The sequence below is a fragment of the Pseudoalteromonas translucida KMM 520 genome (assembly GCF_001465295.1).
Taxonomy (GTDB): Bacteria; Pseudomonadota; Gammaproteobacteria; order Enterobacterales; family Alteromonadaceae; genus Pseudoalteromonas; species Pseudoalteromonas translucida.
The window spans coordinates 634,387-692,057 of the sequence record NZ_CP011035.1 but is presented as its reverse complement, the minus strand read 5'-3'; the positions used below and the strand labels follow the sequence as shown (position 1 = coordinate 692,057).

General features: G+C 38.8%; 49 protein-coding genes (2 of these 49 only partly in view). 32 read left to right on the top strand and 17 right to left on the bottom strand.

Features of this window, described 5'->3' with window-relative positions:
• The 5 genes from PTRA_RS18520 to PTRA_RS18500 all read left to right on the top strand — a co-directional run.
• On the top strand, positions 1–305 hold the 3' end of the coding sequence (locus tag PTRA_RS18520; protein ID WP_058375094.1) for an MFS transporter. Its footprint begins 925 nt before the window's first position; 305 of the gene's 1,230 nt are visible here — the last part of the coding sequence; its start codon lies off the left edge, out of view; its stop codon occupies positions 303–305.
• Positions 306–328: 23 nt separating this feature from the next.
• A complete protein-coding gene (locus PTRA_RS18515; protein ID WP_058375093.1) occupies positions 329–1,021 on the top strand; it encodes a 3-keto-disaccharide hydrolase in 693 nt (230 codons plus the stop codon).
• Between the two features lie 2 nt (positions 1,022–1,023).
• Positions 1,024–2,703 carry a GMC family oxidoreductase gene (locus PTRA_RS18510; protein ID WP_058375092.1) on the top strand — a complete coding sequence of 560 codons (1,680 nt, stop codon included), beginning with the start codon at positions 1,024–1,026 and terminating at the stop codon, positions 2,701–2,703.
• A 1-nt stretch (position 2,704) separates the two neighbouring features.
• Positions 2,705–3,454, top strand: a complete 750-nt coding sequence (locus PTRA_RS18505) for a gluconate 2-dehydrogenase subunit 3 family protein (RefSeq protein ID WP_058375091.1) — start codon at positions 2,705–2,707, stop codon at positions 3,452–3,454.
• Between the two features lie 94 nt (positions 3,455–3,548).
• Positions 3,549–4,424: a sugar phosphate isomerase/epimerase family protein gene (locus PTRA_RS18500; RefSeq protein ID WP_058375090.1), complete on the top strand. Its 876-nt coding sequence runs from the start codon at positions 3,549–3,551 to the stop codon at positions 4,422–4,424.
• A 149-nt stretch (positions 4,425–4,573) separates the two neighbouring features.
• On the opposite strand, the gene kch is transcribed toward PTRA_RS18500, so the two are convergent.
• From kch to PTRA_RS18480, 4 genes are all read right to left on the bottom strand, one after another.
• A complete protein-coding gene (gene kch / locus PTRA_RS18495; RefSeq protein ID WP_058375174.1) occupies positions 4,574–5,749 on the bottom strand; it encodes a voltage-gated potassium channel protein in 1,176 nt (391 codons plus the stop codon).
• 187 nt (positions 5,750–5,936) lie between these two features.
• Entirely contained in the window at positions 5,937–7,067 is a 1,131-nt protein-coding gene (rnd, locus tag PTRA_RS18490) for a ribonuclease D (RefSeq protein WP_058375089.1), read from the bottom strand.
• A 51-nt stretch (positions 7,068–7,118) separates the two neighbouring features.
• Positions 7,119–8,771, bottom strand: a complete 1,653-nt coding sequence (gene fadD, locus PTRA_RS18485; RefSeq protein ID WP_058375088.1) for a long-chain-fatty-acid--CoA ligase FadD — start codon at positions 8,769–8,771, stop codon at positions 7,119–7,121.
• Between the two features lie 114 nt (positions 8,772–8,885).
• A complete protein-coding gene (locus PTRA_RS18480; RefSeq protein ID WP_058375087.1) occupies positions 8,886–9,737 on the bottom strand; it encodes an alpha/beta hydrolase in 852 nt (283 codons plus the stop codon).
• A 311-nt stretch (positions 9,738–10,048) separates the two neighbouring features.
• Here PTRA_RS18480 and PTRA_RS18475 point away from each other — a divergent pair, with 311 nt between their 5' ends.
• From PTRA_RS18475 to PTRA_RS19185, 3 genes are all read left to right on the top strand, one after another.
• Positions 10,049–11,338, top strand: a complete 1,290-nt coding sequence (locus PTRA_RS18475) for an alkaline phosphatase (protein ID WP_058375086.1) — start codon at positions 10,049–10,051, stop codon at positions 11,336–11,338.
• 188 nt (positions 11,339–11,526) lie between these two features.
• Positions 11,527–12,042: a helix-turn-helix domain-containing protein gene (locus PTRA_RS19190; protein WP_208855540.1), complete on the top strand. Its 516-nt coding sequence runs from the start codon at positions 11,527–11,529 to the stop codon at positions 12,040–12,042.
• Entirely contained in the window at positions 12,021–12,752 is a 732-nt protein-coding gene (locus PTRA_RS19185) for an RNA-guided endonuclease InsQ/TnpB family protein (RefSeq protein ID WP_237113519.1), read from the top strand. Before PTRA_RS19190 ends, PTRA_RS19185 begins: the two co-directional genes overlap by 22 nt.
• A gap of 73 nt (positions 12,753–12,825) precedes the next feature.
• On the opposite strand, the gene PTRA_RS18465 is transcribed toward PTRA_RS19185, so the two are convergent.
• The 3 genes from PTRA_RS18465 to PTRA_RS18455 form a co-directional block, all read right to left on the bottom strand.
• Positions 12,826–13,155: a hypothetical protein gene (locus PTRA_RS18465; RefSeq protein WP_058375085.1), complete on the bottom strand. Its 330-nt coding sequence runs from the start codon at positions 13,153–13,155 to the stop codon at positions 12,826–12,828.
• A 76-nt stretch (positions 13,156–13,231) separates the two neighbouring features.
• Positions 13,232–13,936: a tRNA (adenosine(37)-N6)-threonylcarbamoyltransferase complex dimerization subunit type 1 TsaB gene (tsaB, locus tag PTRA_RS18460; protein WP_058375084.1), complete on the bottom strand. Its 705-nt coding sequence runs from the start codon at positions 13,934–13,936 to the stop codon at positions 13,232–13,234.
• 9 nt (positions 13,937–13,945) lie between these two features.
• On the bottom strand, positions 13,946–15,862 hold the full coding sequence (locus PTRA_RS18455; protein WP_058375083.1) for a DNA repair helicase YoaA: 1,917 nt from the start codon (positions 15,860–15,862) through the stop codon (positions 13,946–13,948).
• A 334-nt stretch (positions 15,863–16,196) separates the two neighbouring features.
• Here PTRA_RS18455 and PTRA_RS18450 point away from each other — a divergent pair, with 334 nt between their 5' ends.
• Together PTRA_RS18450 and PTRA_RS18445 are read left to right on the top strand one after the other, a co-directional pair.
• Complete coding sequence (locus PTRA_RS18450; protein WP_058375082.1) at positions 16,197–17,492, top strand: cation:proton antiporter; 1,296 nt, start codon at positions 16,197–16,199, stop codon at positions 17,490–17,492.
• 248 nt (positions 17,493–17,740) lie between these two features.
• Entirely contained in the window at positions 17,741–19,615 is a 1,875-nt protein-coding gene (locus PTRA_RS18445; RefSeq protein WP_058375173.1) for an FTR1 family protein, read from the top strand.
• Positions 19,616–19,690: 75 nt separating this feature from the next.
• Here the strand turns inward: PTRA_RS18445 and PTRA_RS18440 are convergent, their stop codons facing one another.
• Positions 19,691–19,927 carry a hypothetical protein gene (locus PTRA_RS18440; RefSeq protein ID WP_058375081.1) on the bottom strand — a complete coding sequence of 79 codons (237 nt, stop codon included), beginning with the start codon at positions 19,925–19,927 and terminating at the stop codon, positions 19,691–19,693.
• Positions 19,928–20,323: 396 nt separating this feature from the next.
• Here PTRA_RS18440 and hisG point away from each other — a divergent pair, with 396 nt between their 5' ends.
• The 6 genes from hisG to PTRA_RS18410 are packed head-to-tail and all read left to right on the top strand — an operon-like array spanning position 20,324 to position 26,051.
• Complete coding sequence (gene hisG / locus PTRA_RS18435) at positions 20,324–21,223, top strand: ATP phosphoribosyltransferase (protein WP_058375080.1); 900 nt, start codon at positions 20,324–20,326, stop codon at positions 21,221–21,223.
• Between the two features lie 5 nt (positions 21,224–21,228).
• Positions 21,229–22,530, top strand: coding sequence for a histidinol dehydrogenase (gene hisD / locus PTRA_RS18430; RefSeq protein WP_058375079.1), 1,302 nt, complete (start codon positions 21,229–21,231; stop codon positions 22,528–22,530).
• The gene (hisC, locus tag PTRA_RS18425; RefSeq protein ID WP_058375078.1) at positions 22,520–23,629 is read left to right on the top strand and encodes a histidinol-phosphate transaminase; all 1,110 of its coding nucleotides are present in this window, start codon (positions 22,520–22,522) and stop codon (positions 23,627–23,629) included. Before hisD ends, hisC begins: the two co-directional genes overlap by 11 nt.
• Positions 23,626–24,687 carry a bifunctional histidinol-phosphatase/imidazoleglycerol-phosphate dehydratase HisB gene (hisB, locus tag PTRA_RS18420; protein WP_058375077.1) on the top strand — a complete coding sequence of 354 codons (1,062 nt, stop codon included), beginning with the start codon at positions 23,626–23,628 and terminating at the stop codon, positions 24,685–24,687. Before hisC ends, hisB begins: the two co-directional genes overlap by 4 nt.
• Positions 24,684–25,274: an imidazole glycerol phosphate synthase subunit HisH gene (gene hisH / locus PTRA_RS18415; RefSeq protein ID WP_058375076.1), complete on the top strand. Its 591-nt coding sequence runs from the start codon at positions 24,684–24,686 to the stop codon at positions 25,272–25,274. Before hisB ends, hisH begins: the two co-directional genes overlap by 4 nt.
• 33 nt (positions 25,275–25,307) lie before the next feature.
• Positions 25,308–26,051: a 1-(5-phosphoribosyl)-5-[(5-phosphoribosylamino)methylideneamino] imidazole-4-carboxamide isomerase gene (locus PTRA_RS18410; protein WP_058375075.1), complete on the top strand. Its 744-nt coding sequence runs from the start codon at positions 25,308–25,310 to the stop codon at positions 26,049–26,051.
• A 92-nt stretch (positions 26,052–26,143) separates the two neighbouring features.
• On the opposite strand, the gene PTRA_RS18405 is transcribed toward PTRA_RS18410, so the two are convergent.
• Both PTRA_RS18405 and PTRA_RS18400 read right to left on the bottom strand, forming a co-directional pair.
• On the bottom strand, positions 26,144–26,683 hold the full coding sequence (locus PTRA_RS18405; RefSeq protein ID WP_058375074.1) for a cytochrome b: 540 nt from the start codon (positions 26,681–26,683) through the stop codon (positions 26,144–26,146).
• 16 nt (positions 26,684–26,699) lie between these two features.
• On the bottom strand, positions 26,700–27,719 hold the full coding sequence (locus tag PTRA_RS18400) for a catalase family peroxidase (RefSeq protein ID WP_237113503.1): 1,020 nt from the start codon (positions 27,717–27,719) through the stop codon (positions 26,700–26,702).
• Positions 27,720–28,375: 656 nt separating this feature from the next.
• Here PTRA_RS18400 and PTRA_RS18395 point away from each other — a divergent pair.
• The 8 genes from PTRA_RS18395 (at position 28,376) to PTRA_RS18830 (ending at position 38,764) form a co-directional block, all read left to right on the top strand.
• A complete protein-coding gene (locus PTRA_RS18395) occupies positions 28,376–29,443 on the top strand; it encodes an efflux RND transporter periplasmic adaptor subunit (protein ID WP_058375073.1) in 1,068 nt (355 codons plus the stop codon).
• An 11-nt stretch (positions 29,444–29,454) separates the two neighbouring features.
• On the top strand, positions 29,455–32,520 hold the full coding sequence (locus PTRA_RS18390; RefSeq protein WP_058375072.1) for an efflux RND transporter permease subunit: 3,066 nt from the start codon (positions 29,455–29,457) through the stop codon (positions 32,518–32,520).
• Positions 32,521–32,783: 263 nt separating this feature from the next.
• Complete coding sequence (locus PTRA_RS18385; RefSeq protein ID WP_058375071.1) at positions 32,784–33,557, top strand: glucose 1-dehydrogenase; 774 nt, start codon at positions 32,784–32,786, stop codon at positions 33,555–33,557.
• Positions 33,558–33,795: 238 nt separating this feature from the next.
• On the top strand, positions 33,796–36,171 hold the full coding sequence (locus PTRA_RS18380; RefSeq protein ID WP_058375070.1) for a diguanylate cyclase domain-containing protein: 2,376 nt from the start codon (positions 33,796–33,798) through the stop codon (positions 36,169–36,171).
• Between the two features lie 395 nt (positions 36,172–36,566).
• On the top strand, positions 36,567–37,340 hold the full coding sequence (gene hisF / locus PTRA_RS18375) for an imidazole glycerol phosphate synthase subunit HisF (protein WP_011330107.1): 774 nt from the start codon (positions 36,567–36,569) through the stop codon (positions 37,338–37,340).
• Positions 37,337–37,951 carry a bifunctional phosphoribosyl-AMP cyclohydrolase/phosphoribosyl-ATP diphosphatase HisIE gene (gene hisIE, locus PTRA_RS18370; protein ID WP_058375069.1) on the top strand — a complete coding sequence of 205 codons (615 nt, stop codon included), beginning with the start codon at positions 37,337–37,339 and terminating at the stop codon, positions 37,949–37,951. The genes hisF and hisIE overlap by 4 nt, the downstream gene beginning before the upstream one ends.
• Before the next feature lie 103 nt (positions 37,952–38,054).
• Positions 38,055–38,570, top strand: coding sequence for a hypothetical protein (locus PTRA_RS18365; protein WP_058375068.1), 516 nt, complete (start codon positions 38,055–38,057; stop codon positions 38,568–38,570).
• Positions 38,571–38,587: 17 nt separating this feature from the next.
• Positions 38,588–38,764: a DUF1289 domain-containing protein gene (locus PTRA_RS18830; protein ID WP_069188203.1), complete on the top strand. Its 177-nt coding sequence runs from the start codon at positions 38,588–38,590 to the stop codon at positions 38,762–38,764.
• A gap of 176 nt (positions 38,765–38,940) precedes the next feature.
• Here the strand turns inward: PTRA_RS18830 and PTRA_RS18360 are convergent, their stop codons facing one another.
• Positions 38,941–39,474, bottom strand: a complete 534-nt coding sequence (locus tag PTRA_RS18360) for a gluconokinase (protein ID WP_208855538.1) — start codon at positions 39,472–39,474, stop codon at positions 38,941–38,943.
• Positions 39,475–39,628: 154 nt separating this feature from the next.
• On the opposite strand from PTRA_RS18360, the gene gntU reads away from it, so the two are divergent.
• Positions 39,629–40,972 (top strand): gluconate transporter, encoded by a 1,344-nt coding sequence (gene gntU / locus PTRA_RS18355; RefSeq protein ID WP_058375067.1) that lies wholly within the window; start codon positions 39,629–39,631, stop codon positions 40,970–40,972.
• Positions 40,973–41,146: 174 nt separating this feature from the next.
• Here the strand turns inward: gntU and gntR are convergent, their stop codons facing one another.
• From gntR to PTRA_RS18340, 3 genes are all read right to left on the bottom strand, one after another.
• Entirely contained in the window at positions 41,147–42,157 is a 1,011-nt protein-coding gene (gene gntR / locus PTRA_RS18350) for a gluconate operon transcriptional repressor GntR (RefSeq protein WP_058375066.1), read from the bottom strand.
• 240 nt (positions 42,158–42,397) lie between these two features.
• Positions 42,398–43,669: an O-acetylhomoserine aminocarboxypropyltransferase/cysteine synthase family protein gene (locus PTRA_RS18345; protein ID WP_058375065.1), complete on the bottom strand. Its 1,272-nt coding sequence runs from the start codon at positions 43,667–43,669 to the stop codon at positions 42,398–42,400.
• 145 nt (positions 43,670–43,814) lie between these two features.
• Positions 43,815–44,069 carry a hypothetical protein gene (locus PTRA_RS18340; RefSeq protein ID WP_058375064.1) on the bottom strand — a complete coding sequence of 85 codons (255 nt, stop codon included), beginning with the start codon at positions 44,067–44,069 and terminating at the stop codon, positions 43,815–43,817.
• A 187-nt stretch (positions 44,070–44,256) separates the two neighbouring features.
• Between PTRA_RS18340 and PTRA_RS18335 the strand changes: the two genes are divergently transcribed.
• Positions 44,257–44,589 (top strand): PBPRA1643 family SWIM/SEC-C metal-binding motif protein, encoded by a 333-nt coding sequence (locus PTRA_RS18335; protein WP_058375063.1) that lies wholly within the window; start codon positions 44,257–44,259, stop codon positions 44,587–44,589.
• Between the two features lie 133 nt (positions 44,590–44,722).
• Here PTRA_RS18335 and PTRA_RS18330 read toward each other — a convergent pair whose 3' ends face one another.
• The 3 genes from PTRA_RS18330 to PTRA_RS18320 form a co-directional block, all read right to left on the bottom strand.
• Positions 44,723–46,894, bottom strand: coding sequence for a S46 family peptidase (locus PTRA_RS18330; RefSeq protein WP_058375062.1), 2,172 nt, complete (start codon positions 46,892–46,894; stop codon positions 44,723–44,725).
• Positions 46,895–47,072: 178 nt separating this feature from the next.
• Complete coding sequence (locus tag PTRA_RS18325; RefSeq protein ID WP_058375061.1) at positions 47,073–49,175, bottom strand: sensor domain-containing protein; 2,103 nt, start codon at positions 49,173–49,175, stop codon at positions 47,073–47,075.
• A 225-nt stretch (positions 49,176–49,400) separates the two neighbouring features.
• Entirely contained in the window at positions 49,401–51,188 is a 1,788-nt protein-coding gene (locus PTRA_RS18320; RefSeq protein ID WP_058375060.1) for a M61 family metallopeptidase, read from the bottom strand.
• A gap of 225 nt (positions 51,189–51,413) precedes the next feature.
• Here PTRA_RS18320 and PTRA_RS18315 point away from each other — a divergent pair, with 225 nt between their 5' ends.
• From PTRA_RS18315 to PTRA_RS18290, 6 genes are all read left to right on the top strand, one after another.
• The gene (locus PTRA_RS18315) at positions 51,414–52,928 is read left to right on the top strand and encodes a GGDEF domain-containing protein (protein ID WP_083497566.1); all 1,515 of its coding nucleotides are present in this window, start codon (positions 51,414–51,416) and stop codon (positions 52,926–52,928) included.
• A 216-nt stretch (positions 52,929–53,144) separates the two neighbouring features.
• On the top strand, positions 53,145–54,488 hold the full coding sequence (ppnN, locus tag PTRA_RS18310; protein WP_058375058.1) for a nucleotide 5'-monophosphate nucleosidase PpnN: 1,344 nt from the start codon (positions 53,145–53,147) through the stop codon (positions 54,486–54,488).
• An 8-nt stretch (positions 54,489–54,496) separates the two neighbouring features.
• Positions 54,497–55,270, top strand: a complete 774-nt coding sequence (gene xni / locus PTRA_RS18305) for a flap endonuclease Xni (RefSeq protein ID WP_058375057.1) — start codon at positions 54,497–54,499, stop codon at positions 55,268–55,270.
• A 69-nt stretch (positions 55,271–55,339) separates the two neighbouring features.
• Positions 55,340–55,723 (top strand): DUF3192 domain-containing protein, encoded by a 384-nt coding sequence (locus PTRA_RS18300; RefSeq protein WP_011330091.1) that lies wholly within the window; start codon positions 55,340–55,342, stop codon positions 55,721–55,723.
• Between the two features lie 12 nt (positions 55,724–55,735).
• Positions 55,736–57,418 carry a hypothetical protein gene (locus tag PTRA_RS18295; RefSeq protein ID WP_058375056.1) on the top strand — a complete coding sequence of 561 codons (1,683 nt, stop codon included), beginning with the start codon at positions 55,736–55,738 and terminating at the stop codon, positions 57,416–57,418.
• A 187-nt stretch (positions 57,419–57,605) separates the two neighbouring features.
• On the top strand, positions 57,606–57,671 hold the beginning of the coding sequence (locus tag PTRA_RS18290) for an isocitrate dehydrogenase (protein WP_011330089.1). It continues 942 nt past the right edge of the window; the window shows 66 of its 1,008 coding nt (coding positions 1–66); it begins with the start codon at positions 57,606–57,608; the stop codon falls past the right edge of the window.

Genomic DNA, 57,671 nt, shown 5'->3' with positions numbered 1-57,671 from the left:
CCACCATGCTTGGCTGCGTTGCAGAATTCGCCCCTAAAACAGGCGCTTTGGGTATGTCATTAATGGGCGGTGCCGGCATGTTTGCAGTTAGCATGTGGAACCCGGTAATCGGTCATTGGATTGATGCCGCAAGTAAAGAAGCCGAAGCGGCAAACTTAACGGTGCAGCAAACTCAAGTATTAGCAGGGCAAACAGTGTTAGGAAACCTGCTTATTTTCCCTATTATATTAATTGTGGTTTTTGCTGGGTTTCATCTGGTTATGAATAAAAATAAAACGCTAAAAAACGCGTCTAGCAACCATTAAAAATAAATAAACGAGGTTACATTATGCTTAAATCATTCAAAATGTTGTCACTTGCACTGGCTTTTAGTAGCTGTGCTTATGCCCATACACCAGATAACCAACTAACCATAGAAGAGCAAAAAGCCGGCTGGCAATCACTTTTTAATGGTAAAGATATGTCTATGTGGCGTAACTTTAAAAGTGACACGGTTAACTCAGCATGGAAAATTGAAGATAACGCCATGACCCTAACGCAAGGTGGCGGCGATATTCTCACTAAAAAAATGTACCGCGACTACGAATTACAAATGGATTGGAAGATCTCTACAAAAGGCAACAGCGGTATTTTTGTATTAGCCGACGAAACTGGCAGTATGATCTATTCCCATGCGCCAGAAATTCAAATTTTAGATAATGTAGAACACTCAGATAATAAAATAGATTCTCATTTATCTGGCTCTATTTACGATCTTTTTGCAGCACCAAAAGCAGCTCATAAACTTGCAAATAACTGGAACCATGTACGTATTCGCATGCAGGATATGCACTTACAGGTCTGGCAAAACGGTATCAGCACTACCAGTATTGTAATTGGCAGTACTACCTGGAACACCTTAGTGGCCAATAGTAAATTTGCTACGTGGGAAAACTTTGCAACGGCTGAGCAAGGGCATATTGGTCTGCAAGATCATGGTGACAAAGTTTGGTTTAAAAATATAAAAATTAAGGAGCTATAACTATGTCTAAATTCGATCATAAAGTACTGGTTGTTGGTTCGGGTGCTGGCGGTGCAATGGCCGCTTATACATTAACTAAACTGGGCCATAAAGTTTTATTATTAGAAGCTGGTAGAGACTACGATCCGAAAACGGAAAGCCCAATGTTTCGCCGCAATAGCGAAGCCCCTCTAATGGGAGCAGGCACTAAAGATAAAAGCTTTGGTTTTTACGATGCTACCGTAGATGGTGGTTGGCAAGTACCAGACGAGCCCTACACAAATGCCAAAGGTACCGATTTTTATTGGTGGCGAGCACGTATGCTCGGTGGGCGAACCAATCACTGGGGACGCTATTCGTTGCGCTTTAGTGAACACGACTTTAAAGGTAAGAGTCAAGACGGCCAAGGCGCCGATTGGCCGTTTGTGTATGAAGATATTGCACCTTGGTATGACAAAACTGAAGAACTCGTTGGTATTTGTGGAACTAATACAGGTTTAGACGATATGCCTCCTTCTGCACCCGGTGTTTTACAGCCGCCACCAACACCCAGAGTGCCGGAGTTACTAATTGCAGCCAGTGCTAAAAAATTAGGTATTGCTGCAGTCCCTATGCACAGAGCCGTACTTACACGTAATAAAGATGATCGCATGGCGTGTTTTTATGCGACACCTTGTGGTAGCGGCTGCTCTATTGGTGCTGCTTTTCAAACCACAACTTCCCTACTACCTATGGCAATGGCGACCGGTAATTTAAAAATTGTTACCGACGCTATGGTTAAATCTGTCGCGGTAAATGACGCTGGTAAAGTAACGGGTGTGACCTATGTTGAGAAAAAATCTGTAACTGAGCATACTCTCTCAGCTGATGTGGTAATTCTTGCTGCCAGTGCATGTGAATCAGCGCGTATTTTGCTGAACTCTAAAACAGCCAAACACCCTAAAGGTTTAGCTAACTCGAGCGATCAGGTAGGCCGTAACTTGATGGACTCTACTGGTGCTTGGTTAGGCGCGCAAATTCCGGCTTTAAAAGGACGCCCGCGTTATAACGAAGATGGCCATACTGGCAACCACTTGTTTATTCCTTGGTGGGGACACAAAGCACATGCCAAAGGTGAGCTTGACTTTCCACGTGGCTACCACTTTGAAATAAGTAGCGGCTTTAATCAGCCAGGTTCAGGTGTGTCGGGTGATAAACAAGGATATGGGCCTGCCCTTAAGCAACAAGTTCGTGATGCATATGGCTCTTATGTTGGCTTTGCGCTGCGTGGCGAGATGCTCCCAAACAAAGACACTTACATGGAAATTGACGAAACCGTTAAAGATAAATGGGGGATCCCCGTTTCTAAATTCCATTTTAGATGGTCAGACCGAGAGCTTAAGCAAATTGAACACGGCTTAAAAACAGCAAAACAAATTTTAGAAAATATGGGTGCTAAGGTCGGTAAATTACCGTCTGCAGAAAAAGCGATTTCTAAAGGTGGTGAAATTATTCATGAAGTAGGTACTACCAGAATGGGTAGCTCGCCAAAAGAGTCTGTTACTAATCAATGGGGTCAGACCTGGGAATGCGAAAACCTATTTATTATGGATGCCGGTGTATTTGCATCAAATCCACATAAAAATTGTACTTTAACAATAATGACACTCGCAATGCGTAACTCAACGTGGCTTGCAAAACAAATTGAAAAAGGGGTGCTATAACATGGATACACAAGATCGCATCAACTCTAACAAATACGCTTCTGGAATGTCACGTCGTGAATCATTAAAATGGCTTGGGCTACTCGCCGCAGGATCGGCCGTGTCACTAAGTGCTGGTTGCACTAAAGCACTCGATGGTTCTATGAGCAAAGCTGGCCATTGGCCTGATATAGACATAGCCCCAGTAACAGGTAAAGGTTATGGTACAGATCCAAATATGGTGCTCCCACCAGAATCGCCTTGGCCGCTCACCTTAACTAATGCCCAGCTGACACTCGTCGCTGTACTTGCAGATTACATAGTACCGCAAGAGGGTAATAATCCAAGTGCTTCACAAGTGCAGGTACCAAGTGTAATTAATGAATGGGTAAGCGCGCCTTATAACGGCCAGCAAAAAGATAGAGTCGCTATCCTGCATGGATTAGCGTGGATTGACGATGAGGCAGCACTTCGTTTTAAAACTAATTTTGTGCAATTAAATAGTGAGCAACAAACCGCTATATTAAATGATATTGCCTATGTTAGTGAAGATATACCCGCTCAGTTTCAACGTATAAGTGATGCTTTTTTACGCTTTAAAAACTTGGTGTTAGGTGCTTACTTTTGCACGCCACAAGGCTGTAAAGATATCGGTTACTTAGGTAATGTACCTATTGCTGGTGATTACCCTGGCCCTAGCGATGAAGCCAAAGCACATTTAGAACATGTGTTAGCAGAACTAGGCTTAAGCGAATACGCTTATAAAGACTGATTTAAATTAATGCTATTAATCTAACGATGGCTACATAAAAGAAACGAAAGCAAAGAGCGAACAACCTCTTTGCTTATTTAATAGGTATTTTGTGATGTTTAATACAAAATTTTGGCAACTAAAAACGTTGCTATTTATTGGTGTTGTAACGCTAAGCTGCAGTGCGTTGCAAGTGAGTGCTAAAACAGCAAAAGCACTCCCGCCTGTAAGTGTACAGCTTTGGTCGGTTAAAGATGCATTAAAGGCAGACTTTGAAGGTACACTACAGTCGCTCTCTGCTATGGGTTTTCAAGGTGTAGAGTTTGCCGGTGATTTTGGTAGTTACCGCGATGATCCGAGCAAGCTAAAACGCAAACTCAGTGATTTAAATTTAGTTGCTAGCAGTGCGCATATTGGCTTTGAAGTACTAACGAATGAGAGCATTTCAGACACCCTTCTATTTTATAAAACCTTAGGCGTATCGTTATTATTTGTACCATGGGATGAACGCGCATGGCACCCAACTGGTGTAATTGCTTTAACCAAGCAACTAATTGCAGTAAATAATATAGCCCAACGTTACGATATGCAGATTGGCTTTCATAATCATGATCAAGAGTTTAACCATTATAAAGGCGCTACTTATTGGGATTACATTGCGACCCAAACACCGGCTAATATGCCACTGCAACTCGATATTGGTTGGGTTAATTATGCAGGGAAGAACCCTCTCACTTACGTGAAAAATTATCCGCAACGTACAATATCAACCCATTTAAAAATTCGCACCCATAAAAATGATGGTCTAAGTCCTATTATTGGTGAAAATAGTTATTCTTGGCAGTCACTGATAAAGTCATTAATTCAGCACGGCGGTACTCAATGGCTGGTATTAGAGCAAGAAGAATACCCGCATGGTTTAACGCCAATGCAAAGTGTTGCTAAATCTAAAGCTAATCTTGATGTGATTTTACAGGAAATGGCACAATAACTACGGTAGGAAAGTAATTTTGTGACCCAGGAGCCAATGCAAAATAGCACTTTATTGGGTCACAATACTTTTTAGTTACTCTATTTAAGCGTTTTATAACTCAGTAATTACGAGCGCTTATTCTTAATAAAATAGCGCTTTAGCCAGGCTTATTCTTCATCACCAAAGAACAATTTAGTGATCAGTTTATTATCAATAGTCTCACCCTTTAGGGTTCTCACTAACAACTCACTGCCGAGTAATTGCAATGAAAATACTACGTCAGGTTTTACGCGCTTAATTTGCGGAATATGTTTACTTGAATTAACCAAAGCAATTGTTTTGGTGTCCTCGCCAGCAACTTCTTTAGCCGCTAAAATACTAAACGCATTTTCAGCATCATCATTACGTAACGCTAAAATATAATTTGCCTTTTTAGCGCCCGCTTCTATTAAGATATCTGCCGAGCTTGAGTCGCCATAAACAATGTCTGCATCTACCGGGTATTCGTGTTCAGACCCTGTTGGGCACACTAAAGTAACTGCATCGCCACGCTCTACCAAACCGGCATAAACACTGTGTGCGGTGGGTGAAATACCTAAAATAATAAAATGATTTTTTCTCATTACGTTCGAAATCCTACCTTTAACAATTTTTTTAAGATTACCACCAATCACAGGGCCAATAATAGCACTGATAGAAGTAGCAAAAACGGTAATACCCATAACAATAATTGATGCTGTAAATAGTCGCGCCGTAGACGTTACAGGGTAAAGATCGCCATAGCCTACCGTCGACATACTCACAATAGAAAAATAAAATGCAGTGGGTAAATCGGTAATAGGGGTACTAAACTCGCTGCCTAAATACAAAGTGCCAAACACAGCATAAAGCATTAATGCACCTGTGCTGGTTAGAGCAAACAAACTACCTGCGGTAATACTAGAGCCATCAAAGCTTTTCCAATATACGAGTAATAGCATGCTCACAACCATAGTGTAAGACAATAATATTAGCCCAGAGCTTGACGATGAAATACTAATAACCGCAACCACTATTAATAATATCAGTGAAAAAGCCCACGCTAAACGTGCTTTTAAAGCTAAGCCAACCGACATTATTATTAAGCCTGCACCTAAAATAAAGCGCGGTAGTTCTGTTATTCCTATTTTATCAATTAAATTTAACCAATCGAGCGACCAGTTTAATACACCTGGTAGCATTTCGAGCATACGTGCAACAACCGGTTTAATTAACCAGTAACCATTAAAAGCAACCAAAATGGCTAATATCCAAGCTGGTTTACACAGTTCTAGTAGTTTACGTTTTATTGTTTCAACTTTCATAAAAAGCACTTTAATAACAGTGGCATATACACAATACCACTCGATGAATAGCAAATAAATTAATAAAGTTATTATAACTGCCACCCAATATTAGGTGTACTTATAACAGCTTAGTATTTATACCTGTTAGCTCACTACACTATTAAGTAAGTTACCTATGTAAGCTAACCAAGAGACTTAAATACGATCAAACATCCCATTCTTTTAGTGTATCTTTTACAAAAGAATAGCGCCAAGAACTAAGCAAATCTGGTTTAATATGCTGCTCTTTTTGTGTTGCAGATAACTTCCAATTCCAACTAATCAGTTGATTAACCTGCTTTTTAGAAGCCATTACATCCTCTGGAATATTATGTTCTTTGGCAACTTTATTAATTTTTTGTTTTATTTCTTTCGCTACTTTTTTATAACTAGGAAAGTCTATTAAACGCTTTAAAATTGCCGGGTGTTGCTCCTCAGGCAATACTTTTGCTTGTTCAATACACTTTAGTATTTCGACTCCCGAGCGGTTCACTTCTATCGCCTCAACGCCCGGAATTTGCCTTAATGCATTTAAACTGGCAGGGCCTCGTTTAGCAATTTCTGTCATATTATGTTCTTTTAATACAAAGTTAAGTGCTAAATTTTTACGAATTGCTTTATTTCGACGCCATACTGCCAGCTCTCTTAATATTGCAAGTTCATGTGGTCTGAGTTGCCACGCATTTTTAATGTCTTTATAGAGCAGCTCATCTGGGGTTTGAAATTCACGCTTATTAGCTACTAACTCACTTTCGCTAATAACAATATTAAATAAATCGGCGGCTTTTACACTGTCAATAATAAGATTAAAACAGGGTAATAAATGATAGGCATCGGCAGCAGCGTACTCTAATTGTTTAGTTGTTAATGGGCGTTGCAACCAATTTGTGCGTGATTCACTTTTATCTATTTCAATATCCAGTAAGGTTTTTACCATTAGGGCAAAGCCCATGCAGTTTCCTTCGCCTAAAATTTGCAGTGCAAATTGAGTATCGAATAACGGGGAAGGAACAAACCCTGCGTACTTTTGAAAAACTTCTATGTCTTCTGAAGGAGAATGAAATACTTTTAAAACAACAGGATCTTTTAAAATTTGCCAAAAATCGAATAATGACAGTTCTGCCAGTGGGTCTATAAGTGCTAAATGCTCGCCATCATAAACTTGAATAAGTGCAACTTCTGGGTACAAAGTACGACGACGCATAAACTCTGTATCTATGGCTAAAACGGGTTTGTTTTTAATTTGCTCAACAAATGTATTAAGTTGATTTTGGGTTTCAATTAATTGGTATTGCACTTAGTCTCCTACAATAAAAAAGCCGACATATGTCGGCTTTTTTAATGGTTGCTAATCTTTCAAGGCTCTTCTGAGAATCTTACCTACGTTAGTTTTAGGTAACTCATCCCTAAACTCAACAAGCTTAGGCACCTTATAATTAGTTAAATTATCACGACAGTGTTTTATTATATCTTTTTCAGTTAAAGAAGGGTCTTTTTTTACAACAAAAACTTTAACTTGTTCACCACTCGTATCGTGAGGGATGCCAATAGCTGCTACTTCAAGCACTCCGTCGTGCATAGCAACAACTTCTTCAATTTCGTTAGGGAATACATTAAAGCCCGAGACAATAATCATATCTTTTTTACGATCGACAATATAAAAGAAACCTTCGTCGTCATACGTTGCTATGTCACCGGTAGCAAACCAGCCATCTTGTAAACTCTCAGCGGTTGCATCTGGGCGTTTATAGTAACCAAGCATAACTTGCGGGCCTTTAACCCAAAGTTCACCTGGTTCACCCTTTGCCGCTTCTTGCCCATTATCAAGAATTAATTTAATTTCGGTACTAGGAGCCGGTAAACCAATTGAGCCATTATATGCAGTTAAGTCATAAGGACTTACAGTAACTAAAGGAGAACACTCGGTTAAACCATACCCTTCCATTAATTTAGATTTTGTAACTGTTTGCCATTTTTCAGCGACTGGGCGTTGTACAGCCATACCGCCGCCTAATGACATTTTTAAGTGACTAAAATCAAGTTCCGAAAATCCTGGCGTGTTTAACAAACCATTAAATAAAGTATTTACACCTGTAATAGCAGTAAATTTAGTTTTACTTAATTCTTTAATAAAACCAGGCATATCGCGTGGGTTAGTTATAAGTACATTTAATCCGCCGTACTTCATAAATGTTAAGCAGTTAGCCGTTAATGCAAAAATATGATAAAGCGGCAACGCAGTTATTACCACTTCTTTACCACGCTCAAGCACTGGGTCTAAACATCCCGATACCTGCTCAAGATTACCTACCATATTACCGTGACTTAACATTGCGCCTTTAGATACACCCGTTGTTCCGCCGGTATATTGTAAAAAAGCTAAATCACTTAAGTTAACCTCTGGTCGTACATAGGCATTTTCGTCGGCTTTAAGTAAATCGCAAAAATTAATGGTATTTGGCAAAGTGTAGCTTGGCACCATCTTTTTAATGTACTTAACAACAAAGTTTACAACATGCTTTTTAATGCCACCCATCATGTCGCCTACTTGGGTAACAACAATATGTTTAACATCGGTATGCGGTAGTGCTTTTTCCAGTGTATCGGCAAAGTTAGCCAATATAAAAATTGCTGAAGTATCAGAATCTTTTAGTTGGTGCTCAAGTTCACGCACTGTGTAGAGTGGATTTATATTAACAACAACACAGCCTGCACGTAAAATACCTAAAATAGCAATGGGCGTTTGTAACAAGTTAGGCATCATAACTGCCACTTTGTCACATTTTTTAAGGCCTAAATCATTTTGAATATAAGACGCAACTTTTTTAGTTGCTATATCAATTTCATCATAAGACAAGGTTTTACCCATATTTGTAAATGCGGGTAAATCTTTGTAATCGGTAAAACTTTTTTCAAACACTTCGAGTAATGAGGCATAGTGCTCAGGATCGATAGTTTCAGGCATACCTTCTGGGTAGCGCTTAAGCCAAATTTTTTCCACTCTTAGCCCCTGTTTATAGTTATATTTTTATTAACCTTAATCTAAGTAAGGCACTTTGACAATTGAGCAAATACTCTAATGAAGAATAATCCCACATTTAACGCTAATATACAATTAACACACGCTACTTTGCACCATAAATGCTTGAATCTGTTCAAAACAGTGCGCACTACTTTGCATATGACAGTGATGTCCGCCCTCTACAGTTATTACATTTAAGCTATTGTAATATTTAGTATAGTTTTCTAAATTTTGTTTTACAAAAGTGTAGCCTGTATCTCCTAATATTAACTGACATGGCGCAATTATATTTTTTATTGCACCAATACATTGCGCCTCATCAAACCTAAAACCTGAATGATTTTTAAGTTTTGGGTCGGTTGTTAATGCAAATCCATTTTTAATTGTTTTAATATTGCGCTCCATTAACACCTCAACAAGCTGGCTATTTAAATCTGTTGTTTGCGCACGTGCTTGGTGTATTTGCTCTTTCGATTGATACACTCTTGGCTTTTTATTTTTTAGCCTGTCTCGGTTTAAAATAGCACTTTTAAGTTGTTGAGTTACTTCTTCACTTGGGGTTGTTACGCACCCAATCCCTTCTATAAATGTTACAGACGTTACATAGTCACTAAAACAGCTTGCAAACAACCCCGCCACCATAGCTCCCATAGAGTGCCCTACTAGGTGTACTTTTTTTACCCCTAAAGCATTTATAAACTGATATATATCATCTATATAGTCTACAAAATAATAGTGTGCGTCGTCGCTACGCCACGACGACAAACCGTGTCCAGCAAAATCAAGGCAATACCACGTTTGCTGCACTTTGGCATTTGCTAACATAGGGATATAACTTGCACTATTATCAAGCCAGCCATGCAGCGCAATTACTACTTCATCTCCACTTCCCATTTTTAAACCATGAATATTTAAATTATTGATTTGAATATTAAATGGTTGCACAGCACACCCCTATTAATTTATATAATATTACTCATAACATTTGAAATAACTACCTTTAAAACGTTACTTAAAGCTTATATATACAATGTAACCTTTAATGATAGGTATTTGCTACCAGCTAATTTAAAACAAAGAAGTAATTATAACTAAGCAAGTAAATTAGTTTATGTGATCCTGATTTTATAAAGCTTAAGCACAATATAACTTTAACACCTTGCTTTAGTCGTTCATCGATATTAATTTATTTATCATATTAACTGTATACAATAACTCCAAGCTAATTAAATTAAGTACATTTAAAAGGTACAAACATGAAAAAACAGCTCAGTTTATTGGCGCTTTTATGCAGCGCAACAGGTGCTTATGCAGATTCGGCACCAAAAAATATTATTTATATGATTGGCGATGGCATGGGCCCAGCTTATACAACTGCTTATCGCTACTTTAAAGACGATCCAAACACAAAAGCAATTGAAAGCACCGTATTCGATACTATGTTAACCGGCATGGCACACACCTACCCAGACGATCATACTTATGTTACCGACAGCGCAGCAAGTGCTACAGCATTAAGTAGTGGTCATAAAAGCTATAACGGTGCTATTGGCGTAGATACCAATAAAAAGCCCGTTAAAACGATGTTAGAAATTGCAAAAGAGCGCGGTATGACCACTGCACTTGTCGCTACTTTGCAAATTAACCACGCCACACCGGCAAGCTTTGCGTCTCATAATGAATCTCGCGGTAACTACGATGAAATTGCCAACGATTACATAGATAATAAAATTGCTGGCAAGCTACCCGTTGATTTAATGCTAGGTGGAGGGACTAAATATTTTATTCGTGAAGACCGTAACTTAGTTGAAGAATTTAAAGCCGCTGGTTATCAATACTCCGACGACATTAATAACCTAGGCCAAATTACGCAACTCCCTGCCATTGGTTTATACGCCGAAAAAGGCCTTCCATACGCAATTGATGAGCACCCTACTCGCCTTGCAAGATTAACCACTAAAACACTTGATTTGTTAGATGGCCAAAACAAAGAAGGCTTTTTTGTGATGATTGAAGGCAGCCAAATTGATTGGTGTGGCCATGCTAACGATATAGCCTGTGCTATGGCAGAAATGGACGACTTTGCTAAATCGGTCGAAAAAGCAAAAGCATACGTTGATAAAAACCAAGACACGATTTTAATTGTTACCGCAGATCACTCAACAGGTGGTTTAACACTTGGTGCCCACGGACAATACAAGTGGGATACCGAAATAGTTAAAGGCGTTAAAGCCTCGGCTGGTAAATTAACCTCGCTATTAATGGATGCCAGTAATTTAAAAACAGTTTGGTCTGCTAATACTAATATTGAGTTTAGTGCTGAGCACCAAATTAAACTTGAGCAAGCTAAAAAAATGGGTAAAAAGCCTTTAAATTTAGCCATTAAAAGTATTATTAACGATGCCAGCTTTACTGGCTGGACAACCGGTGGCCATACAGCAGTTGATGTACAAGTATTTGCCTATGGTAAAGGTAGCGAGCAATTTACGGGCTCACAAAACAATACTGACATTGCCGATAAGCTAATCGCATTTATAGAAAAATAACGTTATTAAATACAATAAATATGTAACAAACAAAAAGCCCGAGCATCTAATATGTTCGGGCTTTTTATTTTTAAATTTTATCAACTTTTGCCGTAAAACACCGTTCCTTTAGGTCGGTGATATAAGGCAATAGTCGCGAAGCGACTAAGTGGGTTGTTCCTTTTTGATTGACTGTATATAATAACAGTATGATTATTCGCAAAGCTTATAAATTTCTTTTAAAAACAACACCCGATATTAACGCTAAAATGGCGCAATATGCGGGAAATTGTCGATTCTTGTGGAATAAAGCCTTAGCGATTAACTTATTTAAGTTACAGAATAAACAAAAAATTTGCTACTACCAAGAGTTGGATTTCTTTTCCAAACTTTGGAAAAAAAGCGAGGAGTATGGCTTTTTAACACTATCGCCAGCACAAACTATCCAACAAACATTAAAACAGCTTGAACGCGCCTTTAAAGACGCATTCGATAAAAACCAACCACTCAAACGGATGCCTACTTTTAAGAAAAAAGGAGAGGTGAATAGCTTTAGTTTTCCTCAAGGCTTTAAAATCGACAAGAATGGGAAACGTATTTTTTTACCTAAAATCGGTTGGGTTAATGTTAGAAAAAGCCAAGCTATTTTAGGAAAAGCTAAAAAGTCACTGTTTCACAAAAAGGAAAGCACTGGTTTGTTTCAATCCAAGTTGAACAAGAAGTAGCACCACCTAAGCACCCATCAAACGCCATGATTGGGGGAGATTTAGGCGTGAAACGCCTAATTATCCTTTCTGATGGCAGTTTTGTGGAGCCGATAGATACCAGTAAACAGACAATCAGGATCAAACGATTACAGAAGCAACTTGCTAGAAAAGTGAAATTTTCAAGTAACTGGAAAAAATTAAAAGCAAAGATCACAACATTTCATACGAAAGTTGCCAATATTCGTCATGACAAATTACATAAGATCTCAACACAGTTGAGCAAAAGCCACGCAATCATCGTGCTAGAAGATCTTAAAATTAGAAATATGACGAAAAACAGCAAAGGCAACAGTGAGCAGCATGGAAAAATGGTGAAACAAAAATCTGGCTTAAACCGCGTCATTCTCAATCAAGGATGGGGAATGTTTAAAGAGATGCTGAAATATAAGCAGGATTGCCTCGGCGGTCAGGTTATTTTTGTTGATCCGAAACATACCAGTCAAACGTGTCCGGCGTGTGGTCATCAATCAAAAGATAACCGATTAACGCAGTCTAAGTTTGAATGTGCGAAGTGCGGTTATCAAGATAATGCGGATCATGTTGGCGCATTAAATATTTTAGCGCGAGGTCATCGCGTTCTAGCCTGTGGAGAGATTGACATTAGTCAGCTTGTTGAAGCAGGAACTTGCCTTATGAGTGATCACAAGGCCCCGATGGTTTTAAACTAATCGGAATCCCCCTCCTTTCCTGAACTTGTTCAGGCGCTTGGCGAGGTGGTGGAGGATGTCAAGCTTGAGTAATTTAAGCGTAAATGTCTACACCAATTAAATCTTGCACTTCAGCACGTCGTTCTAAATTTGCAAATTCGGTATAAGTAGAAATAGCCTTGCTTACTTGTGCTGACGGTTGGTCGTAAATAGTTTGATTATATTGTGTATTTGCTGCGTTAGCTTTAAAAAACTGATTCGCTAACTCTACGCCCTCACGACTGTTTTTAACATAATCGGTATTCGTTTTTGGCGCAGCAGTATGCTCTAACAAACCTTGTGATTTATTAGTAACTACTTTAGCAGAGCTAACTCTACCCGGAATATCTCCGGTAAAAAAACCTGAACCAATAGGCAGCGTCATTACGCGTCTCCAATCTTAATCTATTTAAAATTATGATTTAAAAACAACCAATTTGCAAATACTCGTTATTTAATTTTTATTCTCGACCAGGAAGCTTTTTCCAAGTAACAGTATCGCGTACATATTTAGGCTGTGCATCGCTTGCTTTTACAACGTTACCCGCTAAAAAACCTGCTTCTACAAACGCTAGCATGTAGCGTGCATCGGGCAGTGTGATCTCGCTATTTATAGCTACATTATCAAAATCATTCAGCGCATCTGGGTATGTTTTAAACCCTGTACCTACAGCAACCGATTGTGGCGCGCTATTGGCTATATAATCTTGATTTAACAACGCAGGTTTAATTACGCACTCTTGATTAACTAATTGCATTAAGCCATTTTGTGCTTGGTAATGCGCAAAGTAAATCTCTCCCATGCGGGCGTCAATACTTGGATAAACACTTTCGTGGCCGTGCTGCTCAAACGCTTGTTGCGCCATAATAGCTAACGTAGATACCCCTACAAGTGGTAATTTAGTTGAATATGCTAGGCCTTGTGCAATAGCTACACTAATACGTACTCCCGTAAAACTACCTGGGCCTTGACCAAAGCCAATTACGTCTAAGTCTTTTAATTTACAGTTTGCGCTGGCTAATAGCTGATCAATTAATGGCAGTATTTTTTGACTATGCTGCTGTGGGCATTCTTCAAAATGATGAAATGTTTGCCCCTTAAAATGTAAAACAATTGATAGCGCTTCGGTAGACGCATCAAGGGCAAGAATATTACTTTTGATCATTTTATTACTCTAATTAATTTGTTGTAAAAATTTATTGGCATCTTCTAAGCTTCGCGTGCGGCGCATTGGCGGTAAGCTCTTTAAAAATACTTGCCCATATTGGCGTGTAACTAGGCGGTTATCGCATATTACAAGTACGCCTTTGTCTTTACTGTCGCGTATTAACCGCCCTACTCCTTGCTTAAGCGCAATAACTGCTTGCGGCAATTGTATATGTGCAAAGGGGTCTTTTCCTTGCATTTGGCAGTCTTGCATTTTAGCTTGTAGCAAAGGGTCATCTGGCGCAGCAAAAGGAAGCTTATCAATAATAACACAGCTTAGCGTACTGCCGCGTACATCAACCCCTTCCCAAAATGAGGCCGTCCCTAATAGCACTGCGTTACCATGGCGGGTAAACTTTTCTAAAATAATACGTTTCGACATTTGTCCTTGCATATAAACTGGGTAGTCTATTTGCGTAGTAAGTCCTTCGGCTACTAAATGCATCATACGGTAACTTGTAAAAAGCACAAAACAGCGCCCTTTAGCCGACTTAATCAGTTCTAGGGTTAATTTTACAATTGCGTGGGGCATATTGTCTGCGTGCGACTCAGGTAAGTAACGCGGCAAACACAGCAGTGCTTGGTTTGGATAATCAAACGGGCTATCTACCATCATGCTTTGTTTGGGTGTTAGTCCAAGGCTGGCGTTAAAGTGGCTAAGCTGATTGTCGACCGACAATGTCGCTGAGGTAAATACAAACCCTGCGCCTGTATCGGCCATCATTTTAGCAAATTTAACTGATACATTTAATGGCGTTATATTAATAGTTAAATAACGGCGAGTGGTTTCGTACCAATAACTAAAACCGGTTTGCGTGGTATCGAATACCCGCTCCAACTGGCCTTTAAATGCAAGTGCACGTTCAAACGGGTGCTCTATTTTATCGCTTCTGTCTAAGCAAAGTTTTAATACCTGATAAACAAAGTCTAGGTCGCTAATAACCCGATGCAATGCGGCGCAAATTTGCTTATCGCTGAGCTTGGCGCGCCAATCACCACGGCTGCCATCAACGCCAAACTGCAGGCGTAAATCGGCAACACTGGTTTCGAGTTTATTTAAGCTTTTACCTAGCTGCAGCATGTCAGGGATTTCGGCACGATAAATGGCACGTAAATCGTTAATTAAATCCACTAGCTTTTTAGTGCTAACGCTTTCGCCAAAGTAATCACTAGCAATTTCGCTTAATTGGTGTGCTTCGTCAAATATATAAGCATCTGCTGTGGGCATTAGCTCCGCAAAGCCACTGTCTTTTACTGCCATATCAGCAAAAAATAAATGATGGTTAATTACCACTATATCGGCATCAGCAGCATTTAAGCGTGCTTTTCTTATATAACAAGCTTGAAAGTCGGGGCATTCTTTGCCTAAACAGTTGTCGGCGGTGGAGTTTACATAAGGCAATACTTTTGCATCATCTTCTATACCAATACAGTCGGCTAAGTCGCCTGACTGTGTTTCGCTGGCAAACTTAGCCACCATAGCTAATTGGTGCATTACATCAGAATCGTCGGTAGGTACATGCGCCACATGCTGATTAAGCCGATAGGTACATAAGTAGTTTGCTCGGCCTTTTAATAATGCCGTTTTTTTAGAAGCACTTAACGCTTTTACGAGTTGCGGTAAGTCGCGATGATATAGCTGCTCTTGCAGGGCTTTAGAGCCCGTAGATATGATGGTTTTACCTTTTGATTTAAGCGCAGGGGCTAAATAGGCAAACGTTTTTCCTGTGCCCGTTCCGGCTTCAACTACTAGTTGTGAGCTGTTTTTTAACGCATCGGCAACGGCAACCGCCATATCAATTTGTGGCTGTCGTGGTGTATACCCATCTAAAGATAACGCCAAAGGCCCGGTTGCACTAAACAGCTGTTTGATAATACCAATCACTTTACAATAAATAATAGCGCGATTTTACGTAAGCTAATCACCAAGGGCAAGTAATTACAAAGTAGTTTTACTTTAATGGTGCTATTTATAAAATAAAATCTTCATTTTAATTATTTACCCTAAATTACCATGACACGTTATTGCTAACTTAGCTTTAAAGTTATGACAACACTATTAACAATTGCTCATTTACTATTAACCAATTGCGCTACTAAGGTTAAATTAAACACCGAATTAGCCTATAAATATTGTGACACTCTAATATGACAGGAGTACCATAGCAGCCTTGAAACTCGCTTTTTGTGTGTCGCTTATAATTAATTAAGGTTAATCTATGAATGCTTGGTACCTCATTTGCTTTCTTTCTGCACTTGCTATTTTTATTGCATTTGCAAATCAATATATTCTTAAAATGCAAACCACTATTGCCATTACCACCGGCTCGGTTGTCATTTCATTATTGTTGATCATTGCCGTTAAGCTTTTGGGCGATCAAAACGCGTTAGCTATGACCCAAATTGTCTCAAGTATTAACTTTAATGAGTTACTTCTTAAAGGCATGCTAGGCTTTTTATTATTTGCCGGCGCACTAGAAATCAACCTGCAAGCACTTAAAAAACAACGCTGGGAAATAACCGTTTTAGTCTTGTTTTCTACCTTGGTTTCTACTTTTATAGTTGGCTATTTAAGTTTTTACTTATTTGCTGCCTTTGGTTGGCCAGTCCCTTTTATCTACTGTTTATTATTTGGTGCATTAATTAGCCCCACCGACCCAATTGCAGTACTGGCTATCATTAAGCAAATGCGGGCACCTGAGGGTATTTCGGTACAAGTTGAGGGCGAATCACTTTTTAACGATGGTATTGGCTTAGTTATATTTACGACTATTTTTTCAGTCGCTTTTTATGGTACAGAAGCAAATTTTAAAGACGTAGCAGAGCTGTTTTTTGTTGATGCCCTTGGTGGTATAGCGTTTGGCTTGGCTATTGCACTGGTTGGTCACTTTTTAATTATTAATAGTCGCGACGTAAATATTCGCTTACTTATTACCCTCACTATCCCAAGCGCAGGATTTGCAGCGGCCAATTTATGGGAAATATCGGGCGCGCTTGCTATGGTAACCAGCGGTATTTTATTAGGCAATATTACTCGCTCTAAAGCCACTGAACGCACAGGACCGGAAGATACCCGTTATGTAAAAGACTTTTGGCATGCCACTGACAGCTTTTTAAATGCGCTACTGTTTTTAATTATTGGCATGCTCATAGTTACCATGCCTATTACACTAAGTGAAATTGGCGTAGGCTTACTCATGGTACCTGCTGTGCTTATAGCCCGTTTTATTAGTGTAGGTGCCCCCTTTGTATTATTTAAACAGTTTAGAAGTTACGACAAGCACAGCGTTAAAATATTAACCTGGGGCGGATTAAGAGGTGGCTTAGCATTAGCCATGGCAGCGGCTATACCCCGTGAAGAAGTTTTTATTGGCGGCTCTGATTTACATAACCTAATTGTTATTGTGACCTATGTAGTGGTGATTTTTTCAATTATTATTCAAGGTTTAACTATTTCACCACTTATTCACAGCAGTATTGCATCTGCAGAACAAAGCAAAAAAACGGCTAATTAACCAATTATTTCACTGTAATTAACTGGTAATATACATGATCAAATAGCGCCTACTCTGGGGCGTATTTGATCTGTTTTATATTATATAATTAATGCTGTTATTTTTTGTTTATCTAGCACAAAACCCTTGAAACGCAAATGAAAACGATTATACTTTTGTTTTTTCATCCGTAGGACTTATCGATGTCCAAAAAGCATCCCTTTTCATTACTTAATGCCCTTTATATAACTCAGCAAAAAATTAATACAATGTTCGTGTTGCTCGTTATAGTCTTTGCGAGCTTTGCTGTTTCTGCATCTCCTAACCAACAAACAAAATTTAAGCAAATAGTACAACTTGCTGAATATATAGGTGTTGATTATGTCGCAGCCGTTGGTGAAGGTGAAGTGCTTGATGCCGATGAATATCAAGAAATGCTTGAATTTTCCAATGTAATAGTTGATCAAGCCAATTTATTATCCAGTCAAGGTAGTGAATTTAATAACATAAAAACGCTTGCTGGTAATTTAAAAGTAACCGTTTACAACAAAGGTAGTGTGGTTGATGTGCGCGCGGTAAGCTCAGATCTTCGTGCCGCGCTGCTTAAATTTATGCCGCAGCTATCCCTACCGGGCTCGCTATTGCCTATTACACAAACTCAAGCTCTGTATCAACAAAATTGCGCTGCTTGTCATGGTATTAGTGGTCAAGGTAATGGCCCGCTTGCTAAAAATTTAACACCAGAGCCAACTAATTTCACCGATGCAGAGCGTGCGCATAATCGCTCTTTAATGGGATTATTTGATGCTGTAACTAATGGCTTAGATAACACCCCTATGGTTGCCTTTACACAGTTTAATGAACAACAACGTTGGTCGTTAGCGTTTTATGTGGGTAGCTTAGCGTTTAAAAATGTAAAGCAGCCAACCAATGTAGAGCAAAATATTAGCGCTGCACAAATAGTTAATCTTAATCCTGCCCAGCTAACGGCAAACTCAAGCGAGGCACAAACACAATACGTGCACTGGCTACGTGGTAATCCTGAGCATTTATTTACTACTAAAAAAGATCCACTTGCTGTTGCCCGCTCGCAACTTATTGCAGCCCAACAAGCGCACGCTCTAGGTAACTATTCTCAAGCCAGTGATTTGGCCATAAGTGCGTACTTAGATGGTTTTGAATTAGTCGAAAACAACTTAAATGCTTACGATGAAACCTTGCGTAAAAATATTGAAGTGCAATTAATGGCGTTGCGTAAAACACTTAAACAAGAAAAAGATACCGCAATAGTAGCCAAGCAAATTACAGCGGCGCTTACTCAGCTTGAACAAGCAGGTAAGCTGCTCAGTAATACTAAATTAACCAACAGCGCTTTGCTCTGGGCTAGTTTGGTTATATTACTACGCGAAGGCCTAGAAGCTTTGTTAGTGGTATTGGCATTAATGACGGTACTTATTAAAACTCAGCGTCAAGACGCGCTTAAATACGTGCATATAGGCTGGATAACGGCACTTATTGCCGGAGGTTTAACGTGGGCCGCAGCACAGTCTTTAATTGAAATTAGTGGGGCCAGTCGTGAAGTAATGGAAGGCGTAGGCGCTATGTTTGCCGCTGTTATTTTGCTTTATGTTGGCGTGTGGATGCACAGCAAAACCAGTGCACAACAATGGCAGGCTTATATTCAAGATAATATTAATAAACGTTTAGAATCGGGAACACTGTGGGGGTTAGCTGGTCTGTCGTTTATTGCTGTGTATCGTGAAGTTTTTGAAACTGTTTTATTTTATCAATCGCTTTTAACTCAAAGCACCCCAGAGCAATATTCATCAATAGCTATGGGCTTTGTTATAGCGCTGGCAATACTTGGGCTGATCACTTGGGTACTGATCAAATATTCAATTAAACTACCAATTGCTAAGTTTTTTGCAATTACCACATATTTACTCTTTGCACTGTCGTTTGTGCTTATGGGTAAAGCAATTACTGCACTACAAGAAGCAGATATTATATCTATTTCAGGCTTGGCAGTTAATATTGATATTGTGTGGCTAGGGGTAAAATCTACATGGGAGGGGGTTATTGCCCAGCTCATTGTAGTTGCTATATTCGCTTTTTACATTTTAAAAGGCAGTAGTAAAAAGTAGTTTTAGGTGTACAGCAAAGGCCTAATTTTAGGCCTTTGCTGTTTTATAGCTGCGCTTAATAACCAGCTTAACAACTTACGCCCACGTATCTAAGTGCGGCGTACCGTCTTCATCTTTTTTAATACCCGAGTTATCAGTATTTTCGCTGATCAGTGAAAGCTTTTGTTTTTTTTCTAACTCACGTTTTTTACGCTCTTCTAACGCAACTTTGTTAGTACTCGGTCCTTGTTTTACGCCCGCAATATAAAAAGCCCCTTTAGGCTCTAGCGCTAAACGCGTAATTGGCCCTAAGTAGGGGATCATAATATCCATACATCCTCCTTCAATACCAAAACCTATTTATGGTATGCGCTTTTAAAGCTTAAGTTAATATACATTAATCCTAGTTTATATCGGCGGTTATAACATATTCTTTAATTATACAAAAAAAGGCTTGCCATATTATGCTGCTTTATGTTTTTATAATACGCACAAATCGAGATACATAACAACACACGTTAACTATACAAACGTTTGTTAAATAGGACAAAAAATGCGCTTAAACCTGACATCAGTACATCACCACCATTCATCGGAATAACCTGTCAGGTCTTTCGCTGAGAGGTTATTCCTAAAAGGAACCTCTGGCGAGTCATAAAAAATTGATTCATTTTCGCCCTGAGGTTCCGCCTCGGGGTTTTTAGTTTTTAAATTAAAGGAAAATGAATAATGAACAACAGTAATCGTCTACGTATCGCCATCCAAAAGGGCGGCCGCCTTTCTAAAGATTGCCAAGAGCTACTTAAACAGCTAGGTATCAAACTTAATCTTCGTGAACAACGCTTAATTGCACATTCAACTAATATGCCAATTGATGTATTGCGTGTGCGCGATGACGATATTCCAGGCTTAGTAATGGAAGGCGTATGTGATTTAGGCATAGTGGGTGAAAACGTACTAGTAGAAGTGCAAGCAGAGCGTTTACGCCAAGGTATCCCAAGCGAAGTAACTAAACTGTCTAAACTAGACTTTGGCTACTGCCGCCTAGCACTAGCGTGGCCACAAGAGCTTGGTAAGCAAGACAAAAGCTGGTTTGAAGGCAAACGCATTGCTACCACCTACCCTGAAATTTTAAAACAGTACTTAAAACGCGAAGGCATTAACGCCAGCACGGTTATGCTTACCGGCTCGGTTGAAGTAGCACCACGTGCAGGCCTTGCTGATGCAATTTGTGATTTGGTTTCTACTGGCGCAACGCTTGAAGCGAATGGTTTAATGCAAGGCGATACTATTTTAGAATCAAACGCTTGTTTAATTCAAAATAAAGACCTTCAAGATGCCGACAAATTAGCACTTATTAATAAGCTTATGCCGCGCCTACGTGGTGTTAGACAAGCTAAAGAAAGCAAATACATTATGCTACACGCGCCAAAAAATAAGCTTGAAGAAATTTGCGAAATTTTGCCTGGCTCTGGTCAGCCTACCCTACTTGCGCTTGCCGGTAGTGATGATTACGTAGCACTGCACATGGTAAGCAGCGAAACTTTATTTTGGGAAACCATGGAGCAGTTAAAAGCCCTAGGTGCTAACTCAATTTTAGTTATGCCTATTGAAAAAATGATGGAGTAAGTAACATGCTTCGTTGGAATGAGGAATCTTCACAAGCACAAGCAGCGGCGCTAACACGCCCTGCAGTTTCGGCCAGCACTAAGGTTGAAGCTATATGTAAAACTATTTTAGCTAAGGTAAAAGAGCAAGGCGACGAGGCTTTACTAAGCATGGCTAAAGAGTTTGATAATAGAGCCAACCCACGTTTACGTGTGCCGCTTGATGAAATAAATGCATCTGAACAGGCGCTCAGTGCAGATCTTAAGTATGCCATTGATACCGCTTATGCAAATGTAAAATGTTTTCATGAAGCGCAATTACCTAAAGATATCAAATTATCGACCCAACCGGGCGTTGTGTGTGAACTGAAATATCAAGCCATCGAAGCTGTTGGTATATATGTACCCGGTGGCAGTGCTCCGCTGCCATCGTCGGTTATTATGCAAGGTGTATTAGCCCAATTAAGCGGTGCAAAAACCGTTGTGCTTGCTACACCTGTACAAGGTGATAAAGCCATTAACCCCGCTATTTTATATGCAGCTAAGTTATGCGGCATTACTACTTTGATAGAAAGTGGTGGTGCAGGTGCAATTGCAGCAATGGCTTATGGTACAGAGTCGGTGCCTAAAGTGAATAAAATATTTGGCCCGGGTAATAGCTTTGTCACTATGGCTAAGCAACTGGTGGCGCAAACTGTACCAGGCATGGCCATTGATATGCCTGCAGGCCCCTCAGAAGTACTGGTTATTGCTGATGAGCGTGCAAATCCAGAATTTATTGCTGCCGATTTACTCTCTCAAGCAGAGCACGGTGCTGACTCGCAAGTTATTTTATTATGTAACTGCGAACGCATTATTGCACAAACTCGGCAAGCGCTTACTCGTCAACTGGCTAACTTAAGCCGCAAAGAAACCGCCGAGCAAGCCTTAGCTAACTCGTCACTTATTTTAGTTGATTCAGTTGCACAAGCGTTTGATGTATCGGCGCAATATGGCCCAGAGCACTTAATTTTACAACTAGCTGACTCAACCCCATACCTAGATAAAGTTAAAAACGCGGGATCAGTATTTGTGGGCGATTATACGCCTGAGTCGGCGGGCGATTACGCTTCAGGAACTAATCACGTATTACCAACCTATGGTTACAGCGCAAGCTATTCTAGCTTGAACTTACTTGATTTTTTTCGCACCTATACAGTGCAAACAATTAGTAAAAGTGGTTTAACCCAGCTTGCAAAAGCTATTTTACCCCTTGCAAATGCCGAGGGCCTTGATGCTCACGCAAATGCGGTTTCAATTCGCTTAGAGGCAATTAAAAATGAGCAATGAGAGCACGCAAGCTAATAGCTTATTACCAGCAAATATTGCAGCGCTTGCTGCCTACAGCTCAGCTAAAAGTGAAAAGTTAAGCGGCACAACTTGGTTAAATGCCAACGAAAGTCCGTATGCTAAAACCATCCAGATGAGTATTGAAGATTTAAATCGCTATCCAGATCCACAACCACAACTGGTTATTGATCGCTACGCTGCGTATGCAGAGCTTGAAAGCGAAAACGTGCTAATGACCCGTGGTGCCGACGAAGGCATAGAGCTTTTAGTACGAACATACTGCGAAAGCGCAAAAGACAGCATTGCACTATTTTTGCCAACTTACGGTATGTATAAAGTTACTGCCGATACCCACAATGTCGCCATTAACGCACTAACACAAGCGCTATTATTAAATGGCAGTGTTGATGAAATAGTAGATGCGGTTGGTAGTTCAAAACTGGTATTTATTTGTAACCCAAATAACCCCACTGGCAGCTTAACCCCACTTGATAAAGTGACAGCAATTGCCACAGCACTTGCAGATAAAGCATTGGTTATTGTTGATGAGGCCTATATAGAATTTTGCCCAGAGCAAAGTGCTACAAAATTAATAAACCAGTTTAGTAATGTAGTGGTGCTACGTACCCTTTCAAAAGCTTTTGCACTGGCAGGCCTTAGAACCGGTTTTACGCTTGCACAAGCAGCAACTCTTGCACCAATTCGTAAAGTAATAGCGCCGTATCCGGTATCTGGTGTAGTAGCGAGTATTGCAGCGCAAGCAATTGCCCCTGACGCAATTACCTCAATGCGTCGCCAAGTGATTATTTTAAACACTTTAAAAGCTAAACTTGTACAGTGGCTAAGTGAATCGCCAGCTGTATTAAAAATTCTAACTGGTGAAGGTAACTTTGTTACTTTAAAGTTAGCCGATAAAAACTATTTTAAAATCGCACTTGAGCAAGGTTTGGTTATGCGCGCTTTTACCTTATATGGTGAAAACGACTGGCTACGCATTTCAATTGGTAGCGAACAAGAACTTAAACAAGTAAAAATTTGGCTCGATGGCCTAGCAGTGCCAACAGCCTCAGCAATTTCAGCACAACAGGAAGTATCATGAGTAACCCCTATTTATTTATTGACCGCGACGGCACCATAATAGAAGAGCCAATTACCGATAAACAGGTAGATAGCCTTGAAAAGCTGGCGTTTTTACCCGGTGTAATGCCCGCATTATTACAATTACAAGCAGCAGGCTATCGCTTAGTTATGGTATCTAACCAAGATGGTTTAGGCACCGATAGCTTCCCCACACAAGATTTTGACCTAGCTCAAGACAAAATGATGGACATACTACAAAGCCAAGGCATTAGCTTTGACGATGTATTAATTTGTCCACACTTTAACGAGCAAAACTGCGATTGCCGTAAACCTAAAACAGGTTTACTTACCGAGTTAATGCGCTCTGGCAAAGTAGATTTAGCGCGCTCTTTTGTAATTGGCGATCGTGAAACTGATATAGGCCTGGCGCAAAACTTATGTTGCGAAGGTATTTTATACGATGGTGATTGGAGTGCAATAGTTACTAAACTAACTACCGCGAACCGCGAGGGCCGCGTTACACGTAATACCAAAGAAACCCAAATAGATGTAGCAATAAACTTAGATCAAACTAAAAACGGCAGTATAGACACCGGCCTTGGCTTTTTTGATCATATGCTTGATCAAATTCGCACCCACGCCAACATTGGTTTAAACATTAAAGCCAAAGGCGATCTACACATAGACGAGCACCACCTTGTTGAAGACATAGGTATTGCTTTAGGTGTTGCACTTAAACAAGCCTTAGGCACTAAATCGCAAATTGCTCGCTATGGGTTTGCCCTGCCAATGGATGAATGTAAAGCCGAAGCTCAAATTGATTTATCGGGTCGTGCTTCGTTTGTACTTAACGCTAACTTTAGCCGCGAAAAAGCAGGCGATTTAGATGTTCAAATGGTTGAGCACTTTTTCAAAAGTTTAAGCGATAACGCCGCAATTAGCCTAATTTTGTCGGTAAGCGACGGTAACTGCCATCATCAAGTAGAGGGCTTATTTAAAGCTTTTTCTCGCGCACTGCGCATGGCAATAGCGCAAGATATTAGCCAGCAAACTGCTAGCTCTAAAGGGTGTTTATGATTGCGATAATAAATACCGGATGCGCTAATATAAACTCAGTGCGTTTTGCCTTTGAACGTTTAGGGCAAACGCCAACTGTAATTACCTCTCCAGAGCAATTAGCGGGTTTTGAGCGCGCTATATTACCCGGTGTTGGTCATGCTTCGGTTGCCATGAAACGCTTAGTAGATAACGGTTGGCAACACGCTATAAACGAATACCAGCGCCCGCTTATGGGCATTTGTTTAGGTATGCAATTACTGTGCGAAAGTACCGAAGAAGGTAACGTGCAGTGCTTAGGTAAAATACCTGGGCATGTAACAGCACTTGATGTAGGCCAACTTACATCACCGCATATGGGCTGGAACAATTTAACCATTAATAAAGAACATGCCTTAACAAAAGGACTAACACCCGACGAGCAAGTGTACTTTGTACACAGCTTTGCGCACACGGTAAACAACGCCACATTAGTAAGTGGCGAGTACGGACAACGTTTTTCGGCCATAGTGGCTAAAGATAACTATGCCGGCATGCAGTTTCACCCAGAGCGCAGCGCTAAAATAGGCGCGCGTTTATTACAAAACTTTATTGATTGGCAGCTATAGGCTGCCCATCATCTATTAATAAAGAGACACACTGTGATTATTCCAGCATTAGACGTATTACAAAATCAAATTGTGCGCTTATACCAAGGCAAATACGAAACTGTACAGTTTTACCCATTCGAGTTAGGCGCGCGTTTAAAAGAATACGCCGACAGCGGCGCAGGTAAACTTCACTTAGTTGATTTAGAAGGTGCCCGCGATCCAAGTAAAAAACAGTGGCAACACATTCAAGCGGCTACAAAAGCACTTAATGTGCCGTATCAAGTTGGCGGTGGCATTCGCTGTGAGCAAGATGTAAGTGATTGGCTAAAAGCCGGCGCAAGCCAAGTGGTTATTGGCTCAATGGCGGTTGAAAAACGCGAACAAGTTAAAGCCTGGATTGAGCAGTTTGGCGCAGAGCACTTTGTTATTGCCCTTGATGTAAATAAAACAGCCTATGGCTGGGCACCGGCAACCCATGGTTGGCTAACTGAATCTGAGTTTGGTTTACTTGAGCTAGTAGATTTTTATGCTAACTTAGGTGTTATTGATTTTTTATGTACGGACATCAGTAAGGATGGCACCATGACCGGCCCATCGTTCGCGCTGTACGAGGATTTAATTAAGCATAACCCAACTATTAAAGTACAAGCATCTGGTGGCGTAAGTTCTCTTGATGACATTAAAAAGCTCAAAGAGCTGGGGATTGGCGGTATTATTTTAGGTAAATCACTGCTCGATGGCGCATTTAGTGTCGAGCAAGCGTTAGCATCTTATACCAACTCTGATAATGATTAAATAAGTATAGCGAGACGAAAAAAGCACATAAACGTTATTTTATGTGCTTTTTACAATTGTATTTAATACTGCAGTGCTAAGTTAATAATAAGTTATTTATTTTTACCCGGTAGCATAGATGATAAAACCCCATCCTGCTTAAGCAAACCATGGTATAGCGCTGCGCTCACATGCATAAAAATCAATAGCAGGAATAAAACCGCTATAATTGCATGCGATTCACGCAAAAAGCCATAATAACTTATATTCTTCTCAAGTAAGTTTGGCAGGCTGAACAAGCCAAAAAAACTGATATTTCTGCCATCTGCATTTTGCATTAACCAGCCCGATATTGGCATTAGAATCATCGTTGTGTATAACCCTAATTGCGTGAGGTGCGCCGCAAGTGCTTGTGGTTTTGCAACGCTACTGGGGAGTTTAGGGCTAGTAGTAAGCGCTTTGTTTATTAATCGAATACATACTAAAAACAATGCTAAAACCCCAAACGACTTATGTAATAACACTGCCTCTATTTGCCAAACAGCTAAACTTTGCACCATAGATAAACCTAAAAACAACATCGAAATAATTAATACTGCCATTGTCCAATGAATAAGCATACTGGCTGGTGAGTACTTAGTTACTGTTTTCATACTACATTCCCTATTATTAATTATTTAAAAGTACTTCTTTAGCACGACGACGAAATGACTCAGCGTAACTAGATGCTCTGGCACGTAAAATAGGATCTGCAGTTGGCTCAATGCCTATAGGTAAAACAAGTGGATCAAAGTTCATATTCGCACATTGGCCACCCTCTTGTGCTTGAAAACGTGTAATAGCAACTGTACCTGCGTTAATTGATTTACGTGACTCTGGCCACAAAATAGTAGGATTATTTTCATCATCACTAGCATCTGCAAAGGTAAAAATAAGATCAAACTTAATCGGTCCAATTGCTAATTCATCACTTAATTGCTGCTGTAGTGCATCATTAGAATCTAAATCAATTTGTGCACTGCTTTTAGCAGTACTTTGCGGCTTAGCAATCCAACGTACTGCCCGTTTTTTACCTTGCTCATCTACAAGGTAAAAAGCATTGATACTGTTGTAGGTTTCAGTAGCAAAACTATGGGTTGGCACATAACTGGCTTTCCATTTATTAAACGCTGCGCTTTCTGGGTGAGCGTCAAAGAATGCTTTTATTTTTTCGGGGCTACGTTTTTTTGTTACTGGGTCGGGTGATAGCGCTTGTAATTGCTCAAAAAAAGCAGTTGGTGTAGCCACTGCCATTACTGGTGGTGTGTTCATTGCCACACGCCATTCTTGATTAGCATTTGCAGTTAATGTAAATGCTAAACTACGCACGGGTGCTTTTAAGTCAGGCGCGGTAGGGTTGTTTCCTGCAACTGAAAAACGCCCTAAAAGTGGTGTGGAACCCAAGTTAAAAATTTGTGCTTGTGAATAACTAGCTAAAGCGCCGTTTGATTCAAATGACCCCGCTATACAAATGCCCTTGGCATGGGCGCGACGAAAAGTAGGGTGAGGATTTCCCCCTTGCTGTAAGTTTACAAAGCGTTGGGCTGTAACCCCACTACTAAATACGCCGCCAAAATACAGTATAGTAGTAGCAAATAGTGAAATAATGATAAGCAGAGCAAGCTTACGAAATATATTGGGTTTTTTCATATTTTTAATAACATCTTTATATTGAAGGATAATTACATTTATCTGTAATTTTAAAAACGGATTACTAGCACTTAACAGACCTGACTAAGGCAAATTTAATTTCGTGAACATCACTAATTATTTTTATACTCATATAGTTAAATTTACGATCACAGACTTGCGAGTCTTGACCAAACTTTTTAATCTTTGCCTGCTAATCCGTTAAAGTAACAACATCATAAAAATTGGTTTTATCTCGCTTGCAATATTAACGCTGTATCTTATTGATATTGTTTTATCAACTGAGTGTACGTTTGAATTACATAATCATACAAAATAAAACACTAACATACAGATATATTAACGTATTGAATTTACAATGTTATTCTTAAAATATGCGCTAAAGTACACTCCTTATAAAGCAAATATTAATTTAACATTGTAATAACAATTATAATTGCAGTATTAGGCTTTATAGCGTTTACTTCTAATAACAGCATAACTACACTCAATCGATTTGGTACAATTATTCAAACTCGTTGGGAAGGTAATAAAAGTAATGGTGATACCCTTATAAACAATAAGGTTAGCAAGCTCGCCAATAGTTACACAATTTGTTGTAAGTTTACCGATTTATATAATTTAAGCGTACCTGATTTTTATAAAAGGCATAAAATATGAATATGAAACACGTAGTAAAAAATCGATATACGCTAAGCATTGCATTAGCAGTACTACTGTCGGGCTGCTCTGAGCCTGAAGTAGATACAAAAATTGAAAAGGCTCCAAAGCCAGTTAAATTAATTACCATTAAAGATACTGCGCAATCAAACATTCTCACTTACCCTGCCACTGTCGATGCGATAAAAAGCTCAAAGCTGGCGTTTCAGGTTGGCGGTAAAATAGAAAAACTCAATGTCATTGCAGCGCAATCCGTATTAAAAGGTGACGAACTGGCATCGTTAGAAAAACGTAACTTTGTTAACGAAGTAAACTCTACAAAAATACAGTATGAAACAGCTAATAATGACTTTAATCGCGGAATTAAACTCTCTAAAGATGGCGTAATTTCGGCTAGAGATATAGAGCAGCTAAAATCGAAAAAAGAGGTGGCTCAATCTCGCTATGACTCAGCAAAAAAAGCACTAACAGACAGCACTTTAGTTGCCCCTTATGATGCAATTGTAGCCGCTGTACCCGTAGAAGCGCTGGAGAATGTAAATGCGGGCCAACATATAGTTACTTTATTTGGTAAAGGCGAAATGGAAGTGGTTGTTAATATTCCATCTTCTATTGTTGCCACCGTTGACTCGCGCACGGGCAGCCGTGCCTTTGTACTTTTAGAATCAGCTGCTAATACTCCTATTCCTGCTACATTTCGTCGCGCTAATTTAGAAGCTGATACGTCTAGCCAAACTTATGAGGTTAGGTTTTCATTTGCTGTACCGCAAAATCTAAATATTTTACCAGGCATGAATGCCAGTTTACGTATCGAGTTTGATAATAAATCGACTAAAAATGAAATTACTCTGCCTACATTTGCTATTTTTGAAGAAAATGGCCAGCACTATGTATGGACAGTAAGTGAATCTATGATCGTGAGTAAAACGGTTGTCACCTTAGTAAACGGTATTGGTGAAGAACTTGTTGTTACCAGTGGTATAAAAGCCGGCGATGTAATTGTTGGTGCTGGTGCAAATTATGTAACCGATGGTATGAAAGTACGCGCTTGGACTAAGTCATAGGAGCTTGAGTAATGGATTTAGCAAAGTGGACTATTAATAACAAACTAATTAGTACCATAATTATAATACTGACGTTAGGCTTTGGCTTTTCTTCATATAAAAACATGGCACGATTTGAAGACCCTGAATTTATAATTCGTACCGCACAAGTATTTGTTCCTTATTCTGGTGCAAGCCCTTTAGAGGTAGCTCGAGAAGTAACCGAGCCTTTAGAGCGTGCAATTCAAGAGCTGCAGGAAATTGATACCATATCGTCTACCTCTTCATCGGGTATGTCTGAGATCAAAGTTGAGATTAAATCGGAGTTTTCGCCGACAAAGTCTGAGCTACAGATTATATGGACCAAACTAAGAAATAAAATTAATGATGCTCGCCCTTCCCTCCCACCTGGTACAGGTACACCGCAAATCTATGATGATTTTGGCGATGTATATGGTTTAAGCTATTTAATTACAGCCGAGGGTTACTCCCCTGATGAGCTGCATGCTTACGCTAAAAACCTGCAAAGTGATATTTTACAAGTTAAAGGCGTTGCTAAAGTAGCCATGACCGGTGTTCAACAAGAAGGTATTTTTGTTGAAATAGCCCGTGAAGATTTGGCCACTTTAGGTAGCTCAATCAGTAATATTTATTCAATTTTAGATAAGCAAAATACAGTAATAAGTGCCGGTAATACGCAAATTGGTGATCAACGTATTTTTATAGATCCAACCGGCTCTATTAATTCTATTGAAACAATACAAAATCTATTAGTGAGCGCCACCAATGACGGTAAAGCTATATATTTAAAAGATATTGCTAATGTATATCGTGGTTTTCAAAGCCCAGCAACTAAACTTGTACGTTACAACGGGCAACCGGCAATTTCTTTAGGCGTTGCCAGTGTGCTTGGTACTAACGTTGTTAAAGTGTTTGAGCGCGTAGATGAGCGCGTTAAACAAGCAGAAAACGTGAGACCTATTGGTATTACAGTGCATGAATATTATCATCAAGGTAAAGTTGTTCAGGCATCAGTAGATAATTTTGTAGTAAATGTAATTGTGGCACTAATTATTGTTGTTGTTACTTTACTTGTGTTTATGGGGCTGCGCTCTGGGCTTGTTATAGGTGCAGTATTACTACTGACTATTTTTGCCACCCTAGCAACCATGGACTTTAGCGGCATACCCATGCACCGAATTTCACTTGGGGCGTTAATTATTGCTTTAGGGATGATGGTTGATAATGCCATTGTTGTCACCGAAGGAATACTGGTTGGTACCAAACAAGGACGCAAAAAGCTAGAAATTGCATCTGAAGTTGTAAAGCAAACAAAGTGGCCCTTATTAGGCGGCACTTTGGTAGGTATTGTGGCCTTTGCACCTATAGGTTTAGCGCCGGGTGATACTGCCGAATTTACTGGGCATTTATTTTGGGTTATTTTAATTTCTTTACTTTATAGTTGGTTATTTGCAATCACCCTTACGCCACTATTTTGTTTTTGCTTGTTTAAAGAACAAGATAAAGACACATCTACAACGGCTAAGCCTAATATGATTATGGCGGCATACCAATCAATTGTTGTTAGCTCGCTTAATCATCGCTGGCTAACCGTTGCTGTAGTGATATTTACTTTTAGTGCATCAATGTGGGGATTTCAGTTTGTAAAGTCTGGTTTTTTCCCAGCCTCTACAACACCACAAATGGTAGTAGATTTTTGGTTACCGCAAGGAACCGATATCGAAAAAACCAAAAAAGATATGATCAAGCTTGAATCCTTTATTCAACAACAAGAGAGTATTGAGGGCGTACAAACTTTAATTGGTGGTGGCGGTTTACGATTTATGCTTATTTATGGGGCAGAATCGCCAAACAGTTCTTACGGCCAAATATTAGCTAAAGTAGATGATTATAGAGTGCTTGATACTATGATCCCTAAAGTACAAGCGTATATAGATGACACCTTCCCAGAAGCGCAAGGCAAAGTATGGCGTTTTGTAATGGGACCCGGAGGTGGTTCTAAAATTGAGGCTACATTTAAAGGGCCAGAACCCGCCGTTATTCGTGAGTTATCCGATAAAGCGAAAGCAATCATGATTGAGGACGGCGGTGCCCTCTCAATTAAAGATACTTGGCGCCAACAAGTAAGGGTTATTGAACCGCAATACTCGCCAATTAATGCCCAGCGTGCAGGTGTAACACGCAAAGCAATTGCTGAAGCGTTACAACAAAACTTTTCTGGTAAAATGGTTGGTCAATATAGAGAAGGCGAAGAATTAATTCCTATTATTGTTAGAGCTCCCCTTAAAGAGCGCTCAAATGTTAATGATATAGGCAACATTCAAATTCCTAGCCAAATTACAGGCAAAACAATCCCATTAGAGCAAGTTACTAATGGATTTAAAACCGTATGGCGTGATGGTATTTTAAAGCGCGAAGATAGAATGTGGACAATTAAGGCACAAGCCGACCCACTTCCTGGGCAGCTTGCATCTGAATTATTTAATCGAGTAAGGCCACAAATAGAAGCGATTGATTTACCTGCCGGTTATACACTGGAGTGGGATGGTGAGTATGGGCAATCAAAAGAGTCAAATGAAATGCTTGCATCAACACTACCACTTGGTCTTTTAGCCATGGTGCTAATTGTAGTGGTGTTATTTAATGCTTTAAAACAACCTATTATTATTTGGCTTGTGGTACCGCTGGCCCTTATAGGCGTGGTATTTGGCTTGGTAACAACTCAAACTCCACTTGAGTTTATGGGGATACTAGGATTGCTCTCTTTATCTGGCCTACTCATTAAAAACGCTATTGTATTGGTTGATCAAATGGATAAGGAAATTAAGCAAGGTAAACCACGTTATGATGCCATTGTAGATTCGGCTAATAGCCGAGTAAGGCCGGTAATGATGGGAACACTCACAACAGTACTTGGGGTAATACCGCTTTATTTTGATGCGTTTTTCCAATCAATGGCGGTTGTATTAGTATTTGGCCTACTCTTTGCCACATTACTAACCTTAATTGTTATACCTGTGCTTTACGCTATTTTTATGGGCGTTAAAAAAGATGAACGCACGCCAGTTAATGCCTAAGGGAATTAACTAAATATTGCAAAGTAAATAAAATATACGGCCAGCTAATGTAAAATATTATCTGGCCGTATACTTTTATCATACCCAATCTACTGCATAAGACGTGCGCTCTATAACTGATGATATGTAAATAGATTCATAATTTGCATAAAGTGAGTATCAGCTCACATACATCTGCAGTAATGTATTTTAATATTCAACCTGAGCTCAGATTATTTAAACTCATGTTTTAAACAATTACTGTTAATTAAAAGAGGTAAAATATGAAAAACTCACTTTTATTAGATTTGACAGATAAAACAGCCATTGTTACTGGTGGCGCACATGGTATTGGCCAAGCAAGCTGTAAAATGTTAGCCGAAAATGGCGCTAATGTGGTTGTTTCTGATTACGACTTTGAAGGCGCACAAGCAACAGCGGATGCCATTAATGCTGAGGGTTATAAAGCCATCGCTTTAAAATGCGATGTGACCAAAGATGAAGATCTCGTAGCCTTAGTTGAAAACACCATAAATGCATTTGGCAGCATCAGCGTACTAGTTAACAATGTTGGCGGTGGTGGTGCAGGCAAAGAAAGTCCTTACGATATTGAAGTAGCACAGTTTAAACACGTATTTGATATGAATGTATTTAGCATGTGGCGACTTTGCCAGTTAGTGGCCCCCCACATGAAAGATAGCGGTTATGGCAGTATAATTAATATGTCTTCTATGGCGAGCGTTAACAACAGCCCAGCTATTAGTGCCTATGCTTCATCAAAAGCGGCTGTTAACCATATGACTAAAAACCTTGCTTTTGACTATGGCCCTGAAATACGCATTAATGCTATTGGCCCGGGTGCTGTACGTACTGATGCACTTAAAAAAGTACTTACCCCTGAAATAGAAAAAAGAATGTTAGCTCATACTCCTTTAGAGCGCTTAGGTGAAGCTGAAGATATTGCCGGTGCAGTACTTTATTTTGCAGCGCCTATTTCAAAATGGGTAAGTGGACAAATACTCTTTGTAAATGGTGGTGGTGTACAAACACTTGATTAAAAGCTGATTTAGCTAAGCTATTTAAACTCTAGTTATAGGTAAGTGCAGCAATGGCACTTACCTAACCCACCATTTTAATACTATTCAAGTTAAAAGAAATCTCCAATTAATAGCACTAAAATAACCTAAATCGATATTTTTCAGTTAAGCATTTAATGGTCAACACTATATTTGTATACTATACTTAAGTTATTCATAAATAGGCCCTTAGAGCTTATAATCAAGGTGAGGGAGCACATTGACTAATCATTTAACGCTACATTTTGTAACGCCAGAAATGCTCAAAGCAGCGGTGATCACAGCCAAATATGACCCCATACTTGTTTTAGCATCTGTATTTACAGCGGTATTTTCATCTTATATTTCATTTTTGCTTTCTGCTCGTATCAAAGGCGCGCAACTTAAAAATGAAAAGCTTTTTTGGATCTTACTGTCATCTTGCTTTTTAGGTGCTGGTATTTGGGCAATGCATTTTGTTGGCATGTTAGCCTATCAACTCCCTATTCCTGTCAGTTACGATATACCTATAACACTCCTTTCAATTTTACCCAGTATATTTGCTAGTTATTTTGTTATATCCCCTAATTTACAACGTTTTAAACACTTATGGTTTAGAAGTGTACTTATGGGCTTAGGTATTGGCAGTATGCATTACGTAGGTATGATAGCCATGATAATGCCAGCGCATATGGCTTATGAACCCACCCTATTTACGCTCTCTGTATTTATTGCCGTAGTACTTTCGGGCTTAGCTTTAAAAATAAATGAATTACGCCAAACAACGCAAAATAAACAAAAACGAGTTAACTTCTTAGCAGCGCTGGTAATGGGCAGTGCTATTTCGGGTATGCATTATATTGGTATGCTCTCTATGAATGTATTTGAATCGAGCCATACAACCTACCTTGCAAATGATAACAGTGCAGAGCTTGCACAAGTGATTATACTTGTAGTGCTAGTATTGAGCTTATTCTTAGTAGGCAGTATGGAATTACGTGCCCGAAGCTTGTTATCGGCAAAATTAAAAGCAGTACTAAATACAGTGCAAGACGTAGTGATTTGCTTTGATCGCCAAGGCATTATCGAATTTGCTAACCCTGCAACCGCTAAAGTATTTGGTTTTGAACAACAGGCATTAATTGGCAAAAATATTGCTATATTGCTGCCAAAAAAGCATGCAAAATTTTATCATTCATTTAATGAAGAGCAATCCAGTTTTGGAAAAAGCCAATTATTACAAGGTTGCAATAAATGTGGGCAAGTATTTCCCATAACAATCGCAATCAACCCCATAAGCGAGTTATCTAACGCCCCTTTGGTAGCTACAATTAAAGATTTAACCGATATTCAAAATCAAGAAGCCTTTACACAAACTATATTTGATACCCTACCTAACATTTTGTTTATTAAACAAGCGAAGAACCTAAATTATAGCCATGTAAATAAAGCCGCTGAAAAGTTACTTGGTAAATCACAAGAACAGCTTATTGGACTAAATGACTTTGATATATTTCCAGCAGAGCAAGCAAAGTTTTTTGTAAAAGCAGATCGCAAAGTATTGAACTCCAACAATTCGATAACAATTAACGAAGAGCCCGTAACCATAAATGGAACAACTCGCTATTTACGTACTCATAAAGTGATTATAAAAGATAGTATGGGTAAGGCTAAATTTTTGCTTGGTATTGCTGAAGATATTACTGAGCTCAGAGAAGCTAGAGTTGAGCTAGATAGCTTGCATCATCGAATAGCATTAGCAGCAGATGCGGCTAATGCGGGCATATGGGAATGGAACTTTAAAACCAATGTGCTTATTTGGGATGACTGGATGTACACTCTTTATGGCATTAAAAAGAGTACTTTTTCTGGTAATTATACTGCATGGTCTAAAACAATTCATCCAGATGATTATGATGATGTTACGAATAGGCTGACCAAGGCAATAGCAGCCAATGAAAAGTTTCATGCCGAATTTAAAATTATACTGCCCTGTGGAGCAATACGTTATATAAACGCTGATGGTCGAGTATATGGTGATAGTATAGTCGGTATTAATTTTGATATTTCAAAGCGTATTATCGCTGAAAAAGAAGTACTGAAACTAGCTCAAACCGATTATTTAACAGGGCTTGCAAACCGTAACACCCTGATAAATTTTGCTGAGTGTGAGTTTAGCAAAGCTAAACAAGAGAACACTAAAGTGGCATGTTTATATTTTGACTTAGATAAACTTAAGCCAATAAACGATACTCACGGCCATATAGTAGGCGACTTTGTATTAACCGTAATAGCCGACCGCTTAAAGGATATTACCCGTAAAACTGACTGTATCGCGCGTATTGGCGGGGATGAATTCGTTGTTATAAGCACCAATATTGAAAGCCTCAACCAAATAGAAAAACAAATAACCAGATACTTAAATGCTATTGAGTTACCTATTGTGTTGCAACATAACGAACTCTTAATTACAGTGAGTATTGGCTATGCGCTATATCCCGACGAAGCAGCAAACTTAGATGAGTTGCTTAACAAAGCGGATAAAAGAATGTATGAACATAAAAGTAAAAAGCGTGCGCATGCCAATAATAGCCAACCACAAGTCAATTTAAGCTGAACATTTAATTATAACAATACATAATCTAAATGAGCTGAACTGAAAATTTAAAATATTCCTACATCTTCACTATGTATATTCTAAAAAGCGTAACGTTAGCGGCTGCTTATAACCCGTTTATTATAATTTAACACATTAATACAGCATGTAATTAGCATCCGTAAACTCTCATTTTTTATTATTTATACAAGCCTCTAAATAGCTTTAAAAGTAATTAACTATAATATATTTCGCCTATAAAAAACGCTTAGATATATATATACTGTAGGTAATTATTAATATCACTTTTGCCGACAATAATGTTTTTGATGTTATTGTTATTCATGCAAAATATTAACGAAAAGAATAGTAGCTATGATTTTTAAAAATAAACACACTACCTGCGAGACCTTCCCATGTTATCAAAACGTATAATTCCATGTCTCGACGTTAAAGACGGCCAAGTAGTCAAAGGCGTAAAGTTTAAAGGCCATGAAGTAGTTGGTGATATTTTAACTATGGCAAAAGCTTACAGCGAGGCCGGTGCAGACGAACTTGTTTTTTACGAAATTAGTGCCAGCGTTGAAAAACGCTTACTCGATGTAAATTGGGTAGAGAGTATTGCCCGCCATATTGATATTCCTTTTTGCGTGGCAGGCGGTATTAAGTCGGTTGCCGATGCAGCTCGCGTACTTGAACGCGGCGCAGACAAAATCAGCATTAACAGCCCTGCTATTGCCCGCCCTGAGCTAATAAAAGAGCTGCACGATGAGTTTGGTAAGCAATGCGTTGTGGTCGGTATAGATAGCTTTTACGATGAAGTGACCGGTGAATACTTAGTATACCAACTTACTGGCGATCCTAATGCGTCAAGCCGTACCCGCTATAAAACGCAAGAATGGGTTAAACGTGTACAAGATCTTGGTGCTGGCGAAATAGTATTAAACTGTATGAACCAAGACGGCGTACGTAACGGTTATGATATTGAGCAATTAAGTAAAATACGCGAACTGTGTAATATTCCTCTTATCGCCTCAGGCGGTGCTGGATCTATGCAAGATTTTGTAGATGTGTTTAAACAAAGTGAAGTTGATGGCGCACTTGCAGCCAGTGTTTTTCATAAAAATGTGATTAACATTGGTGAACTAAAGCAATTTTTAACTAATAACCAAGTGGCAGCAAGATTATGATATTAACACTCGACACCCAAACTCAAGTTGATTTCACTAAAAGTGAAATGATCCCTGCTATTATTCAAGATGCACGCTCTGGTGTTATTTTAATGCAAGGCTTCATGAACAGCGAAGCACTTAACGTGACATTAAAAACTGAAAAAGTAACCTTTTACTCGCGCTCTAAAGAGCGTTTATGGACCAAAGGCGAGTCATCGCAAAACTATTTAAATGTCGTGTCAGTGCATACCGATTGTGATAACGATTCTATTTTGGTACTAGCAAACCCACAAGGCCCAACGTGTCATTTAGGTACGCAAAGCTGTTTTGGCGATGATGCAAAACCAAGCCTAAGCTTTTTAGCGCAACTTGAAGATGTTATTGTAGCGCGTAAAAACGACGACCCAGCTAAAAGCTATACAGCGTCTTTGTTTGCAGAGGATTTAAGCCGAAGTTGTCAAAAAGTAGGCGAAGAAGGCGTAGAAGTTGCCCTTGCAGCAATGAAACACGATAACGATGAGCTAACAAACGAGTCGGCTGATTTAATTTATCACCTTACAGTGTTATTACAACGCCAAGGCTTAGCCCTTGAAGACGTAGTTAAATGCTTAATAGGTCGCCATAAGTAAGTTGTAGCTTTACTACCAACAACTTTAGAAAAGCACACTTAAATTATTTAGTGTGCTTTAACACATAGCGCACTAAATTCATTAATTAAGAGGATAATATTGAATGAAGAAGTTAGCCTCTGTCGTATTTACTGGCTTAGTAATTTCAGGTTGTTCTAGCGTTGTTACTGAGCAAACAGCCGCCATAGATAAACTTACACCATGCAATAAAATTCAAACCTTACTGGGTGCATACGATACCCGTTTTGAATCGCTAAAAACAACCAAAGTAACCACAAAATTTATGGATAGCTGGAGTACTAACTATCATTTAGTGGGTCAACAGTGCCAAATTACTGCATTTGATCATGATAATGTTATTTACCGCTGTCAAAATAGTTACAAAGAGCAAGTAGCTGCTGTAACAGATCATCAAAAAGCAGTGGCTTTTACTCGCCAATGTTTGCTTGAAAATAATTGGCATGAAAGCCAAAAAGAGTCAAAAAACTCGATTCGTACTACTTTCGTGCTTGATGAAAATACCCCTGTTATTTCAATCTACACCGGTAAAACGTTATCTAGTTTAAAATCGTGGTCTACCTCATTAGAAATTGGCAAGTCAGTGTCTACTAAACAATAATTTTTTTATAGGATTTTATGGGGTTTCAAACAAGAACGAGCAAGTCTAAATTTAAAACCGATTGTATTGGAGTTTGCCAACGACGCAGTGGGCTATGTACTGGCTGCGGACGTACCAACGATGAAATTTTTGAGTGGATTATTTTATCTGAGGATGAAAAAAAGGTGATTTTAGCAACCCCACGAGCCGATTAAGCAATGAATAGCTGGGGTTTTAATAGGCAAGCTAAACATCTGAATTATATCAATTTAACTTCAATAATAGACTAAAACTAACTGTTGTTAAATTTAGCCTGTTATTGAACGTTTGAAATAAATAGCATCTACTTTATTACTCATTATTTTTGTATTTATACCTTATGGGTTACCCGCTAGCTAATATTTATATCGGTTTGCGTAGCTTGCAAACAAGCGCTTACAACCTGCTCAAATGACTTATTAATGTCGATACTAATTACATTTAGCTCATCTGCTTGGGGGATTTCCAATGTTTCGAATTGACTTTTTAATAGCTCAGTAGGCATAAAGTGTCCTCTTCTATCTTGCATTCGCTGCTTAACTAATTCAAAGCTTCCCTGTAAATGTAAAAAAACAATATTCACATTTCCTTCGCATATTTGCTCTCGGTATTTTTTCTTTAGAGCTGAACAAACAATAACCCCTACTTCATTTTTTTGCTCAATACTAAACGCAGCATCACGAATTCTTTCTAACCACGGCACCCTATCATCATCATTAAGCGGCTGTCCTGATGACATTTTTAAAATATTTGCTTTGGGATGTAAATCATCGCCATCAATAAATTTAGCGTCCATTTTTTTCGCAAGCGCATAACCAATACTCGACTTTCCGGTGCTTGATACACCCATAATAATAAATATTCGACCCGTCTTTATGTGGCTCATTTAGCTAATCTCACTCTACTTTTTTAAAAATTCATTAGCTTTGAATGAATTTTTATATTAAGTTACTGGTAACATGTTACGCGTAACTTAATATAATATGAAATTAAACACAAGTTAACCGTCATAATTTGAGTTGGATTTAAGTAGGGAACATATGTCAGATTTATCTTTAATACTAACCGCGGTAGGCTCTATTCTACTGCTACTTTTTTTAGTCATGAAAGTAAGGCTACACGCGGTTGTCGCTTTAATTTTAGTTTCGATGATAGCCGGGCTATTCTCTGGAATGAGCCCACAAATGATCGCAGAAACTATCCAAAAAGGAATGGGCGGCACTTTAGGCTTTGTTGCTGTAGTGGTTGCATTAGGTGCTATGTTTGGCAAAGTAATGGAAGAGACTGGAGCGCTTGACCGTATTGCTCACACCTTATTACATCGTTTTGGCGAGAAAAACGCTAACTGGGCGCTCACTTTTACTGGTTTTATATGTGCTTTACCACTATTTTTTGATGTTGCTGTGGTACTTTTAATCGGTATTGCATTTGCTGTGGTACGTAAAGGCGGTGGTAGTGTGGTTAAAATAGGGATTGCACTGCTTGCTGGTATCGCTGCTTGTCAGGCATTTCTTATCCCTGCGCCAGGCCCTATTTTAGTGGCATCTCAACTTGGTGCCGATTATGGTTATATGATTTTATTTGGTTTACTTGCTGCTATTCCAGCTATGATCATTGGCGGTCCTCTTTGGGGATCGCTAATTGCTAAGTCAATTCATGTTGAACTACCTGAACACGCCCAAAACAATGATAATGCTAGAGACGGTGAGGGCGAGCCTAGTTTTGGCTTAGCTCTAGGTTTAATTGCACTGCCATTATTAATGATTGCTTTAAATACGATTGGCTCTCGTTTTGTTGAACAACAATCTAACTTACATCATTGGCTGGAGTTTATCGGTCACCCATTTACTGCAATTCTTGCAGCTTGCTTAATGGCATTTTATTTACTGGGTGTAAAACGTGGTGTGCCTCAAGACCGTATTATGGAAATTTGCAGTAGTGCCTTACAACCTGCTGGCGTTATCATTTTGGTAACAGGCGCTGGGGGAGTATTTAAACAAGTATTGGTTGATTCGGGTGTAGGTGCAGCGCTTGGTAATATGCTTGCGGGATCTGGCTTACCGATTGTTATGTTAGCTTTTATACTAGCAGCCGCAGTACGCGTAATTCAAGGCTCAGCAACTGTTGCTATGCTTACAGCATGCGGTTTAATTATACCTATGTTAGAGCCGCTTGGACTAGATGGCGCTCAGCTTGCAGCAGTTACTATCGCCATTGGTGGAGGCTCAATCGTTTTATCGCATGTAAATGACTCTGGCTTTTGGTTAGCTAATCGCTACCTTGGCCTTACTGAAATGCAAACGCTGAAAACATGGACGGTGATGGAGACCATTATTGGTACAACGGGTGCTATTGTAGCTATGATTATTTCCCTCTTTTTATAAATTATTTTTATTCATAAAACCCTGAATATGTCCGATGCTGTGCTTAAATAGCAGCATCGGTGTTTACTTCGAGTGTTATAGCTTTTACTGTTTGATGGAGGCAAGCACCATATTTCACTTACAACACAATACTCTAGGTTTAATATTTGGTTACTTTATGAGTGACATAGTTAATCAAACACTTTCGCCTAAATGAATCACATAACCGGTATCACATATTTTCTCATCGGGTGTTTCAAGATCTGCTGTTAAACTAATACGACTGAGTAATTTAGCCCCCGCAAGGTTACCAATCTGATAACGCGGCGTGATCACACTGGCTAGCTGAGGCACCATAGATTGACCAATATCATGGCCATGAAAGCCTGCAACCCCCATATGCTGAGGAACAGAAATATTATTTCTTTGACACTCAAAAATAGCACCAATAGCCAAATCATCATTAGTACAAAATATACAGTCAGTATCTGGGTATTCAGTCCGTGTTTTTTGCAATAATTTAGCGCCCAAACTAAACGACGAAGCTTCATTTGTCATCACACTTTTAGGAGTAAAACCCCTTAATAACATTGCATCACTATAGCCTTGAAACTTCAATTGTGTGCGCATATCTAACCTTGCACCAAGGTAAACAATATTCCGGTAGCCTTTATCTAAAAGCGCATTGGTCATCTCAAAAGCAGCTTTAGCATTATCAAAGCCAACCGCTTGGTGTATTGGAGTGTGATGAATATCCATTATTTCAACCACAGGAATACCCGCCATAGCAATCATTTTTCGGGTTCTGTCGGTATGCGTTGTTTCCGATAAAATTAGCCCATCAACATGATATGATAATAAATATTCAACTCTCTTTTCTTCAATTTCGGGGCTATAGCCATAATGCGCGAGCATTGTTTGATACCCTGCAGGCTCAGTAATATCTTCAATTCCGCGAATAACTTGCGAAAACACTTGATTAGTTAGCGATGGGACAAGCACACCAATAGAGTAACTTTTGGCATTAGATAATAAATCTGGGGCTTTATTAGCAATATAGCCAAGTGAATCTATAGCTGCTTTAATTTTGATTTGAGTTGTTGCTGATACTTTCTCTGGGTTACGTAAATAACGACTTACCGTCATTTTAGTGACCCCAACTGCATCTGCTATATTTTGAAGTGAAGAGCGTTTATTTTTTTTCATCGCAGGTAATTAATTTATTATGTTACACGTAACATAACAATTATAATTGCGGTTAGCCACTTTTAAGCTCTTTTGCTAGATAAATTTAACCTTATTGATAATTATTTATACTGCTCTGGCTTGCTTAGACCGTTTACTTATCAAGTTAGATACTTAATTATATGCTCTTCATTGAGTCAATAAATACAAATGCCTCAGTATATAGAGGCATTTTAAACGATGTTATTACTTATAAATAGCTTACGCTTTATCGAGCGCTTGACTTACATCTGCAATAATATCGTCGATATTTTCAATACCAATCGATAAACGCACTAAATCACGGCTCACACCTGCATTAGCGAGTTCTTCATCATTAAGCTGACGATGCGTGGTTGATGCAGGATGACACGCTAGCGACTTAGCATCACCGATGTTTACCAAACGCAGTATCATATTGAGTGCGTCGATAAAACGAGTCCCTGCTTCCAAGCCACCTACAATACCAAAACTTAATATACCCGATGCTTTACCATTAGTTGTTTTTTTACACATTGCGTTGTATGGACTTGACGCTAAGCCTGCATAGTTAACCCATGAAACTTTAGGATGCTTTTGTAAATACTCAGCCACCTTTTGTGCATTTTCGCAGTGACGTTCCATTCGCAAGCCTAAGGTTTCAAGGCCAATTAGAATGTCTGATGCATTTTTTGGTGCAAGTGCCGCACCGGTATTTCTAAGCGGAACCACTCTACAGCGACCAATAAACGCGGCTTCTGCAAAGGCTTCGGTATAAACAACATCATGATAAGACGGATCTGGCTCGTTCATCATGGCAAAGCGCGTTGCATTAGCTTTCCAATCAAACTTACCTGAGTCAACAATCATTCCGCCGATGGCTGTGCCGTGCCCGTTTATGTATTTAGTTAAAGAATGCACCACTATATCTGCCCCCAACTCGAATGGGCGGCATAAGTACGGCGTGGCTACTGTGTTATCAACAATAAGGGGCACACCTTTACTGTGTGCTATTTTGGCTAATCGGGCAATATCAACAATGTTACCTGCAGGGTTACCAATTGATTCACAAAATACTGCTCGAGTATTATCATCTATTGCGTTTTCAAAGGCCTCAAAGTCATCTGCTTTTATCATGCGTGCTTCAATACCTTGGCGTGGTAATGAATGTGCAAATAAATTGTAGGTGCCGCCATATACTTGGCTAGTACTGACAATATTGGTGCCAACTTCACATAAACATTGAATTGCGTAAGTAATTGCTGCCATGCCAGAGGCTACAGCCAGTGCGCCTATGCCCCCTTCCATAGCCGCTATACGCTGCTCTAATACTGCGTTAGTCGGGTTCATAATACGGGTGTAAATATTACCAGGTACTTTTAAATCAAATAAATCAGCGCCATGCTGGGTGTTATCAAACGTATAAGATGAAGTATTATAAATTGGCACTGCTGCAGACTTTGTAGTTGATTCTGATTCGTAACCATGATGCAGCGCTAAAGATTCTAGTTTCATTAGTATATTCCCTGTTATTAATTTACTTAGTGTTAAATTAGCACTTATATGCTACTAAGTGCACTTGAAATATACTAATGGCGATTGAAATTTTTAACCTTTAAAAAACAACCACTGTTAACTTTTAAAGCAATAACCAGTTTTGCTATAAACTAAAACCAATAATAAAGAGTATTACGCCTAAATAAATAATACATGCAGATTGCGTATTTTTTGATATCTCACCTGCAATCAGGTCGCACGTGCCTTTATATATCCCTTTGCACACCAATAATACTCCCCCCGTTAGCCTATAATTATTTAAATTTATTCTACCTTTTTCATCTGTAATAATGCGGAAATAACCAATAAGTATAATAATACTTGCCGATATTAATAATCCAATTTTTAAACTTCCCATGGGTATGCTCACTTTTAATTTAAGTGCTTTGCTTAATATTGATTGCTTGATAGGTCGTTATGCTTATTGACGCAACTTTGTTAGCTAGACTATTTAAATTGGCTAATAGTGCGTACATCTTAGTTATATTATGCCTAAGCTGTTAGGATACGCCGTCTAAATAATGTAGAACGGTTATATAAGTATAATGTCTAAATTTTTCTTTATGGGTAAGCCCGATATAATGGGTAAAAATAACAGTAACGGTTTTAGTCCTAAGCGCAATGAAAAAGTGGGCAGCGAGCTTCATCCATTATCGTTAGTGGTTAACTCACCACAGCGCAAGTTAGAAGTAGAAGCAATAGTAAAAGAACATAAGTTATTTGCTGCAGTAGAGCTTAATACTCAAAGTGATGAAGATATAAGAGAGCTTGAATTTGCGCTGGTTAAGTCTACACCGCAAGTATTCGATAAAGTCCCTGAGCGTAACTCTCCTTGTTTATGCGGTAGTGGTAAAAAGTATAAAAAGTGTTGTGCTTAAATTAGAGCTCACAATTTAATACCCTTTCTCATTCTTTAATATAAAAATGCCACCTGTTAATAACAAGTGGCATTTTATTATTTGTTATAAAGTTCAGCTAAAATAAAGGCTCGCCTTTATTTTTAAGCTTAACTTATTTTACTATTTTCATTTCATCTAATAAATTTTGGGCATTATCTACCTTGTCCATTACCCATAACATGTAACGAGAATCTACGTGAATTGAGCGGTTTAGCTCTGGGTTATAATCCCAATCGCCAATAATGCTTTCATATACGCCATCAAACAATAAACCCACCAGCTCAGCTTTACCATTGAGTGTTGGCGAGCCTGAGTTACCGCCGGTTGTATCTACATTTGATAAAAAGTTAACCGGTACTGTGTTCATGCCGCCGGTGTAATCACCGTAAAGTTTCGCTTTAATTTGCTGTTGTAGCTTTTTAGGTGCATTAAATGGCTCTACATTGGTATTTTTAGCCAGTAAACCTTCTAATGACGTAAACGGTGTTGCCACTAAACCATCTTGTGGTGAGTAGCCTCCTACCGTGCCGTAAGTTACTCGTAATGTGCTGTTTGCATCTGCATATACGGCCTTATTTTGTGCTTTATTAAAGGCAATAATAGCGCTCATTAATTGTGGGCGAGCAGCTTGTAACTTGCCTGCAAGTGCTTTTGATTTATCTTCTTCAGTTTTCATTACTGCAAATATCGCTTTAGCGTATTGCATAAATGGGTCTTGGCTTTGGTTTAACTGGCTAAACGATTGCTCAAACAATGAATTGCGCACCACTTCGTTATCAAGTGTTGATTTCGTATACATTTGCTCAAGCAGTGCACTTTGTTTGGCTTTATCAAAGCCATTTTGTAGTTTAAATACCTTATCAACCTCGCTAAAGCGCTCTTCTTTAGGAAGTGCAGCATAAAGCTCTAAAAAGTGCAGTAATATAGCTTTATCTACATTGGTATCAAAGCGACGCGTCATACGCTCAAGCCCTGCTTTAATACGCGGTAAGTCACGTTCTTGATATCCAGACTCTCGCTCTGCATTTGGCTTTTGTTGCTCATACGCTAAACGGTATAAGCTGCGAGCGGTGCTGATCATTTGTGATCTATGCACATAACCTAACATACGATCGCGCTCGCTATGCAGTTGCGATTGCGCTACTAATGCCGATAGCTCATTTAAAACATCGCCATATTGCTGCTTGCGTGTTTTATCACTATTTATCCATTGAGTTAGCTCTTGCTCAAACTGTTTTTTGCGCTCAAACATGGTGCCTTTTTTAAAGCTTTCTATCATTGAGCCATAGTTTTTAATGTAATTGTTGTAACCTGCAATGGTGCTTTCGTATGCTATACGGGCTTTACTACCGTCCTCTGAGTTTTCTTCAATAAGTGCTACGTATTTTGAATTATGTTCACGCGCTTTAGGATAGCTGTCGTTAAATACGTTATCTACTTCTGCAGCAATACGGTAACGGTTAGTACGTCCCGGATAGCCGGTTACCATTACAAAGTCGCCCTCTTGCACACCTTTAGCACTTACACTTAAGTAAGAATCGGGTTCATAAGGTACGTTATCTTCGCTGTACTGTGCTGGCTTACCATCTTTTCCTACATAAGCACGGTAAAAACCAAAGTCGCCGGTATGGCGCGGCCACATCCAGTTGTCTATATCGCCACCATATTTACCTACGCCCATCGCAGGCGCGTATGCTAAGCGGACATCTTTTATTTCTAGCGATTTAATGAGGTAATACTCTAAGCCACCATGAAACGAATACACATTACAACGATAGCTCTCATCGGCTTCACACTGAGCTACTAATGCTTTTTCGTTTTTTTCAAGGGCATCGTAGCGTGCTTTAGCACTTAACTTTTGAGTACCTTTAATTACTTTGTCGGTAACGTTAGTTACGGTTTTGGTAACATAAACACGAGAGCCAGGAGCTGCGGGTAAATCTTGCGCTGGAGTTTTAGCTAAAAAGCCATTTTCTAAAATATTATTATCGGTTGTTGAGTTGTATTGAATAGAGCCATAAGCACAGTGATGGTTTGTTACCACTAAACCTTTTGGCGATACAAATGATGCCGTACAACCACCTAGGCTAATTACCGCATTCATCGGGAATTCGGTTAATTTTGAAATAGATTTAGCATCTATTTCAAGCCCTTTGGCTTTTAATATTGATTCTAATTCTGGAAGCTGATGTGGTTGCCACATGCCTTCATCTGCAATTACAGTGCTTGAGAGTGTAATTGCTAAAGTTGATGCTATTGTAGCGACAAGAGGTGTTAAACGCATTATAGAGTCCTTTTTATTGTTTCTATAACAGGTTACTCGTGAAGTATTATGCAGGTCAATACCGTGGTAATAAATTGTTACAATGCAGCCTTTAAACCTCCATTTATAGCGTTAATAGCAAACTGAGGCAGCTATATTTTGTATTTACTTATAACTACTTTATATAATATGTGGGTATTTATAAAAACGTTGGTGGAAAATCCAATAACAACTCCTCTGGTAATGGCTTACTAAAATAGTAACCTTGTACAAAGTCGCAATTTAACTCACCAAGTAAAACAAGCTGCTCTTTCGTTTCCACTCCTTCAGCAACTACGGTTAACCCTAAGCTATGCGACATGGCTATAGTTGCTTTGACTAAATTACAGTCTTCTTTTTTGGATGTAATGCCATTAATAAATATGCGATCAATTTTTAAAACATTAAAAGGATACTGCCTTAAATAGCTTAATGATGAATACCCTGTACCAAAGTCATCCATTGATAACTTTATGCCTAATTTAGTTATTTCTTGCAAGGTGTCGTTTATATTCAATTTAGCATTCATTAACACCCCCTCGGTAATTTCTAACTCTAAATATTTAGCGTTTACATCTAGCTCGCTCAGGGTGTCTTTTATAAAACTAAGTAGCGCTGTGTCTCTAAATTGACTAGGGGATAAATTAACAGCCATAGTATATTTATGGTGTTGCCCTTTATTAAGACACTGATTTTGCCATTTTTTTAAAAGCTGTAAGGCTTGCTTAATAACAAACTTTCCAATGGGAATAATAAGTCCATTATGCTCGGCTATTGGAATAAACTCATCGGGCGGTATATTCCCCAGCACTGGGTTATACCAACGCAACAAAGCTTCGGCGCCGGTAACATGTTTATTTTTAACATCTAACTGTGGTTGATAATGTAATTCAAATTCATTACGCTGCAACGCACCTTGCATCTGCTCCTCTATCGCAAGGCGACGCTGAATTACTACGTTCATTTGTGGAGTGAAAAACGAGTAACTGTTACGTCCCAAGGCTTTTGCTTGATACATTGCCGTATCTGCATTGCGTAAAAGATCAGACGCTGTATCGCCATTTTCGGGGAACATAGCAACCCCTATACTCATAGTGAGTACAAGTTCTCTCCCTTCAATTTTAAATGGCGAGGTAAAACTTTTCAGTAGCTTTTCTGCAATATCTATTGCGTTATAATGACTATTAATACCCCGTAACAGTACAATAAACTCATCTCCTCCTAAACGTCCTATGGTGTCTTCTTTGCGGATGACTTGCTGTAATCTTGCAGCTGATTTTACCAGTAGCTTATCGCCTAGTTCATGGCCAAACGAGTCATTTACTTTTTTAAAGTTATCTAAATCAATAAAAAGCACTGCCACTTGCCCCTTGTTTCTTTGTGCTTCAAGAAGCATATGCGATAAACGGTCAAGTGCTAAAAAACGGTTAGGTAATGAGGTTAAATTATCATAATAAGCTTGTTTACGGATCAACTCTTCTGCTTTGTGCTGCTCAGTAATATCTCGAATAATAACCATAACTTGCTGATATTGAGAAACATGGTTAATTCTTGCCTCAAAGTACACAGCTCCCAGTGGCATGGTTAGTTCATATTGAAAGCTCACCATCTGTTTTTGGCTTAAGGCTTGGGAGATATATTTTCTAAACTTACTGCTAACATCGTCTGGTAATAAATCAAACATACTGCTGCCAATAAATTGCTGAGGTAAAGCATAAAGATTACTGCTACTACTACTGCTACTGGCTTGATAATCAAGAATTTTGCCATCTTCTTGCATTACAAAAAATAGATCAGGAATAGCCTCAAATATTGTTTCCAACATTTCTTCTCTAAACATAGCCTGTTCTTGTGCCTGTTTAACATCGGTTAAATCAATATCAATACAATACATTTGTTTAATGCCATATTGATTTATAAACATTACATGGCTTGAGAACACCGAAACATCATTATTATTTTTATCACGAAGAGTTAGCTCTGCTGCAGGAATTTCTATGCCATTATTAATCCAATTACCGTGGCCATCAACCACGGCCTCACGTAAACCACTTGGTATAATTAAATCTTCAAGCTTTTTACCTGTTGCTTCATCTTTGGTATAACCATAGAGCACTTCGCTGCCTTTATTCCAATAAATAACACGGCGTTGCTCATCATATCCCTGTACAGAAATAGCATTTACAGCATCAAATAATTGATGTAATGGGTCATTAACAACATATTGGTGAGCTAAAGTATGTATATTATTTTTAGATTTCATTTTGATTAATTACTAAACAATACTTAATATTAATAATAGAACGAAATAATTAAATTAACACTTAAAGGAGGGAATAAATGCTGATGAGATTAATTACTTAGCTTATCAGCTCGTATATAACTTAAAAAGCAAGCTTAACGCTTTTAGGTAATGTGGCAATATAAGAGTGTAAAAATAAAAAGGAGCCCTTGCTCCTTTTAGTTATTAATTTTTAACTCATTAATGTTAATCTTTTTTAGCGTTATTAGGATATTCAACACCTATCCATGCCTTAAACAACGCTTTTTGTTCACTCGATGCTTGCTTATTAACAATCACCTTTTTAGGTTTATCAAAATCTTCTGATAAAACTAAGCTGGTGCTAGCAAGTGCATCGCGGCGAATATAATCAATTGTAATTTTATCCCCTGCTTTATACATTTCTAGGCTGCTGGTTAAATCCTTGCCAACGTGATGCTTATTAATAGCAACAATTTTATCATCTGTTGTTAAGCCTGCCTGCCATGCACTGCCGCCGCGTTTAACATGCGAAAGCGTAAGGAGTTGGCCAGTATTTTTTGCCACAGCATCTATACTCGCTAAGGCTTTCGCTTTTTCTGGACGCTCAAATGTTAAACCTACTTTATTGAGTAACTCGTCAAAATTTAGTGCGGCTGGCGAGTCAACATTAGCTTGCCACCAAGTGTTATAATCACGCCCGGTTAGGTCTTTTAAAATATTGAGTACATCTAAAGAAGTAAAACCTGCAGGTAATTTATGTTGCTTATAAAGTGCCTTGTGTACATCGCGATAACTGATTTTACCTTGGCTTTTTTCTAGTAAATCAATATCTAAAGCAAGTGATAACAATGAGCCTTCTGAATAAATATTAGTTGAGTAATTACGCGCGTGATCCCCACCTTGATTTATCCACTTATCAAAGCTGGTTTCGCTGGCGCTTTGTACTTCGCGACCTGGTGTTTGTAAGTGACGATTAATTGTTTTACTCAGTAGATTAAAAAACTCATCAGTGCTTTGAATACCTGAACGCACTAATAAATGATCTTCAAAATAGCTGGTTGAGCCCTCTGCTATCCAGAGTAATTTAGAGTAATTCATATTGGTGTAATCGTAAGGTGTTAGGCCCGCTGGACGGTATGCTTTAACGTTCCAAGTATGAATAAACTCATGTGCCGCAGTGCTTATAAAGGCTAAGTAATCTTCGCGTTTAGCAAATCGGTCTCGCGGACGCTGAATAATAGTCGAATTTAAATGCTCAGTAGCACCACCCGCTCCCGATGTTGCATGCACCATAAATACATAACGTTCATACGGGTAGCCGTCCCAAATTACATTGCCAGTAGCCACTAATTTTTTTAGATCAGTTAGCATGAGCTCTACATCATAATTACCATCACCCCATATAACTAAATCGTATTCACGGCCATCAACTTTAAAGGTGTGTAATTGGTTAATACCTGTCTCGATTGGTGAATCTACAAGTACGTCATAATCTGCCGCCTTAAATGTATTTTTACCTTTGTTATTTTTCATTCCAGAAACAGATCGCCACTGTTTAGGCACCTCTAAATTAACCGTAACGGGCTCTTGTCGAAATGAGTCACTAAACATAAAAAAGCCTGATGCATCAATAAATGCATGGCTATCATCAATATGACGCGCACGCTTGCCAAGCTCATTTGCGTATACTTGATATTCTAAGTTCACTTTAGTTGGCTTATTTAAGTGTACACGCCAAGTGCTGTGATCAATTTTTTCCCACTTTAGGGTGTTACCCGCACTGTCTTTTGCATCAAAGTAACGCACCCCATTGGCTAAATTTAATATTTCGTAACGCCCAGTGCGCCATGCAGGTAATTTAATGTCTAAATGCGCTTGTGCCGTTTTAGGAAACTCTACCGTAACATTACCTAAGTGATGCTGTGGCTCAGAAATGTTTAATGAATAATTTACATCAGCAAACGTAGGGGCAGAACATGCGGCTAAAATAGACAGCGCTAATAGCTTTTTCATAATGGCTCATAAAGATAACTTAGTGTGTAAAGAAGACTAACAAGGCGCTATTTAAAAGTGAATTAAAAGCGATAAATAGACTTTTAGATACGTTTATTGACAATATCTTATTAAAATGCAAAGTTTTTAATGAGATAACTACACTTAATATAAATTTGTTGTAAACTTAACTGATACTAATTAACACAATGGCGGTATGTTTAGGTGCCTGATAAATCTAATTCTATGGACAAAAAACTCAAACAAGCTATTGAACAACGAATAGTAATTGAGAGCGCAAGGAAAACTCAAGTAGACACTCTGTCAAATTTTGCAGCTAAATTGTCTTTAAGCTGTAAGGGTCTTGATATTGAATTAGATAATCGTCTAGCTAAATTTAGAAGCGCCCTTAATAAAGGGGTTAGCTTTGAGCACTTATCGCCGTTAATTAATGATATTTTAGTACTTTTAAAAAGCCAAGAAGCCACTCAACTCGCCCATCAGCGAGATTTACGCACAAGTGTAAAAAATGCTGGCAAGCAATTACAAAAAACCAATGGCTTACCTGACGACACACGTAGAGCGCTGCGTAACTTGTTAGATAATGAACTTGACAACGTTCAGTCAACCCATGGTTTTATACCGCTATTAAATCAATTAATTACTATTTATAACCAAGCGTTACAGACTAAATTTAATGCAATACCCGCAGAGCAACATACCGACACTCCAGTAATTGCTAAAAAGTTATTAGAACTTGCCCACCAGCTGGTACTTGAAGATGAAGCTGCAGAGCAAATTCAATCAATAAGAACTGCCATTTTACAAAGTAATACAGTAGATGACTTACTCGCTGCCGCAATTGAAATTATTAGTATTATTGTAAAAAATATTAATAACGAGCGCCAATCAGCGCAAAGTTTTTTAGTGTCTTTAAATAAAACCTTAGAAGAGTTACACCATTCGATTTTTTCGACCAGTAAACATTCCGAATCTATGGGGATTGAGTTTGACGCATTAAATAAACGTATAAAAACTAAAATTAATAATCTTAATGAGCAAACCAAGTGTACCACCTCAATTTCATCGTTAAGAAAATTGGTTGATCATGAACTAAAGTCCCTCGGTGAAGATTTTATTGCCAAAGAAGAACTTGAACGCAAAGATCGCAAAGTACTTATAACCAGCTTTGATAAAATAAATAATCGTATTGGCAGCTTAGAAAATAAACTCACCAAATATAAAAAGCGTCTTAACGATCAACGTTTTCAAAGCCTGCTCGATAGCCTAACCAAACTGCCAAACCGGGCCGCCTTCGATGAGCGGTATAATCACGAAATGCACTTATTTAATGTGCAAGCATCCGATGTTACTCTAGCGGTAATAGACGTAGATTATTTTAAGTCAATAAACGACAGGTTTGGTCATACGGCTGGAGATATTACGCTACAAGTTATTGCTAAAGCCTTGCAAAAGTCGATAGATAAAACAGACTTTATAGCGCGTTATGGCGGCGAAGAATTTGTACTCTTAATGCCAGGCACCTCTTTAGAGCATGCCATTCCACAACTCGAAAAGCTTAAAAAGAATATAAAAAAGATCCCGTTTAAGTTTAAAGATAAGCAAATAGAAATTACAGTGTCACTTGGCGCAACTCAGTTTAAACAAGGTGACACATTATTAAAGGCATTTGATAGAGCAGACGATGCTTTATACGAAGCCAAAAACGCAGGTCGGGATCGCCTGTGTATACGTAAATAATGTTATTTAGCTCAATTTTTTTGAGTTTTATAACTAGCTAGTTTTTTACATTTTATGCCAATTGTATTAAATGAGTCGTTAATTATAGCAACCGCTCTAAAAAAGTACGCCGCCTTATATATTACTTATATAAGTTCAAGTGCCCTTAATGAGCTTAACCTGCTAGAACAATCAACACTTGCATTCAATTGGTATTAAACAGCAAGGAGAATGCCGATGTTAATACAGTTAAACCCAACTGGGGTTTTAGATTTACTGTCGCAATTAGAAGTTGATTTATTAGAGCAATCTTCCGCTAGTGAACGCTATCGATTATTTAGAAACTGCGCGCTTGCCGTCCTCAACGTAGGCAGCCATACAGATGAAAGTAGCGACATCTACGATAAATACCAAGACTTTGATATTCGTTTAGTTAGCCGTGAGCGCGGCATAAAAATAGAACTAATTAACGCACCTGATACCGCATTTGTTGATGGTGAAATTATTACCGGTATTCACGAACATATATTTTCTGTGATCCGCGATATTTTATTTATATGTCAAAAATACGAAAAAGATCTTAAAGAACAAAAAGCCATTACCCACATGGTTTTTGATATGCTCAGAAATGCCGATGCACTAAAAGTAAACAGCGAACCAAGCATGATTGTATGTTGGGGCGGGCATTCTATTAGTGAAGTTGAGTATAAATATACCAAACAAGTAGGTTATGAGCTGGGCCTGCGCGGCTTAAACATTTGTACAGGCTGTGGCCCTGGCGCTATGAAAGGCCCAATGAAAGGCGCTACTATTGGCCACGCCAAGCAGCGAATTAAAAACAATCGTTATTTAGGATTAACCGAGCCCAGCATTATTGCAGCAGAGCCGCCTAACCCAATTGTAAATGAATTAGTCATTTTACCCGACATAGAAAAACGTTTAGAAGCCTTTATACGCACTGCGCACGCTATCATTATTTTTCCTGGTGGCGCCGGTACTGCTGAAGAGTTTCTTTATTTATTAGGGATATTATTACACCCAGAGAATGACAAGCAGTGCCTACCGGTTATTTTAACAGGACCAAAACAAAGTGAAGCCTATTTTAAAGAGCTGTGCCACTTTATTGAAATGACACTAGGTGTAGAAGCGCTCAGTAAATTTGAAGTTATTATAGATAACCCACAATTAGTAGCGCAAAAATTAAAGTCGACCATGGCTAATGTTCGCGACTATCGTAAAAGCCAAGGCGATGCTTACTATTTTAACTGGACATTAAAAATAGAAAATGACTTTCAACAGCCGTTTATACCATCACATGAACAAATGGCGAACTTAGACTTGCATCTAGATCAACCAAAACAGTTATTAGCTGCAAATTTACGCCGCGCATTTTCGGGCATTGTTGCCGGTAATGTCAAAGAAGAAGGCGTAAAAGCAATTAAACAACATGGGCCCTATATTCTAAGTGGCGAGCCTAGTTTAATGAAAGCAATGGATAAGTTATTACAAGCTTATGTTGACGAGGGAAGAATGAAACTGCCCGGCAGTAAATATGTTCCCTGCTACACAATCAAGGCGTGAGTTCTGTATTGAAACCCCACTTATTACTTATTGATGCGCTTAATTTAATTAGGCGCATTTACGCGGTAGACGCGAATCAAAAGCATCACAGTGACGAGCAAATGCTAAAAGCAAGCTGCGCGCGTGTAGCGCATGCCTGCTCAAAACTTTTAAACAGCACTAAAGCAACCCATGCCATTGCCGTATTTGATGGAGATAAAAGTTGGCGCTATCATTTTTATAAAGATTACAAACACTCCCGTGCCCCTATGCCGCAAATACTAAAAGATGCGTTAGCGCAATTTAAAGCCGCCATTGAAGAAACCGGTATTGTAGTGTTTGAACCAATAAACGATGAAGCTGATGATATTATTGCAACCCTGGCAAATAAGGCAGCACATAACAATATCAGCAGTGTGGTTGTCTCAACTGATAAAGGCTTTTTACCTTTTTTAAATGAGCATATAACTGTATATGATTATTTTAAAAAGTATTACTTAGACCAAGATAGTATTAAGCAACGCTTTGGCGTTGAGCAAAAAAAACTAGTTGAGTTTTGGGCACTTGCTGGCGATAAAACCAATGATATTCCGGGCGTGAAAGGCATAGGCACTAAATCGGCGCAACTACTGGTTAATAACTATAGCTCTGTCGAGGTTGCACTCAAAGACGATGCCCTTAGTGACAGTTTACGTAAAAAACTAACTGAAAATATGGATATGTATGTTATTTCAAAACAACTGGTTAGTTTACGCACCGATATAAACTTAGGCTTTAGTTTAAAGCAGTTAAGGCTTAATTAGTCGCAAGTTAATAGCACTGCCGTACGACAATACGTATACTATTAGCAGTGATGGTTAGTAGAGTAAGTAATGTTCAAAAAGTTTTTTAGATATTTAATTTTAGGTTTAGGGCTTTATGCGCTAATAGCCACGTTAGTGATCGTTTTTTATAAAGATGATCCACAAGCTATGATTTGGCAAGACAGAGAAGCCTATAATAAACGCTATATCGAAAAGCTAAAAATAGAAGACACTGCAACCCTCAATAGTGTACTCGAATATTTAGGTAGCCCAGATCTTACCTTTGCTAAGCGTGATGAGGACCAAGTATGGCAAATTGTTTTTTATCGTACTCAGCATAAAACATCTGACGGTATTACTACTATAGATGAATGTACCGGCTTATTATTTAAAAACGGGCAGCTCATTTTATGGGGTCCCAGTGCTTACGATCAATATCTAAAACCAGGTTAGGGAAACGGCATAATGGATGAGCCTGTATCAATAAAGCTAAAAAGGTTGCTCGAGCATACGCAGTTATTTTTAGCTTCGTACAATAATAAAAACCAATGGCCTACCTTTTATCCGCTAGTGTGCAAACTTGCAGAGCAATACCGGACCCTTTATAAGCAAAACCCATGTGCTCTACAAGCACAACTCATGCTTTATAAAACCCAGTACGACTTTGCTACTAACCTTATAGTTAGCCAATGTATTTTAACAACAGCACTGTGTGTAAGCCAAGATTACGATGACGAACTAAGTGAGTTGTATATTAGTGCGTCATTAATTGAGCATTTGTGCGTAGGCGCTCAACTTAATAAATTATCCAAACAAATAGCGTTTACCAGTACCGAAAGCCAAATATGGCAATTACGCCACAAACTCGCAGCGCGCGTATTACTAACCGCAAAACAACCTGCCTATAGTATTACTCAAGTATTAGCTAAATTAAGTAAATATAAACACGCCTTAGTAAGCACCCCTAAAATAATGTTATACGATGGCGGCACAATAATTGTGGCGTTAGCTAATATTTTGGCGGTTAACCTCACGTGTAATGCGGCAAATCAGCAAATAAATTTTTATAGAGCAATAGGCGACTTATATTTGCGAACCCCCAATTTATTTGCTCAGCGACTCTTAAAATCATTAATTGCGCATATTGGCCCTTTGCTCCCCGGGAGCCGAATTTTATATGCCGAACAAGCAATGATTTATTTAGCAACCGATGTTCAGCAACGCCACATACTGATTAAATGCTTAAAGAACAAAATAGTCTGGTACCGTGTAAAAGCAACACTTACCGACAACGCTGTACAATGGCAATGCACTGATAAACGCATACTTTATAAAGTGTGGGATACTGAATATGTAAATATAAAAGCCGTAATCCCCAGCACCCAAAACACATTATATGATCTCATTGGGCTTATTAAACTGCAGCAAGAGTATAGTTTTAATAATATAAATACTTTATTAGCCCCACACCCTAATGTTATTAAGCGTTTATGCCAAGCAGTTAAACCATACAACAAAGAGCATCAAGCCGCTAAAAATTTAAAGCATAGTTTGTCTATGGTTGGCTACAATCATGCCCCAGCTATTATACAGCGCGTGGTATTTGAGCAATTGGTTTTTGCTATTCCCCATCCTTTACATGCTTTTTTAGTTAATCGACTCAAGTGTATGGTCGATATAATGAAACTATTAGTCTATAATAATAAGCAATATCAGTTTGAGCACATTTGTTTGCCTTTATATGCTTACACACATTACTTATTAATACATTGCAGTACGCAACTTTCAAGAAAAACGCCCATAGCGCACACACCCAATAAATCATCCGATACACCTATATGCGCATTTTTTGGTATAGAGGACATGAGTAGTAAGCATTTAAATCAGCAGTTATCAGCGCTTTTAAGTGATAACCCATGGACCTTTGCATTATTAGATGCCGAACAAGTAGCTAAAAACGAACTCACTGAGCAAAGTAAGTTATGGGTAGCATTTAAAGTCGTGGCGCAGAGTGTGTTTAAGCCAAAAACAGCATTAACACCTTGGCAACAGCAAACACTTAAGCAGCAATTAATAACCCAGGGCTGGGACAATCAAGCCGATTTTTATGACAAACTTCAAACATTAGCTTTGTTTGATAGTATTTAAGCTGCTTATTTTAACTATAAGCAGCGCTTATACCCAGTATTAATAGTATAAACTGGCAAAATGACTTAATAATTGGTATAAATGCGCCCTTAAATTCTCAAGCTCGTTCACATAAATTTTCTAACAAGCAGTTGCTCCCTCGGAGCCACAATTTATGTGCAAATCAAACTCTTTAAAGGATAAGTTAATGGCCAAACAAACCATAACAGTGATCAAAGGCGACGGCATCGGCCCGAGCATTATCGACTCAGCA

Excerpts from the sequence above, each read along its gene's own strand:
- PTRA_RS18515 (WP_058375093.1), top strand. The coding sequence starts at position 329 with ATGCTTAAATCATTCAAAATGTTGTCACTTGCACTGGCTTTTAGTAGC.
- PTRA_RS18510 (WP_058375092.1), top strand. The coding sequence starts at position 1,024 with ATGTCTAAATTCGATCATAAAGTACTGGTTGTTGGTTCGGGTGCTGGC.
- PTRA_RS18505 (WP_058375091.1), top strand. The coding sequence starts at position 2,705 with ATGGATACACAAGATCGCATCAACTCTAACAAATACGCTTCTGGAATG.
- PTRA_RS18500 (WP_058375090.1), top strand. The coding sequence starts at position 3,549 with ATGTTTAATACAAAATTTTGGCAACTAAAAACGTTGCTATTTATTGGT.
- kch (WP_058375174.1), bottom strand. The coding sequence starts at position 5,749 with ATGAAAGTTGAAACAATAAAACGTAAACTACTAGAACTGTGTAAACCA.
- PTRA_RS18475 (WP_058375086.1), top strand. The coding sequence starts at position 10,049 with ATGAAAAAACAGCTCAGTTTATTGGCGCTTTTATGCAGCGCAACAGGT.
- PTRA_RS19190 (WP_208855540.1), top strand. The coding sequence starts at position 11,527 with ATGATTATTCGCAAAGCTTATAAATTTCTTTTAAAAACAACACCCGAT.
- PTRA_RS18465 (WP_058375085.1), bottom strand. The coding sequence starts at position 13,155 with ATGACGCTGCCTATTGGTTCAGGTTTTTTTACCGGAGATATTCCGGGT.
- tsaB (WP_058375084.1), bottom strand. The coding sequence starts at position 13,936 with ATGATCAAAAGTAATATTCTTGCCCTTGATGCGTCTACCGAAGCGCTA.
- PTRA_RS18450 (WP_058375082.1), top strand. The coding sequence starts at position 16,197 with ATGAATGCTTGGTACCTCATTTGCTTTCTTTCTGCACTTGCTATTTTT.
- PTRA_RS18445 (WP_058375173.1), top strand. The coding sequence starts at position 17,741 with ATGTTCGTGTTGCTCGTTATAGTCTTTGCGAGCTTTGCTGTTTCTGCA.
- PTRA_RS18440 (WP_058375081.1), bottom strand. The coding sequence starts at position 19,927 with ATGGATATTATGATCCCCTACTTAGGGCCAATTACGCGTTTAGCGCTA.
- hisG (WP_058375080.1), top strand. The coding sequence starts at position 20,324 with ATGAACAACAGTAATCGTCTACGTATCGCCATCCAAAAGGGCGGCCGC.
- hisD (WP_058375079.1), top strand. The coding sequence starts at position 21,229 with ATGCTTCGTTGGAATGAGGAATCTTCACAAGCACAAGCAGCGGCGCTA.
- hisC (WP_058375078.1), top strand. The coding sequence starts at position 22,520 with ATGAGCAATGAGAGCACGCAAGCTAATAGCTTATTACCAGCAAATATT.
- hisB (WP_058375077.1), top strand. The coding sequence starts at position 23,626 with ATGAGTAACCCCTATTTATTTATTGACCGCGACGGCACCATAATAGAA.
- hisH (WP_058375076.1), top strand. The coding sequence starts at position 24,684 with ATGATTGCGATAATAAATACCGGATGCGCTAATATAAACTCAGTGCGT.
- PTRA_RS18405 (WP_058375074.1), bottom strand. The coding sequence starts at position 26,683 with ATGAAAACAGTAACTAAGTACTCACCAGCCAGTATGCTTATTCATTGG.
- PTRA_RS18400 (WP_237113503.1), bottom strand. The coding sequence starts at position 27,719 with ATGAAAAAACCCAATATATTTCGTAAGCTTGCTCTGCTTATCATTATT.
- PTRA_RS18395 (WP_058375073.1), top strand. The coding sequence starts at position 28,376 with ATGAATATGAAACACGTAGTAAAAAATCGATATACGCTAAGCATTGCA.
- PTRA_RS18390 (WP_058375072.1), top strand. The coding sequence starts at position 29,455 with ATGGATTTAGCAAAGTGGACTATTAATAACAAACTAATTAGTACCATA.
- PTRA_RS18385 (WP_058375071.1), top strand. The coding sequence starts at position 32,784 with ATGAAAAACTCACTTTTATTAGATTTGACAGATAAAACAGCCATTGTT.
- hisF (WP_011330107.1), top strand. The coding sequence starts at position 36,567 with ATGTTATCAAAACGTATAATTCCATGTCTCGACGTTAAAGACGGCCAA.
- hisIE (WP_058375069.1), top strand. The coding sequence starts at position 37,337 with ATGATATTAACACTCGACACCCAAACTCAAGTTGATTTCACTAAAAGT.
- PTRA_RS18365 (WP_058375068.1), top strand. The coding sequence starts at position 38,055 with ATGAAGAAGTTAGCCTCTGTCGTATTTACTGGCTTAGTAATTTCAGGT.
- PTRA_RS18830 (WP_069188203.1), top strand. The coding sequence starts at position 38,588 with ATGGGGTTTCAAACAAGAACGAGCAAGTCTAAATTTAAAACCGATTGT.
- PTRA_RS18360 (WP_208855538.1), bottom strand. The coding sequence starts at position 39,474 with ATGAGCCACATAAAGACGGGTCGAATATTTATTATTATGGGTGTATCA.
- gntU (WP_058375067.1), top strand. The coding sequence starts at position 39,629 with ATGTCAGATTTATCTTTAATACTAACCGCGGTAGGCTCTATTCTACTG.
- gntR (WP_058375066.1), bottom strand. The coding sequence starts at position 42,157 with ATGAAAAAAAATAAACGCTCTTCACTTCAAAATATAGCAGATGCAGTT.
- PTRA_RS18345 (WP_058375065.1), bottom strand. The coding sequence starts at position 43,669 with ATGAAACTAGAATCTTTAGCGCTGCATCATGGTTACGAATCAGAATCA.
- PTRA_RS18340 (WP_058375064.1), bottom strand. The coding sequence starts at position 44,069 with ATGGGAAGTTTAAAAATTGGATTATTAATATCGGCAAGTATTATTATA.
- PTRA_RS18335 (WP_058375063.1), top strand. The coding sequence starts at position 44,257 with ATGTCTAAATTTTTCTTTATGGGTAAGCCCGATATAATGGGTAAAAAT.
- PTRA_RS18330 (WP_058375062.1), bottom strand. The coding sequence starts at position 46,894 with ATGCGTTTAACACCTCTTGTCGCTACAATAGCATCAACTTTAGCAATT.
- PTRA_RS18325 (WP_058375061.1), bottom strand. The coding sequence starts at position 49,175 with ATGAAATCTAAAAATAATATACATACTTTAGCTCACCAATATGTTGTT.
- PTRA_RS18320 (WP_058375060.1), bottom strand. The coding sequence starts at position 51,188 with ATGAAAAAGCTATTAGCGCTGTCTATTTTAGCCGCATGTTCTGCCCCT.
- PTRA_RS18315 (WP_083497566.1), top strand. The coding sequence starts at position 51,414 with ATGGACAAAAAACTCAAACAAGCTATTGAACAACGAATAGTAATTGAG.
- ppnN (WP_058375058.1), top strand. The coding sequence starts at position 53,145 with ATGTTAATACAGTTAAACCCAACTGGGGTTTTAGATTTACTGTCGCAA.
- PTRA_RS18300 (WP_011330091.1), top strand. The coding sequence starts at position 55,340 with ATGTTCAAAAAGTTTTTTAGATATTTAATTTTAGGTTTAGGGCTTTAT.
- PTRA_RS18295 (WP_058375056.1), top strand. The coding sequence starts at position 55,736 with ATGGATGAGCCTGTATCAATAAAGCTAAAAAGGTTGCTCGAGCATACG.